49 protein-coding genes and 2 pseudogenes (1 of these 51 running past the window's edge) are annotated in these 57,143 nt (G+C 70.7%); 31 read left to right on the plus strand and 20 right to left on the minus strand.

Annotation, left to right across the window (positions count from 1 at the left end; translation table 11 throughout):
- On the minus strand, positions 1-86 hold an 86-nt coding region (locus ACFYV1_RS31940; protein ID WP_389399268.1), incomplete at its 3' end, for a phosphoribosylformylglycinamidine synthase subunit PurS.
- A gap of 280 nt (positions 87-366) precedes the next feature.
- On the opposite strand from ACFYV1_RS31940, the gene ACFYV1_RS31945 reads away from it, so the two are divergent.
- From ACFYV1_RS31945 to purM, 14 genes are all read left to right on the plus strand, one after another.
- Positions 367-1,746, plus strand: coding sequence for a flavin-containing monooxygenase (locus ACFYV1_RS31945; protein ID WP_389399132.1), 1,380 nt, complete (start codon positions 367-369; stop codon positions 1,744-1,746).
- Positions 1,743-2,621: a hypothetical protein gene (locus tag ACFYV1_RS31950; protein ID WP_389399133.1), complete on the plus strand. Its 879-nt coding sequence runs from the start codon at positions 1,743-1,745 to the stop codon at positions 2,619-2,621. Before ACFYV1_RS31945 ends, ACFYV1_RS31950 begins: the two co-directional genes overlap by 4 nt.
- On the plus strand, positions 2,618-3,151 hold the full coding sequence (locus ACFYV1_RS31955; protein WP_389399134.1) for a hypothetical protein: 534 nt from the start codon (positions 2,618-2,620) through the stop codon (positions 3,149-3,151). Before ACFYV1_RS31950 ends, ACFYV1_RS31955 begins: the two co-directional genes overlap by 4 nt.
- Positions 3,148-4,617, plus strand: a complete 1,470-nt coding sequence (purF, locus tag ACFYV1_RS31960) for an amidophosphoribosyltransferase (protein ID WP_389399135.1) — start codon at positions 3,148-3,150, stop codon at positions 4,615-4,617. Before ACFYV1_RS31955 ends, purF begins: the two co-directional genes overlap by 4 nt.
- 11 nt (positions 4,618-4,628) lie before the next feature.
- Positions 4,629-6,431 carry a fatty acyl-AMP ligase gene (locus ACFYV1_RS31965; RefSeq protein WP_389399136.1) on the plus strand — a complete coding sequence of 601 codons (1,803 nt, stop codon included), beginning with the start codon at positions 4,629-4,631 and terminating at the stop codon, positions 6,429-6,431.
- On the plus strand, positions 6,428-6,712 hold the full coding sequence (locus tag ACFYV1_RS31970) for an acyl carrier protein (protein ID WP_389399137.1): 285 nt from the start codon (positions 6,428-6,430) through the stop codon (positions 6,710-6,712). Before ACFYV1_RS31965 ends, ACFYV1_RS31970 begins: the two co-directional genes overlap by 4 nt.
- 12 nt (positions 6,713-6,724) lie before the next feature.
- Positions 6,725-7,036: a DUF6506 family protein gene (locus tag ACFYV1_RS31975; protein WP_389399138.1), complete on the plus strand. Its 312-nt coding sequence runs from the start codon at positions 6,725-6,727 to the stop codon at positions 7,034-7,036.
- A gap of 115 nt (positions 7,037-7,151) precedes the next feature.
- Positions 7,152-8,324 (plus strand): cytochrome P450, encoded by a 1,173-nt coding sequence (locus ACFYV1_RS31980; RefSeq protein WP_389399139.1) that lies wholly within the window; start codon positions 7,152-7,154, stop codon positions 8,322-8,324.
- A gap of 15 nt (positions 8,325-8,339) precedes the next feature.
- The gene (locus ACFYV1_RS31985) at positions 8,340-9,350 is read left to right on the plus strand and encodes a 3-oxoacyl-ACP synthase III family protein (RefSeq protein WP_389399140.1); all 1,011 of its coding nucleotides are present in this window, start codon (positions 8,340-8,342) and stop codon (positions 9,348-9,350) included.
- Positions 9,347-10,090, plus strand: coding sequence for a glycosyltransferase (locus ACFYV1_RS31990; RefSeq protein WP_389399141.1), 744 nt, complete (start codon positions 9,347-9,349; stop codon positions 10,088-10,090). The genes ACFYV1_RS31985 and ACFYV1_RS31990 overlap by 4 nt, the downstream gene beginning before the upstream one ends.
- Entirely contained in the window at positions 10,087-11,292 is a 1,206-nt protein-coding gene (locus tag ACFYV1_RS31995; protein ID WP_389399142.1) for a cytochrome P450, read from the plus strand. Before ACFYV1_RS31990 ends, ACFYV1_RS31995 begins: the two co-directional genes overlap by 4 nt.
- Positions 11,289-12,881, plus strand: coding sequence for a class I adenylate-forming enzyme family protein (locus ACFYV1_RS32000; protein ID WP_389399143.1), 1,593 nt, complete (start codon positions 11,289-11,291; stop codon positions 12,879-12,881). Before ACFYV1_RS31995 ends, ACFYV1_RS32000 begins: the two co-directional genes overlap by 4 nt.
- On the plus strand, positions 12,878-13,765 hold the full coding sequence (locus ACFYV1_RS32005; protein WP_389399144.1) for an NAD-dependent epimerase/dehydratase family protein: 888 nt from the start codon (positions 12,878-12,880) through the stop codon (positions 13,763-13,765). The genes ACFYV1_RS32000 and ACFYV1_RS32005 overlap by 4 nt, the downstream gene beginning before the upstream one ends.
- A gap of 64 nt (positions 13,766-13,829) precedes the next feature.
- Complete coding sequence (gene purM, locus ACFYV1_RS32010) at positions 13,830-14,897, plus strand: phosphoribosylformylglycinamidine cyclo-ligase (RefSeq protein ID WP_389399145.1); 1,068 nt, start codon at positions 13,830-13,832, stop codon at positions 14,895-14,897.
- Positions 14,898-15,131: 234 nt separating this feature from the next.
- Here the strand turns inward: purM and ACFYV1_RS32015 are convergent, their stop codons facing one another.
- From ACFYV1_RS32015 to ACFYV1_RS32045, 7 genes are all read right to left on the minus strand, one after another.
- Entirely contained in the window at positions 15,132-16,730 is a 1,599-nt protein-coding gene (locus ACFYV1_RS32015; protein WP_389399146.1) for a cation acetate symporter, read from the minus strand.
- The gene (locus ACFYV1_RS32020; protein WP_389399147.1) at positions 16,727-17,212 is read right to left on the minus strand and encodes a DUF485 domain-containing protein; all 486 of its coding nucleotides are present in this window, start codon (positions 17,210-17,212) and stop codon (positions 16,727-16,729) included. Before ACFYV1_RS32020 ends, ACFYV1_RS32015 begins: the two co-directional genes overlap by 4 nt.
- A 207-nt stretch (positions 17,213-17,419) precedes the next feature.
- A complete protein-coding gene (locus tag ACFYV1_RS32025; protein ID WP_389399148.1) occupies positions 17,420-17,668 on the minus strand; it encodes a hypothetical protein in 249 nt (82 codons plus the stop codon).
- Between the two features lie 274 nt (positions 17,669-17,942).
- On the minus strand, positions 17,943-18,533 hold the full coding sequence (locus ACFYV1_RS32030; RefSeq protein WP_389399149.1) for an SMI1/KNR4 family protein: 591 nt from the start codon (positions 18,531-18,533) through the stop codon (positions 17,943-17,945).
- Positions 18,534-18,747: 214 nt separating this feature from the next.
- On the minus strand, positions 18,748-19,095 hold the full coding sequence (locus ACFYV1_RS32035; RefSeq protein ID WP_389399150.1) for a hypothetical protein: 348 nt from the start codon (positions 19,093-19,095) through the stop codon (positions 18,748-18,750).
- Positions 19,096-19,131: 36 nt separating this feature from the next.
- A complete protein-coding gene (locus ACFYV1_RS32040) occupies positions 19,132-20,007 on the minus strand; it encodes a DUF3626 domain-containing protein (RefSeq protein ID WP_389399151.1) in 876 nt (291 codons plus the stop codon).
- The gene (locus ACFYV1_RS32045; RefSeq protein ID WP_389399152.1) at positions 20,004-20,519 is read right to left on the minus strand and encodes an ATP-binding protein; all 516 of its coding nucleotides are present in this window, start codon (positions 20,517-20,519) and stop codon (positions 20,004-20,006) included. The genes ACFYV1_RS32040 and ACFYV1_RS32045 overlap by 4 nt, the downstream gene beginning before the upstream one ends.
- A 216-nt stretch (positions 20,520-20,735) precedes the next feature.
- Here ACFYV1_RS32045 and ACFYV1_RS32050 point away from each other — a divergent pair, with 216 nt between their 5' ends.
- Together ACFYV1_RS32050 and ACFYV1_RS32055 are read left to right on the plus strand one after the other, a co-directional pair.
- Positions 20,736-21,587 (plus strand): helix-turn-helix domain-containing protein, encoded by an 852-nt coding sequence (locus tag ACFYV1_RS32050; protein WP_389399153.1) that lies wholly within the window; start codon positions 20,736-20,738, stop codon positions 21,585-21,587.
- Between the two features lie 12 nt (positions 21,588-21,599).
- Positions 21,600-21,788, plus strand: coding sequence for a DUF397 domain-containing protein (locus ACFYV1_RS32055; protein ID WP_389399154.1), 189 nt, complete (start codon positions 21,600-21,602; stop codon positions 21,786-21,788).
- A 13-nt stretch (positions 21,789-21,801) separates the two neighbouring features.
- Here ACFYV1_RS32055 and ACFYV1_RS32060 read toward each other — a convergent pair whose 3' ends face one another.
- Positions 21,802-23,325: an MFS transporter gene (locus ACFYV1_RS32060; protein ID WP_389399155.1), complete on the minus strand. Its 1,524-nt coding sequence runs from the start codon at positions 23,323-23,325 to the stop codon at positions 21,802-21,804.
- A gap of 398 nt (positions 23,326-23,723) precedes the next feature.
- On the opposite strand from ACFYV1_RS32060, the gene ACFYV1_RS32065 reads away from it, so the two are divergent.
- Together ACFYV1_RS32065 and ACFYV1_RS32070 are read left to right on the plus strand one after the other, a co-directional pair.
- A complete protein-coding gene (locus tag ACFYV1_RS32065; protein ID WP_389399156.1) occupies positions 23,724-24,512 on the plus strand; it encodes an ABC transporter ATP-binding protein in 789 nt (262 codons plus the stop codon).
- Entirely contained in the window at positions 24,509-27,079 is a 2,571-nt protein-coding gene (locus ACFYV1_RS32070) for an ABC transporter permease (protein ID WP_389399157.1), read from the plus strand. Before ACFYV1_RS32065 ends, ACFYV1_RS32070 begins: the two co-directional genes overlap by 4 nt.
- Positions 27,080-27,176: 97 nt before the next feature.
- Here the strand turns inward: ACFYV1_RS32070 and ACFYV1_RS32075 are convergent, their stop codons facing one another.
- A complete protein-coding gene (locus ACFYV1_RS32075; protein WP_389399158.1) occupies positions 27,177-27,551 on the minus strand; it encodes a type II toxin-antitoxin system VapC family toxin in 375 nt (124 codons plus the stop codon).
- On the minus strand, positions 27,548-27,811 hold the full coding sequence (locus tag ACFYV1_RS32080) for a type II toxin-antitoxin system Phd/YefM family antitoxin (RefSeq protein WP_389399159.1): 264 nt from the start codon (positions 27,809-27,811) through the stop codon (positions 27,548-27,550). The genes ACFYV1_RS32075 and ACFYV1_RS32080 overlap by 4 nt, the downstream gene beginning before the upstream one ends.
- A gap of 203 nt (positions 27,812-28,014) precedes the next feature.
- On the opposite strand from ACFYV1_RS32080, the gene mfd reads away from it, so the two are divergent.
- On the plus strand, positions 28,015-31,548 hold the full coding sequence (gene mfd, locus ACFYV1_RS32085; protein ID WP_389399160.1) for a transcription-repair coupling factor: 3,534 nt from the start codon (positions 28,015-28,017) through the stop codon (positions 31,546-31,548).
- Positions 31,549-31,773: 225 nt separating this feature from the next.
- Here the strand turns inward: mfd and ACFYV1_RS32090 are convergent, their stop codons facing one another.
- Entirely contained in the window at positions 31,774-32,373 is a 600-nt protein-coding gene (locus ACFYV1_RS32090) for a TetR/AcrR family transcriptional regulator (RefSeq protein ID WP_389399161.1), read from the minus strand.
- Positions 32,374-32,485: 112 nt separating this feature from the next.
- Here ACFYV1_RS32090 and ACFYV1_RS32095 point away from each other — a divergent pair, with 112 nt between their 5' ends.
- From ACFYV1_RS32095 to ACFYV1_RS32110, 4 genes and pseudogenes are all read left to right on the plus strand, one after another.
- Positions 32,486-33,352 (plus strand): hypothetical protein, encoded by an 867-nt coding sequence (locus ACFYV1_RS32095; protein ID WP_389399162.1) that lies wholly within the window; start codon positions 32,486-32,488, stop codon positions 33,350-33,352.
- 22 nt (positions 33,353-33,374) lie between these two features.
- Positions 33,375-33,959: pseudogene (locus tag ACFYV1_RS32100) on the plus strand (HNH endonuclease family protein); the annotation flags it as partial.
- A 111-nt stretch (positions 33,960-34,070) separates the two neighbouring features.
- Complete coding sequence (locus ACFYV1_RS32105) at positions 34,071-34,778, plus strand: HNH endonuclease family protein (RefSeq protein ID WP_389399269.1); 708 nt, start codon at positions 34,071-34,073, stop codon at positions 34,776-34,778.
- Between the two features lie 54 nt (positions 34,779-34,832).
- On the plus strand, positions 34,833-35,315 hold the full coding sequence (locus ACFYV1_RS32110) for a diadenosine tetraphosphate hydrolase (RefSeq protein WP_389399163.1): 483 nt from the start codon (positions 34,833-34,835) through the stop codon (positions 35,313-35,315).
- Positions 35,316-35,358: 43 nt separating this feature from the next.
- Here the strand turns inward: ACFYV1_RS32110 and ACFYV1_RS32115 are convergent, their stop codons facing one another.
- From ACFYV1_RS32115 to ACFYV1_RS32130, 4 genes are read right to left on the minus strand one after another with little or no spacing between them, the layout of a single operon-like run.
- A complete protein-coding gene (locus tag ACFYV1_RS32115; protein ID WP_389399164.1) occupies positions 35,359-35,889 on the minus strand; it encodes a hypothetical protein in 531 nt (176 codons plus the stop codon).
- The gene (locus ACFYV1_RS32120) at positions 35,886-38,006 is read right to left on the minus strand and encodes a hypothetical protein (protein ID WP_389399165.1); all 2,121 of its coding nucleotides are present in this window, start codon (positions 38,004-38,006) and stop codon (positions 35,886-35,888) included. Before ACFYV1_RS32120 ends, ACFYV1_RS32115 begins: the two co-directional genes overlap by 4 nt.
- Positions 38,003-39,808, minus strand: a complete 1,806-nt coding sequence (locus tag ACFYV1_RS32125; RefSeq protein WP_389399166.1) for a hypothetical protein — start codon at positions 39,806-39,808, stop codon at positions 38,003-38,005. The genes ACFYV1_RS32120 and ACFYV1_RS32125 overlap by 4 nt, the downstream gene beginning before the upstream one ends.
- A complete protein-coding gene (locus tag ACFYV1_RS32130) occupies positions 39,805-41,289 on the minus strand; it encodes a tyrosine-type recombinase/integrase (protein WP_389399270.1) in 1,485 nt (494 codons plus the stop codon). Before ACFYV1_RS32130 ends, ACFYV1_RS32125 begins: the two co-directional genes overlap by 4 nt.
- Positions 41,290-41,377: 88 nt before the next feature.
- On the opposite strand from ACFYV1_RS32130, the pseudogene ACFYV1_RS32135 reads away from it, so the two are divergent.
- Positions 41,378-41,575 (plus strand): annotated as a pseudogene (locus ACFYV1_RS32135) (HNH endonuclease); the annotation flags it as partial.
- Positions 41,576-41,750: 175 nt separating this feature from the next.
- Positions 41,751-42,497 (plus strand): N-acetyltransferase, encoded by a 747-nt coding sequence (locus ACFYV1_RS32140; RefSeq protein ID WP_389399167.1) that lies wholly within the window; start codon positions 41,751-41,753, stop codon positions 42,495-42,497.
- Between the two features lie 94 nt (positions 42,498-42,591).
- Here ACFYV1_RS32140 and ACFYV1_RS32145 read toward each other — a convergent pair whose 3' ends face one another.
- Entirely contained in the window at positions 42,592-43,401 is an 810-nt protein-coding gene (locus ACFYV1_RS32145; RefSeq protein WP_389399168.1) for a DUF4190 domain-containing protein, read from the minus strand.
- Positions 43,402-43,675: 274 nt separating this feature from the next.
- On the opposite strand from ACFYV1_RS32145, the gene ACFYV1_RS32150 reads away from it, so the two are divergent.
- The 3 genes from ACFYV1_RS32150 to ACFYV1_RS32160 all read left to right on the plus strand — a co-directional run bounded on the left by ACFYV1_RS32150 (position 43,676) and on the right by ACFYV1_RS32160 (position 48,033).
- Entirely contained in the window at positions 43,676-45,703 is a 2,028-nt protein-coding gene (locus tag ACFYV1_RS32150) for an N-6 DNA methylase (protein ID WP_389399271.1), read from the plus strand.
- 114 nt (positions 45,704-45,817) lie between these two features.
- Positions 45,818-46,528: a hypothetical protein gene (locus tag ACFYV1_RS32155; RefSeq protein WP_389399169.1), complete on the plus strand. Its 711-nt coding sequence runs from the start codon at positions 45,818-45,820 to the stop codon at positions 46,526-46,528.
- The gene (locus ACFYV1_RS32160) at positions 46,525-48,033 is read left to right on the plus strand and encodes a protein kinase (RefSeq protein ID WP_389399170.1); all 1,509 of its coding nucleotides are present in this window, start codon (positions 46,525-46,527) and stop codon (positions 48,031-48,033) included. Before ACFYV1_RS32155 ends, ACFYV1_RS32160 begins: the two co-directional genes overlap by 4 nt.
- Positions 48,034-48,045: 12 nt before the next feature.
- Here the strand turns inward: ACFYV1_RS32160 and ACFYV1_RS32165 are convergent, their stop codons facing one another.
- Positions 48,046-48,945, minus strand: a complete 900-nt coding sequence (locus ACFYV1_RS32165) for a class I SAM-dependent methyltransferase (RefSeq protein WP_389399171.1) — start codon at positions 48,943-48,945, stop codon at positions 48,046-48,048.
- An 89-nt stretch (positions 48,946-49,034) separates the two neighbouring features.
- On the minus strand, positions 49,035-51,431 hold the full coding sequence (locus ACFYV1_RS32170; RefSeq protein ID WP_389399172.1) for a YfhO family protein: 2,397 nt from the start codon (positions 51,429-51,431) through the stop codon (positions 49,035-49,037).
- Positions 51,432-51,555: 124 nt separating this feature from the next.
- Here ACFYV1_RS32170 and ACFYV1_RS32175 point away from each other — a divergent pair, with 124 nt between their 5' ends.
- Together ACFYV1_RS32175 and ACFYV1_RS32180 are read left to right on the plus strand one after the other, a co-directional pair.
- Positions 51,556-52,530, plus strand: a complete 975-nt coding sequence (locus ACFYV1_RS32175; protein WP_389399173.1) for a glycosyltransferase family 2 protein — start codon at positions 51,556-51,558, stop codon at positions 52,528-52,530.
- Positions 52,527-52,934, plus strand: a complete 408-nt coding sequence (locus tag ACFYV1_RS32180) for a GtrA family protein (protein ID WP_389399174.1) — start codon at positions 52,527-52,529, stop codon at positions 52,932-52,934. Before ACFYV1_RS32175 ends, ACFYV1_RS32180 begins: the two co-directional genes overlap by 4 nt.
- Positions 52,935-53,186: 252 nt before the next feature.
- On the opposite strand, the gene ACFYV1_RS32185 is transcribed toward ACFYV1_RS32180, so the two are convergent.
- On the minus strand, positions 53,187-55,151 hold the full coding sequence (locus tag ACFYV1_RS32185; RefSeq protein ID WP_389399175.1) for a tachylectin-related carbohydrate-binding protein: 1,965 nt from the start codon (positions 55,149-55,151) through the stop codon (positions 53,187-53,189).
- A gap of 202 nt (positions 55,152-55,353) precedes the next feature.
- Here ACFYV1_RS32185 and ACFYV1_RS32190 point away from each other — a divergent pair, with 202 nt between their 5' ends.
- Positions 55,354-57,143, plus strand: the start of a protein-coding gene (locus ACFYV1_RS32190; RefSeq protein ID WP_389399176.1) for a LamG-like jellyroll fold domain-containing protein. It continues 7,891 nt past the right edge of the window; only the first 1,790 of its 9,681 coding nucleotides appear in the window; it begins with the start codon at positions 55,354-55,356; its stop codon lies beyond the right edge, outside the window.

Raw genomic sequence — 57,143 nt, forward strand, 5'->3', positions numbered from 1 at the left:
AGTCGAGGCAGTGCACGCTGCACCGCCTGTCCCTGGGGGTCGAGGATCTCGGGCTTGAGCATGACGTCGACTACGACGCGAGCCACGGGCACTCCTCCTTGTGACGCTGCCTACGCAGAAACGACTCGATTGGTTCAATCCGAAGAGGAAAAGTGATGTGATTCACTTTCACTCGAAGGCTGGTCGCGCCCATTAGGCGGAAGTCGAGGCACGGAAGTCAAGGATCCTCCTTGTTTTCCCGTGTCGTTTGAAAGTCCTTAAAAGTGGCTGGAGTTACGGCAGGCCCACGGTGGAGTCTTGGTATGCACCCCGCGCGCAGCGAGGGTGTCAGATACCTGAGTCACAGTCTCCAACGGGGGAGTTCACGTGCCAGAACCACAAGCGGATCCGCGGCCGGTCGCGGTAATCGGAGCCGGGCCTTCCGGACTCGCCTCGCTCAAGAATCTCGCTGATCTGAACATCAACTGCGTGGCGTACGAATCCCATTCCGGTGTGGGTGGTATCTGGGACATCGGAAATCCGCGAAGCTCTGTTTACGAGAACACGCACACCATCACCTCGCGAGAGGTCACCGGATATTCCGATCTGCCCATGGACCGCGGGCTCCCCGCCTATCCTCGCCATGACCAGGTGAGCGCCTATCTGAGGCAGTACGCGGAGCGGTTCGACCTGCTGCGTCTGATCCGGTTCGACTCCGACGTCACCGAGGTGGAGCGGCTCCCCGACGGCTGGCGGGTCACCACGGCGGACGGCCACTCGCAGGAGCACAGCGCTCTGATCATCGCGAACGGCCACAACTGGCATCCGCACACACCCTCGTTCGCGGGCAAGTTCGACGGCGAGATCCTGCACAGCAGGGACTACACCAGCCCGGCCGACCTCGCAGGCAAGCGGGTGCTCGTCGTGGGCGCCGGCAACTCCGGCTGCGACATCGCGGTGGAGGCCGCGGGTGTCACCAACGACGTAGCCATCAGCATGCGCCGCGGATACTACTTCTTCCCGAAGTTCATTTTCGGGAAGCCCGCCGACCAGGTTTCGGAATCGAGTCAGAACCTGCGGCTGCCGGCCCCGGTGGCACGGGCCGCGTACCGGACCATGCTGAAACTGAGCATCGGCAGCCCCGAGCAGTTCGGCCTGCCCAAGCCCGACCACGAGCCGCTCGAATCCCCGCCGATCGTCAATTCGCTGCTGCCGTACTACTGTGCGCACGGACGGGTCAAGGTGCGAACGGCTCCCGTTCGGTTCGACGGTAAATTCGTGGAATTCGCCGACGGTACGTCAGAAGAATTCGATACGATCATTCTGGCGACCGGATTCAGGATTCACATCCCGTTCGTCGCCGAGGAGCACCTCGACTGGAACAAGGGCCGGCCCGACTTCTATCTGCTGGCCTTCTCGCCTCGCTACGACGATCTCTTCATCGCCGGAATGACCGACGGAACCGGCGGCCATTTCCCCACCGTGGAGCTCCAGTCGCGGGTGATCGCCGCCTATCTCGCGGCGCGCCGGCAGGACCCGGAGACCGCCCGCAGATTCGACGAGATGAAGCGCCGCCGGGACGTGGACATCAGCGGTGGCATCAAGTTCCTGGACTCGCCCCGCAACCTCACCCAGTTCGAACTCCTCACGTACCTCCGGGTACTCCGCGACCACCTGTCGCTGCTGGGCGGCCGGGACACCATGTACGCGAACCGGCCCTCCCTGCTGGATCAGGCCGCGGCGCTCTTCAAGGGAGGCCGGAAGTGAACACCCTCGGTGCGGCACTGCTGACCGATGTGCAGAAGGAAGTCCTCGACGAGGTGCTCGTCGGAATTCCGTACAACAGCGCGTCCCAGTTCCACGAGTACTTCGGCACCCGGGCGGCGCCGCCGCGTTTCGGCCTGTCCTGTGCGTGGCAGTCCTTCGCCGCCGGACGGATGGTGACCGAGCGGACGGGCGTCGCCGCCGAGTACCTGATCGACGGGCGGCACGTCGCTGCGGTCTACCGCGGCAAGGACGACGTCGTCGTTCTCGACCCCTACCTGCTGCACGGCGAGCCGCTGCGGCTCGACCGGTCCGCCGCGGTCGACGGCGCGGTACAGGTGGTCGTGGACGCCTACCCGTTCCGGGCGCGCGAGGACGGCACACCGGCTCCCGGGCGGGTGCGTGCCACCTGGACGCTCGACGACGACGTCATCCGCCTGGACTACCTGCGCTTCAGCCCGCGACGCGGGCACAACGTGGCCTCCCGGTCGTTCGTCATGCGCCCGGACTCGCGGCTGGAGACCGTGCCGCCGCCGGCGGACTGGGTCCGTCCGCTGCTGGTCCACCCCGAGCAGCACAGCGTGTCCGTACGGGTCCTCCACCCGGTCACCCGTGAGATGGCGGAGCTGATCCTCCCCCTGGCCGGGCGGCCCGCGGGCGTCGCGGAGGACCGCGCCGTGATGCTGACCAAGAACAACCAGGGCGCGGTCGCGTCCTACGGCGACCCCCGTTTCCAGCGCGACCTCGAAGTCGTGGCGGACGCGGTGTCCGCGCCGCCGGACGACGTGATCGCGTTCCTCCTCGAGGCAGCGTCCATTCACCGCGCCGCCGCGCCCGCCGGGCTGGCTCTCGCGCCCTACTCCCTGGAGGACGAATGACGGCCGAGGCCTTGCCCGGCACAGCACGGCAGGTCCGTTCGTACTTCCTGGCCGGGACCATGCAGGGGGCACGCACGGGCGCGCACCTCACCGACCAGTCCTACCGGGAGCTGCTGACGAGGGCCCTCCGGGCTCGGCGGCCCGACGCCGTGATCCACGACCCCGGTGTGGTGATGGCCGAATGGCTGACCTCGCACCCCGCCGACGTACGGGCCGCACATGCCGCGCTGGCGGACCGGCCGGTGCTGCGCCACTGCGAACTGGCCCCGGAGCTGCGGGAACTGACCGATCTGTTCCACCGGCTGACCCGTCTGGCGGCCGACAGCGACGTCTGCGTCGCCTGGCTGCCCGGCCACGAGCCGAGCATGGGCACAGCCGCCGAGATGCTCTCCGCCCACCGGGCCGGGCGCACCGTCGTGTCGATCACGGACATGCGGCAGAACCTGGCGGTCCTCTCCTGCTCGACCGTGATCCTGCCCGACCTCGACTCCTTCACCGAATGGCTCGACGCGGGCGGTGACACCGCATGAGCGCGGACCCGTACGCCGCGGACAAGCCCCGCGAGGCCTGCGGCGTCGCGGGTGTCTGGGGGCCCGTGGGCCACCATGCCGCTCTGGTACGGGAGATGCTGGTCGCGTTGCAGCACCGTGGGCAGGAGAGCGCCGGCATCGCCGTCGGCACGGGCGGCGCCGTCGTCGCACGGCATGGCGCGGGCACCGTCGCCCAGGCGCTCCCCGACCTCGACGGGCTCCCCGACGGCCCGGTGGCCGTCGGCCACGTCCGGTACGCCACCCACGGCGCACGGGACGGCCTGGCCGGCGCCCAGCCCGTGGTGCTGGACCGGCCGCCGTTGGTCCTCGCGCACAACGGCACCCTGGTGGACCCGCACACCGCACCTGGCGCCGACTCCGTCGACCCCGGACTGTGGGCGACCGACAGCGAGTTGCTCGCCCGCATGCTGCTCGACGCCCGCACACGCTCCGGCCTCGACACATCGGCCGCACTGCACGAGGTGCTGCGGGGCGTGCGGGGCGCGTACGCCCTGGTCCTGACCGACGGGGAGGACCTGTACGGCGTCCGTGACCCGCACGGGTTCCGGCCGCTGTCCCTGGGCCGGCGTGGCGACAGCTGGCTGCTCGCTTCGGAGACCGCCGCCATCACCGCCGTCGGCGGTGAAGTGGTGCGGGAACTGGAGCCCGGCGAGGTGCTGTCCATCGGCGCCACCGGTACGGCCAGCAGCCGTCTCGCCGTACCCGACGCGAAGACGGCGTCCTGCCTCTTCGAGTACGTCTACTTCGCACGCGCCGACTCCACGCTGTCCGGCCGCAGCGTCTACCAGTCCCGCTACCGGGCGGGTCAGGCCCTGGCCGACTACGCGCCGGTCGGCGGATCGCCGCGCCCCGTCGTCGTGGCCACACCGGAGACCGCGCGGGTCGCGGCCGACGGCTACGCCGAGCGGGCCGGCCTGTCCGTCGTGCAGGGACTGCTGCGGCCCGGAGCCGTCGGCCGCAGCTTCATCGCCGGCGACCCGGCGGCCCGCGAGAACACGGTGCGCCGCAAGCTGGCCCCGGTCGCGGACGCGGTCGCGGGGCGGCGGGTGGTGCTGGTGGACGACTCGCTCGTGCGGGGCACCACCATGCGCACCGTGACCCGCCTGCTGCGCGACGCCGGAGCCGTGGAGGTGCACCTGAGGGTCGCCTCCCCGCCGTACCGGTGGCCCTGCTTCTACGGGATCGACACCGGACGCCCCGACGAACTGCTCGCCGCCCGAATGCCGATCACCGAAATGGCGAGCCAACTCGGCTGTGACAGCGTGGCGTTCCTGTCGCTGGACCGGCTCACCGAAGCCGTGGGAGGCGACTCCTCCGGCTACTGCACGGCCTGCCTGACCGGCCGCTACCCGACCGCTGTCCCCGCCGCCCACGCCCCGGTACCCCGGTGCGGGGCGGGGGCCCGATCCGACACCGCCCTCGCCACCCGAGCGACAGCCGAATGAGGAGCTCAGCAGTGAACACCCCAACCGAGGCGACCGCGACCCAGCCTCCGGCACCGGCGCAGACCGGTCGGGAGGCCCACACCATCGTTGAAGCCCTTCTCGCCCGTACCACCGGCTCCGACGCCGACCGCCCCGTGGTCACCGCGCTCGACGCGTCCGGCACCACGATCGAGAGCCTGACCCCGGTCGAACTCGACCTCCGGGCCAGGGCCCTGGCCGTGGCACTGCGCGGGGCCGGCAGCGCCGGCGACCGCGTCATCGTGCCGGCACTGCCCGGACTCGACTTCCACATCGGCTTCCTGGGCTGCCTGTACGCCGGCATGATCGCCGTGCCGGTGCCCGCGTTCCGCACCGCCGCCCGGGCGGGCACCACCACCCGCGCCGAGCGACTCTCGGGCATCTGCGCGGACTGCGCCCCGTGCGCCGTCCTCGTCTCGACCCGGCAGGACGCCGAGGAGGCGGACACCGACCTGCTTCCCGGGGTGCGCTGGGTCGCCGTACGGCAGGACGACCCGGAGCCCGGCGCCGCCCTGCCCGACCCGGCCGCGCTCGACCCGGCGGCCACCGCGCTGCTCCAGTACACGTCGGGGTCCACCGGCGACCCGCGCGGCGTCGTCGTCGCCCACGGCAACCTGGTCGCCAACCAGGCCGCGATGCGTGACCGCTGCGACGTCGAACCCGGCACCACCATCGTCAGCTGGCTGCCGTTCTTCCACGACATGGGGCTGTGCACCGCCGTGGTGCTTCCGCTGGTCTCCGGCGCCACCACGGTCACCATGGAGCCGTCCACGTTCGTCCGTGACCCGAAGGTGTGGCTGCGCGCCATCGCCGCCGAGGACGACGTCTTCACCGCCGCGCCCGACTTCGCGTACGACATGTGCGTCAACCGGGTGCCGGAGGAGCAGCGTGCCGCGCTCGACCTGTCGACCTGGCGGGTCGCGGTCAACGGCTCGGAGCCCGTACGGGCCGCCACCCAGCGCCGGTTCGCCGACGCGTTCCGGACGAGCTTCTTCCGGGAGGAGGTCTTCTCCCCGGGCTTCGGGCTCGCCGAGTGCACTCTCGCGGTGAGCCTCAGCCCGTCGCTGGTGCCTACTGTCGTGGGCCTGTACGAGCGTGAGGCGCTGGCCGAGGGCAAGGCGGTGAAGACCACCGCCGCCGACGAGGGCGTCGAACTCGTCGGCTGCGGATCCGTGGTGGACAAGGTCACGGTCGCCGTCGTCGACCCCGAGACCCGTCACGCCCTCGCCGACCGCGTCGTCGGTGAGATCTGGGTCGACTCACCCGGCAACTGCGGCGGCTACTGGGGACGCGAGCAGGAGTCCGCGGACACTTTCGCGGCACGTGTGGAGGGTGACGAGACGCACGCCGGCCGGACGTACGTACGGACCGGGGACCTCGGCTTCGTCGACGAGGGCGAGCTGTTCATCACCGGCCGCATCAAGGACGTCCTGGTCATCGGCGGCGAGAACTACTTCCCGCAGGACGCCGAAGCCGTCGCGCTGGACTCCCACCCGGCCTTCGCCCAGCAGCGGGCCGCGGCCTGGCCGCTCGGTGAGGACGACCGGGGCGTGGCGGTCGTCGTCGAGACGACCGTGCGCGAACCCGCCGAACTCGCCGCGGCCGTCCGCGCCGCCGGGATCGCCGTGGCGAGGGTGCTGCCGGCCGGCGTCAGCGTCTACGCGGTGCCCCGCAACAAGATCCCCCGCACGACGAGTGGAAAGATCCGCCGCCGCACATGCGCGGAACAGGTGAGGACAGGACAGCTGGTGCCGCTGGCGCAGTGGTCCAGCCGACGGACGGAGGGCGCGGCATGAGCACCGCACAGGACATCACCCCACTGCTGGTGACGGAACGTCTGCGCCGGGTCGTGGCCGAGCTGCTGGAGATGGAGCCGTCCGAGCTGGACACCGATGTGCCGCTCAGCGCCTTCGGCATCGACTCCATGACGAGTGCCGTCCTCGTCCGCGACGTCGAGAAGTCCTACGGCGTCAGCCTGCCCAGCGGGGCTTTCCTGGGCAGGCTCACCCTGTCGGAAGCGGCCGACGAGGTCGTGGCCGAGGTGACCGGGAACCCCCGGCCGCCCCAACAGAACTAAGGAGCGATGAGCATGGCACTCGACGCATTCGGATTCCTCTTCACCGGGCGTGGGCTCGACCCCGAGCGGGACCGCTCCGTGATCGAGCGTGACGGGTTCCGAGCCGTCATGGTCGGCATGGAGGACCCGTCCAGGGCTCCCGAGGTGGCCGCGGCCATGGTCGACGAGGGCATCCAGCTCATCGAACTGTGCGGCGGCTTCGGCCCCGTGTGGACGGCCAAGGTCATCGAGGCCACCAAGTCCCGTGTGCCGGTCGGCTCCGTCGGATACGGACCCGAGTCGATCGACGGCATGGCAGCGCTCTTCCCGCCCCAGGCGGGCTGACCCCAGCCCGCCTCCCGCCGGGGTCTCCTCCCTGTCATCCCCCGTCCGGGGAGGAGACCCCTGCGGGCCCGCGGCCCGCGGGGACCCGTGTACGACGACGAGATGGATCATCCTCATGAACCGCGCCGGCCTCCACGAACTGCGCGTGCTGGCAGCCAGCCGCCCCGCCCTCCCGATCCTCCTGCACGCCGGACGGTTCGCCCGGCCGTTGAAGTACGTCCCCCGCATCGGCTGGCTGACCGCCGACGCGGCCATGGCGCGATCCGTCCTCACCGACCAGAAGCACTTCACCGTCCTCGACCGCGGTGGGGTCGGCCGGCTGTGGGCCCAGCTCCTCGGCGACTGGGTCGAGGACCTGTTCGACGGAGAGGGGCACCGGGCCCTGCGCGCGGGGACCCGCGAACTCTTCGGCGAGACCACTGCCCGCGCCCTGGTGGATCGCACCGTCGGGGCCCGGCTGGCAGAGGCCCGCGCCCAACTGGCCGTCGGCCGGCCGGTCGACGTCGCGGCCCTGGGCCGGGCGGTCGTCGGCCGGATCGTCACGGAACTGCTCCGCGTCCCCGTCACCGGCACCGACGACACGGCCTACGAGCGTGTCTTCGCCACCGCCCGTGAACTGGCCGCGCTCTCCGTGGAGGCCGCCGGAGGCGGCGATCTGACCGAGGCGACCGTCGCGCGCGGCCGGGACATCGTCGCCCGGCTCACCGGTCACGTGGAACAGGCGTGGCGCACCGAGTCCCCCGACCACCTCATCGGCCGCTGCCGCGAAGTGGGCCTCGACGCCCGGCAGACCGCGGGCATGGCGGCGCTGGTGGGCGTCGCGGCGACCGAGACCGCCGCCAGCGCGATCACACGCACCGTCGCCCTGCTGCACGACACGGGCGAGCAGCACAAGCTGGTGGCATCGCCCGAACGCGTCCCGGAGGCCGTCCGCGAGGGGCTGCGCGTGACCGCCCCGGCACCGGTCATCGGCAGGACCGTACGCAGTGACGTTCGGCTCGGCGGACGCGACCTCCGGGCCGGTGACCGGATCACGCTGCTGAACTACACCGCCAACAGTTTCACCGGAGGCTTCTGCCTCGACCGGCCCGCCGACCCGGCCAACCGGCAACTGTGGTTCGGCGCCGGCCGTCACCACTGCCTGGGCTCCGCGATCGCCCAGGCGGAGATCGGTCGCACCCTCGAGACGCTGACCGCCGTCGGGCGGCCCTGGCGGGTCGTGGAGCGCCGCTACAGCCGCCGCGTGGTCATTCCCTCGTACGACCGGCTGACCGTGACCCTCGTCTGACGGGAGACCAGTTTCATGCCCCGCATCCATGCCCGGCTCGCCGGTGTGGCCGTACACATGCCGGAGACCGTGCGCTCCGACACGGAGACCGAGCAGCGTGTCGCCTCGGCCGGCACCGGATTCCGGCCGCCGCCCGGCCTGGTCCGCCGCCTCACCGGCGTCGAACGGCTCCATGTCATGCCCGACGACTGGCAGGCCTCCGACCTGGCCGCCGCCGCCGCGCGCAAGCTGCTCGCCGACACCGGGACCGACCCGGGCGGCGTCGACCTGCTGATATTCGCCGCGGCCAGCCAGGACATGGTCGAGCCCGCGACCTCCCACATGGTCGCCGACCGTCTCGGCCTGAGCTGCCCCGTCTTCGACGTGAAGAACGCGTGCAACAGCGTGCTCAACGCACTGGAGACCGCGCACGCCCTCATCGCCCAGGGTTCCTACCGCCGCGTCCTCATCGCCTGCGGCGAGACCCCCTCGCGCGCCGTCCGCTGGTCGGTGCCCGACCTGCGCACCTATCTCGCGTCGATCCCCGGCTACACGCTCTCCGACGCGGGCGCGGCGCTCCTCGTCGAGGCATCGGGTGAACCGGGCGTCCTCGGCTGCGGGTTCACCGCCGACTCCAGATCCTGGAGCGTCGGGACGCTGGCCTCCGGCGGCTCCGCCAACCCCCGGGGCGACGAGCACACCTACTTCCGGCTCGACGGCGTGGGCCTGCGCCGCGCCTTCGAACAACTCGGCCCGCGCATACTCGACGACACGCTGGAACGGCTCGGCGTCGGCTGGCAGGACATGGCGGCCGTCTGCGTGCACCAGGTCTCGAAGCCCTACCTGGACGAACTCACCGAACGGTTCGGCCTGCCCAAGGACAAGATCACCGTCACTGTCACCGAGCACGGCAACGCGGCCTCGGCCAGCCTGCCCCTCCAGCTCGTACGCGCCAGGGAGAGCGGCCAGGCGGGCGTGGGCGACCTGGTCGCCCTCGTCGGTCTCGCCGGCGGCATCAGCATGGGACTGAGCGTGATCCGGCTGTGAGCCTCTGGGTGGTCGTCCCCGCCTACAACGAGGCGCCGGGAATCACAGCGACGCTGCGCGCTCTCGCCGCGCAGACCGACCGCGACTTCTCCCTCGTGGTCGTCGACAACGACTCGACGGACGGCACCGCCGACGTCGTACGGTCCTTCGGGTTCCCCGGTGACCTCCACATCGTGCGCGAGACACGCAAGGGCACCGGTGCCGCGGCGGACACCGGCATGCGCTACGCCATCGCGCACGGCGCCACACATCTGGCCCGCACCGACGCCGACTGCCTGCCCGCCACCGACTGGACCGCCCGCGTACGGGCGGCGTTCGGCACCGGCCTCCAGCTGGTCGCCGGCCGGCTGCGCCCGCGCACCGACGAGGCGCCGCTGCCGCCCCTGCGCCGTGCGGCACTCGTCGGCGCCACCGAGGTCGCGGCGCTCTTCGGACGGTTCAGGCCAGGCAACCGCGGACCGCACTACCTGGGCCCGTATGTGATGGCACCCGGCTGCAACATGGCCATCACGGCCGAACTGTACGAGCGTGCCGGAGGGTTCCCCCGCACCGCGATCGAAGAGGTCCACGAGGACCGGGCCCTGGTCAACGCGGTACGCAAGCTGACCACGGCATACGGGGTACGGCGCGACGTACGCGTCGCCGGGTCCGCCCGCCGGGTCCGCGAGTGGGGGCTGCGCCGCACCCTGGGCTGGTACGCCGACCACCGGTACCGGCCCGAGAAAGTGGACATCCGATGACGGCGACCGTCGCACCACCCGCCGCCCCCGACCGGTGGGAGCGCCGGCTGCAGACCTCCGCCCACCCCGTCGCGTACCGGCTGCTCAAGGCCGTCGCCGCACGCGGACCGGTCGTGCGTGTCCCGCGCGTCGGCGTCGTCGTGAGCGACGCGGCCCTTGCCCGCGAAGTTCTGTGCGACACCACGCGCTTCACCAAGACCGGTCCGGGCTCGCCCGCCGACCTGTGGACCCCGGTGCTCGGCCCGTCAGTGCTGCTCAACATGGAGGGCCCCGACCACACGGCACTGCGCCGGCGCCTCTCCGGGCTGTTCACCCCCGGCTACGTCGCCGCGCTCTGCGCCCGCGTGCTGGCGGAGCCGCTCGCCGATCTCACCCGCCGGCTCGGCGCCGGTGAGGAGGTCGACCTCGTGCACGTCGCCCAGACCTGTGCGGGCGCCGCCATTTGCGAGATCGTCGGAATGCCGGTGGAACCGGGCCGGTTCGCCGCCGCCCACGCCGAAGCGGCCGAGGTCACGAGGATGGTGCGGCTGTGGCGGCACTCCATGACGGGTCGGCAGGTGACCCGGGCCCGCGAGGTGCTGGGGAACCTCACGGCATCCGCGGTGACCGCCTACCGCCAGGGCTCGGAGGAGACCCTGCCGGGCCGGCTGCGCGCACTGGGTCTCAGCGAGGAGGAGGCCCGCGGCGCGGTCGGAGCCTTTCTGCTCACCGGTACGGAGACCCTGGTCTCCTTCATCCCGCGTCTCGTCGCCATCTGCCACGACACGGGCCGGCTCGACGGACCGGGAGGCATGGACCGTGACGACGGCCGCGGCGGGGCCGGTCGCGACGCCGTCGTGGAGGAGGCGCTGCGCGTCACGGTGCCGTCGCCGGTGATGCTGCGCAGCGTCACCGGACGCACGACCGTCGGCGGGGTCCCCGTGGACGCCGGGGACCGCGTCGTGATCGCGACGCTGCTGTGCTCACAGGCGTACGGCCCCTTCGACCCGGAGTCGCCCCACCCGCCGGAACTGCGGCGGCTCTGGTTCGGGGCGGGCCCCCACTTCTGCCTGGGCATGCCGCTCGCCATGGCGCAGATCCACGCCGTCCTGGACGCCGTCCTCGCCGCCGGGCCCGTCGCCGTCACCGGCCGCCGTGCCGCCCGCCGTGTGCTGATCCCCGGGTACGCCCGGCTCGGCCTGAAGCTCCGGAGCACCAGTTGACCGAATCACCCGACACCCGACGCCGGCCGGGTAGCGGCACCGCGACCGACCTGCTGACGGCCCTGTTCGACACCGCCGACCGGCGCGGTGACGCCGCCGCGCTCACCGGACCGGGAGCCCGCACCCTCAGCTACGCACGGCTCACCCGCGCGGTGCTGGCCACCGCGCAGGGACTGCGGGCGGCGGGCATGGAGCGCGGCGACCGGGTCCTGTTCTCCGTACGCCCCGGACCGGACGGCGTCGTCCTGGCCCTGGGAGTGATTGCGGCCGGTGGCACCGTGGTGTTCGCCGACCCCGGGGCCGGTCCCGAACTGTTCACCGCCCGCCGTGAACTCGCCGCTCCCCGCTGGGCCGCCGCCGAGTCCCTGCTGTACGCGGTGGCCCGGTACGGCCGCCCGCTCGCCAGGCGGCGAGGGCTGCTCCTGCCCCCGTACCACCGGCTGGGTCTGCGCCACATTCACGCGGGCCGCCGACTGCCGGGGGTGCCCGCCGGCGCCCTGTCGGCACGCCGGCTCGCCTCCGGACCCGTCCCGGTGCTGCGCCCGGACCCCGACCCCGACCAGGAGGCGCTGGTCGTCTTCACCTCGGGCACCACCCGGGCGCCCAGGGCCGTGGTGCACACCCGCGGTTCCCTCGGGGCGGGCCTGGCCGGCTGCGGGCACGCCCTGGGCATGGGCGACGGGGATGTCCTGCACACCGACCAGCTGATGATGGGCGTCCCGGCCCTGGTCGCCGGAGCACACTGGACGATGCCGCCGTACGGCTTCGCACCGGCGGCCGACCCCGTCCGCTTCGCCCGCGGACTGGCGGGCGCCACACACGCGTTCTGTGTGCCCGCCGACCTGCCCGCCGTCGTCGAGGCCGTCGAGCGAGGCGACGCGGCCATGCCCGCCTCGCTGCGCCACCTCGTGCTCGGCGGAGCGCCCGTGCTTCCCGGGCTGCTGCGCCGGGCCGCGCGCGCCCTGCCGCGGGTGGACTTCCTCGCGGTGTACGGGATGACCGAAATGGTTCCGGTCGCCGTGGTCACCGGCAGCCGGAAGACCGCCCACACCGGCCCCGGGGACCTCCTCGGCGCCCCGCTGCCGGGCATCCGCGTGCGCACCGCGCGAGACGGCGAACTGCTGGTCTCCGGGCCGAATCTGTGCCGCGGCTACCTCGGCGAGCCGCCGATGGACGAACACGCCACCGGAGACCTCGCCCGGCTGGAGAACGGGCAGCTGGTCCTCCTCGGCCGCAAGAAGGACATGCTGATCCGCGGCAGTACAAACATCTACCCCGGGCTGTACGAGCCGGCCGTCGCCGCCCTGCCCGGTGTCGCGGAGGCCGTCATCGTGGGTGTCCCGGACGCCTACGGCGACGAACGGGTCGTCCTCGCCCTGGTCCCCGACACCCCCGCTGTCGCCGACTCCCTTGCCGCGTCGGTACGTTCACGGCTCTCCACCCTCATCGACGCGGCCGCGCTGCCGGACGAGGTGGTCGTCCTGGACCGGATCCCGGTCGCGGGACGCTCCCGCAAACCGGACCGGGAGGCCCTGCGCACCTCCCTGCGCCGGGCGGACGCGGCCCACCGGGCGGGGGCGACGCCGTGAGGATCGCCGTCACCGGCGCACGCGGATTCGTCGGCGGCGCCGTCTGCCGCGCCGCGGCGGAACGGGGCTGGACCGTCCACGCACTCACCCGCGCCGACTGGGACCTCGCCGCCGGTCCCTGGGCGAAAGCCCCGAGGGTGGACGCGGTCGTGCACGCGGCCGCCGCCGTGAGCGACTGGGGACGGCCCGAGCCCGTCTGGCACGCCAACCTCACCGGTACGAAGAACGTGGCGGTGTCCTTCCCCCGCACACGACTGGTCCACATCTCCACGGCCAGCGTGTACGACCCGTTCCGGCCGACGGTGCTCGCCGACGAGGCACAGGCCCCGGTCCGCCGGTACCTCACGCCGTACGCCGCCTCGAAGGCCGCAGCGGAGCGGGCCCTGACGGGCCGGCCGGACACCGTGGTGCTGCGCCCGCACGCCGTCTACGGCCCGGGCGACCGCACCCTGCTGCCCCGGGTGCTGAGCGCGGTCCGGGGCGGCTCGCTGTGGCTGCCGGGCGACGGCACGGCCCTCCAGTCGCTCACGCACATCCGCAACCTGACCGATGCGGCGCTGCTGGCCTGCGACTCCGCCACGGCGCCGGGGACGTACAACATCGCCGACGCGGACACCGTCGCCATCGGCGAGGCCCTGCGTGAACTGCTCGCGGCGCGCGGCCTGCGGGTGCGGGTGCGTGCCCTGCCGACGGCGGTGGCGGCTGCGGCCGCCGTCACGGCGGAGACGGCATGGCGCCTGGCGCGGCGGCCCGGCCCGCCGCGCATCACCCGCTACGCGATCAGCCACCTCGCAGAGGAACGGACCCTCTCCCTGGGCGCGGCCCTGCACGGCCTCGGTTTCCACCCCTCACCGACGTCGTTCCGCGACGCCGCGTCGTGGTGAACACGCCCGCGGCCGCCCGCCGCCGGGACTTCCCGACTTCCCGACTCCCCGAAGGGGCCCGTACATGACCACCAGCTCTTCCGGATCCGACTACGCGTCCGCGGGTGTGGACATCGAAGCGGGCGACCGTGCCGTCGAGCTGATGAAGGAATGGGTGAGGAAGACGCGGCGCCCTGAGGTCCTGGGCGGCCTCGGCGGCTTCGCCGGTCTTTTCGACGTCTCCGCGCTCAAGCGGTACGAGCGTCCGCTGCTGGCGTCCGCCACCGACGGCGTGGGCACGAAGGTCGATCTGGCCCGGAGGATGGACGTGTACGACACGATCGGCCACGACCTGGTCGGCATGGTCGTCGACGACCTGGTCGTCTGCGGCGCCGAACCGCTGTTCATGACCGACTACATCTGCGTCGGCAAGGTGCGTCCCGAGCGGGTCGCCGCCATCGTGCGGGGCATCGCCGAGGGTTGTGTCCTCGCCGGCTGCGCCCTGGTCGGCGGCGAGACGGCGGAACACCCGGGGCTCCTGGGCGAGGACGACTTCGACGTGGCGGGTGCGGGCACGGGCGTCGTGGAGCACGACAGGATGCTGGGCGCGCACCGGGTCGAAGAAGGGGACGCGGTGATCGCGATGGCGTCCTCGGGTCTCCACTCGAACGGCTACTCGCTCGTGCGGCACGTGCTCCTCGACCGGGCCGGCTGGTCACTGGACCGTGAGATCCCGGAGTTCGGCCGGAGTCTCGGCGAGGAGCTGCTGGAGCCCACGAAGATCTACTCGCTGGACTGCCTGGAACTCACGCGGACCACCGAGGTGCACGCCTTCAGCCATGTCACGGGCGGTGGTCTGGCGAACAACCTGGCCCGCGTGATCCCCGACACGCTGCACGCGGTCGTCGACCGGTCCACCTGGACGCCGGGCGCGGTCTTCGAACTCGTCGGGCGGGTCGGCCGGGTGGACCGGCCGGAACTCGAGAGGACCCTCAACATGGGCGTCGGCATGACCGCGGTCGTCCCGGAGACCTCCGTGGACAAGGCGCTCACGACGCTGGCCGCGCGCGGTGTGGACGCCTGGGTCGCCGGCCGGATCACCGCGCGCGGCGACCGGCCCACGGGCGCCGGACTGGTCGGCGCAGCGCGCTGAGCCGACCGCCGGGCTTCAGTCGCCGTCCGTGCGGACCGGGAAGCGGCTCGGTGCGACGAACACCAGCACCAGCAGCGCCCGTCCCGCAGCCGCCGCGGTTCCGGCACAGACGTGGGCGACGGCCGCGTCGACCACGCGGCGCAGCCGCTGCGCGGCGTCGGCCGGCAGCGTCGGCCGACAGCGCGGCCGGGTTCTTCAGGGCGTGGGACACCGGAGTCCGGGCCGCCGCCGCCTTCAGGTGTTCGTCGGCACTCCGGCGAGGATCGTCGGCTCCAGCTCCTCGTAGCGGCGGCGCTCGGCCCCGTCGCTGTCGTAGAGGACGGACGCCAGCCAGCCCGCGAAGAAGCCCAGCGGGACGGAGACGAGGCCCGTCGTGGTGAACGGGAACCAGTTGAAGTCCAGGTCGGGGAAGACGGACTGCGGCGATCCGGACACCAGGTTGCTGCCGGTCATCAGGACGAGCGCGGAGCCGGTGCCCACGACGAGTGTGGCGAGCAGTCCGGTTCGGGTGTAGCGGCGCCAGAAGAGGCTGTAGACCAGGGCGGGTGCGACGGCTGACGCGCCGACGCAGAAGGACAGGGTCAGCAGCGCCTGGAGGTTCAGGTGCCTGGCGCCGGCGGCGATCGCGATGGCGACGAGGCCGACGCCCGCGGCGGCGCCCCTGGCGATGGCCATCTCCGTACGGTCCTCCAGTCGCGCTCTGCGCAGCCCGTGCGCGATCAGGTCGTGGGCCAGGGTGTTGGCGCAGGCCAGGGTGATCCCGGCGACGGAGGCGAGCAGCGTGAGGAAGATCGCCGTCGCCACGGCCGTGAAGAGCAGGGTCTCGAAGGTGCTGGGGTCGGGCCCCATGACCGCCTGGCTGACCATCAGGAACGCGGTCTTGCCCTGCGGGTCCCCGGCGGCCAGCGTCTCGTGGCCCACGACGGCGGCGGCGCCGAAGCCGATGACGACGATCAGCAGACACGTCACGACGACGATCGACACGGCCCAGGACATGGAGCGCCGCACGGCGCTCGCGCTGCGGGCGGTGAACATGCGCATCGTGATGTGGGGGAGGACGGCCGCGCCCAGTACGACGGTCAACTGAGTGCTGATCATGTCGATCTCGCTGCCCGCGAACTGCAGTCCGGAGGCGAGATAGGCGTCCCCCGCCCCGCTGCCCGCCTTGGCCGCATCGAGCAGCGCGGGGGCGCTGAAGTCGAAGCGTTCGAGGACGAGTACGGCGATGGCGGTGGCCGCGCCGAGCAGGACGACGGTCTTGACGATCTGGATGAAGGCGGTTCCCTTCATACCGCCGATCGCCGCGTACGTGATCATGAGCAGGCCGAGGAACACGATCGAGCCGGTCTTGAACCCGTCTGCGTGGAATCCGAGGACGACGGCGAGCAGGTCGCCCGCGCCGGCGAGCTGGAAGATCACCAGCGGCAGCAGCGCGGTCAGCGTGACGGCGGCGGCGGTGATCCGCACGAGGGGCCCGGGGGCGCGGCGGGTGAAGACGTCCCCCATGGTGAACCGGCCGGCGTTGCGCAGGGGTTCGGCGAGCAGGAACATCATCAGGACCAGCGAAAGCACGGTGCTCAGGGCGAGGGTCATCCCGTCGTACCCGAGGAGTGCGACGATGCCGATGGTGCCGAGGACGGTGCCCGCGGAGATGTAGTCGCCCGCTATCGCGAAGCCGCTCTGCATCGGGGTCAGCGAGCGGTAGCCGGTGTAGAACTCGCCCAGGTCGTCACGGTCGGGGCCGGTCATCACGCACAGCAGCAGCGTCACGGTGATGACGGTGATGAACGCGATCAGGGACATGGTCTGGGCGTCAGAGCTGAACCCGTTCATGCGCGGGCACCTCCGGCGCGCTGCTGCCGTCCACCCCGCCGGGCCGCCACCTGCTCGGCGCGCTCCGCGACCGAGTGGGCGAGCGGGTCGACGCGCCTGCGTGCGATCCGTTCGTAGAGAGCGATCGCGGCGAGCGCCACGGGCAGTTGGAGCAGCCCCAGCAGCAACCCGGTGGTGAGCCCGCCGCTGACTTCGCCGGTCATCATGCCGGGGACGTAGGCGGAGAGGAGGAGGAAGAGGACGAAGTAGCCGAGCGCGGTGAGGGTGGAGATCCGCCGCAGCCTGCGGTAGGCCGAGCCGAGGCTCCGCACTTCGCGTCCGCGGCCGTGGTCGTCGCTGCCGGACGGCTGTACGGTCGGCGCCCGGTCCCACGGCTGCTGCGCCTCGAAGTCCCAGGCCGGGACCGCCGGCTCCTGACGGTGGCGGCCGGTGCCACTGGGCGGCCGTGGCGGATCGGGGAAGAGCTGGTGGTGGTACGACATCGTTCTTCTGCTCCTTGCCGCCGTGAGGGACAGGCGGGTGGCGCCGGCGGTCCGGGTACGTTACTCACGGGTAGAGCAAGGAACAAAGGAGTTACTGACCGTTCGGTATGTCAGTTCGGTGACGATCCTGTGTCGGCACGGCCGGGGGCGGACTCGGAGTCGACCGGCGCAAGATGTCCTTCGGCCCCGGCTTGTCGCCCCTCTCCATCAGGGACTGATGTAGTCGCCCCACCAGAAGGTGGCGACGTAGGCGCGTCCAAGTGCGTCTCCGCCGCGTCCGCCCCTGACGTGGATGACGATCAACGCCACGACGAACCAGGCGGTGAAGCATCCCGCGACGGTCAAGGCCCACTGAGGGCCCGAGGCGATAGCGATGACGACCAAGGCGATGATCGTCACGGCCAGTCCGATGTGGCCGTCGCCGATATGCGTGCCGGACCTGCTGCCGCCTGTCATGAGGGCCTCCGCCGAGGATCACGCCGTCCTGCGCCAGAGCAGCCTACGTGGCTCTGGCTGTGTTGTCGGTGCTGCTTGAACGACGAGACCTGGTGCCCTTCTGTCCGTTCGTCGTCCGTCAGCAGGGATGGCCGCGAGTGCGTTTCGCGGGCTCTACCAGTCCTCCGGGGCGCCCTTGCCGGATGCCTTCGGCGCGCAGGTACCCGCTGAGGCCCAGGCTCAGCGGGCGGAAGCCGGATCGTCCCGTCACCGGATCAGATACACGTGAACTGATCTACTCGTCGCCCTTCGGGCCGTCGCCATCGGGCCGTTGCAGCGCTTCGTCCCAGACATTGCCCCCGTCGGCCCAGGTCCAGAGCCAGTGGCGCAGCGAGGATGCCGCGTACCGCAGGCCGTCATGAGGATCTTGCCCCCAGTCCGGCTCCCAGCCTTCGGCGTCCCAGAGCAGCACTGGGTGGTCGACCGCTGTCAGCGAGACGTACCACTCCATGCTGCAACCACCGCCCGTCAGAAAGAACCAGGACCGCGGCGGCCCCCACCAAGATCGCTGGGGGTGCACGGTCAGAGCGCAGGGCCAGTCCGCCAGATACCCGGGCGGCCGGCGGCCCTCCGTCAGTGAAGCGAGGCCGCCGTCCGGCCCGAATCCTCCATCTCCGATCTCGGTGTAGATGCGCCGGAGCAGTTCGGGCAGGCGATAACCAATCTTCTGCTCCGCGTGCTCGACCTCGGACTCGGTGAGCGCAGGAAAGGGCCCCTCGGGCAGGACGGTGGGGTAAGGGACAACATCTCCGGTTCCCCACGCGAGGGCATGAAGTCTCTCCAGAAGCGCGTCGTCATCTGCGGCAGTGCGGGCAGGATCGGTCATGCGTCGGGACTCCAATGCGCGGGCCTGAGGGCTGTCCCCGTCAGGCACACCGCTTGCGTGTGCGTACAGGCCGTGGCGATCGCCCGCTTACTCAGCCGGGCCGGGTTGAGAACCACACTTGCTGATCGTTTCAGAATGAGTGAGAGCTTGGCTTCGATGCGAGGAGGCGGTGGACTCCTGTCGGGCGTGTGGTTTCGCCGACCCTGCACGACAGTCAGCCCGAAGAGGAAGGGTCGGACTTCCAAGCGAAGGCGCCTTCTGTGCGCGTTGCCAAGGATCCGGTCTCCCAGGACTCGGTGATATCTGTCCAGTTGTCCAGGTAGGCGCTTCGCGCGGCGTGCTCTGCTGCCTGGTCGTAGAAAAGGCGGAATCTGTAGACCCGGTTGTCATCGGCGATGACTTGACCGTCCTCATGGTCGGGACCCCCCTGCAGGAGGTCGACGACTGTCGTCCGGGCAGGATCGAGTCCCTGGTCCGTCAGGAGCTCCCGCAACCGGACCCAGAGGTCGAACGAGCTCGATCGCAGGAGCTCTGTGTACTGGACGACGATGCTTGACACCATGAGTTCATGATCCGGCTGAAGTCCATCACAACTCGGTTACGCACCGAGCCGCACCCCGCTCGCCGGCTGGTGGTTCGACGGGGACCCGAAGCGCGCGAGGCAGTGCCACACCTTCTTGAGCGCCTGGGGATCGAATCGGCCGGTGCGAGCGGCGTCACCGACGATACGAGGATCGAGCGCCCCGTCGACGGCGATTTGCGTGCCCAGATCGACGTACTCCTGGCCCCGGTAGTCGGGACGGCGGCGCAGTTCGTCGACGGTGAGCCGGAAGCCGTCGTGCCACTCCACCGGGCAGCCGAGACGGAGAGCCGAGGTCTCCACGGCCGTGCCTCGATGGGACGGGTCAAGGACCAGCGCCTCCACATGATGCCGAACCTCGACCGGTCCGTGCACCTGTGCCTCTATGTAGTCGTCGATGGCGTCCCGGGAATCGGCCAGGGCGAGTTCGACGAGCCCCATACGGGCCGCCACGCCGAAATCCGTGGGCTCGGCACAACTGTCCGGGTAGCAGAACGTGGTCCGGTCCAGGGTCCCGGAGGTCAGTCTGAAGTGGGCGGAGCCGAATCGGGGCGCCCCGCCGGCCGGTTTGCGGCGAAAGTTCAAGGCTCCGTAGACCGGGCGCTCGTGGGCGGACGCCGAGTCGTACGCACCGTCGAAGATCCGGCTCTCCCAGTGCCAACGATCGCCGCCGCGGTGAGCGGTCAACCCGCCGTTACTCGTTCCTGTGACGAACTGCGAGCGGTAGAAACCGTCTTCGCCCATGGCGTCCAGGATCGGCTTGCCGCGCAGCAGGCGATCCGGGTGGAAGTTGAGGGTCACGCGCAACGTCGCGTCCATCGGGCCACCGGAAGCCAGTGCCTCGACATGGCGGAGGGCGTGGGACCACGGTGCCTGTGGCGTTGCTGAGCTCATTCGCGCAGTGTGCCTCTGGTCGTTCCGTTCGTGCACCCGTATTCATCTGGCGTGGACGTCCACGACGACCGCACAGGCGCGGCGTCGAGTTCGCACCACAGCAGTTTGCCGTTACGGCCGAAGAGGTCGTCTCCGAATGGACAGCCGCCCCAGTTGACGGCCAGCCGGACGACGATCCGTAGACCGCGACCGCCTTCGGTGAGGGGGGCTGCGTCGGGTGGGAGCGGCTTGCCGTCGAAGGGGGCGGGGATGTCCGGGTTGGAGTCCCAGACGCTGATACGGAGCCCGCCGCCGTCCATGGGTCGCATGCGGAGTGTTGCGTGTCCGTCGGAGTGGCGGTAGGCGTTGGTGACCAGTTCGGAGGTCAGCAGTTCGGCGGTGTGGAGTAACGAGGTCATGCCGTGGCCGCCGAGCACGGTGCGGAGGGTGTGGCGGGCGACGCGTGCTGCGAAGGGGTGGTGGGGGAGCTGGAGGACGTACGACCAAGGAGTGGGCGGGGATACGGTGTCCACGGAAGTCTCCTGTGGGGCGGTGGAGTTGTATCACTCGACGATCGGCGTACGTCGTGCGGTGGCAGTGCCGCGGGTGCGGTGCGCTTCCGTCTTGTCGGCTGCTCGGCGGTCGAGTGCGTGAGCAACACCGTAGCGCGGGACTTGTAAGGTCTTACATGAGATTCGAGAAGTACTTACAACTCCATCCGTGTGGGTGATACCTGGAAAGAGGGTGCGATGCCGGCCCGTACGTCCCTGACCCTGCGACAGCAGCGGCTCGGCGCAGAGCTGCGGAAGTTGCGCGAACGCGCAGGTCTCACGTCGACCGAGGCAGCAGGGCTGCTGGGCGGACCGCAATCCCGCATCAGCAACATCGAGGCCGGGCGCTACGCGGTGAGTGCGGAACGGGTGCGCGCCCTGGCGCACAATTACGCCTGCGATGAAGAAGGTTACGTCGACGCACTGGCAGCGATGACCGGCAGCCGTGCCCGAGGATGGTGGGACGAGTACGCGGAACTTCTGGCACCCGGCCTGCTCGATCTGGCAGAAATGGAGCACCATGCCACCTGCTTGCGCGTAGCCGTGGTGATCCATGTGCCGGGACTGCTCCAGACCACCGCGCATGCCCGTGCCGTGATGGCCGAGAGTGTGCCGCGTCTTCGGCCGTACGAGATCGAGCACCGGGTCTCGTACCGCATCAAGCGGCAGGCCGTGCTTTTCGAGGGCACGCCGACTCCATACACCGCTCTTGTTCACGAAGCGGCCCTGCGCATGGGCTACGGAGGGCGGGAGGTCGCCCGGGAGCAGCTCATGGCTCTGCTGGACGCGTCGGACCACGAGAACGTGACGGTTCTGGTCCTGCCCTTCGGAGAGGCGTCCTTCCCTGCCTCCGGACAGCCGATCACTTACGCGTCGGGACCTGTGCCGCAGCTTGACACCGTGGTGTTGGACACCGACCACGGGTGCGACTTCCTTGACGCGGAAGCTCAATTGGCGCGCTATCGATCCGTACTGGACCGGATGGAGTCCCAGGCGTTGTCCGAAGAGAAGTCACGCACATTCATCCACCGCATCGCCAAAGAACTCTGAAAGGCCCGACCTGTGCACGAGCTTGCCTGGCAGAAGTCCTCCTACAGCGCTGAAGCGGCCAACTGCGTCTGCGTCGCGCTCGCCCCCGACGGCACCGTCCGTCTCCGGGACAGCAAGGTGCCCGACGTGCTTGTCGCCACGCGCCCCGAAGTGCTGGAACGGTTCATACGCGCGGCCGCCGACGGGCGGTTCGACGCCTGACCGAGCAGGGCCGTCACTCTCCGTCCGTACGGACCGGGAAGCGCTTCGGGGCCACGAACACCAGCACCAGCAGAGCCAGTCCCGCCGCCACCGCCGCGCCCACGTAGACGTGGTCGACGGCCGCGTCCACCGCGCGGCGCAGTCGTTCCGCGGCGTCGGCCGTCAGCGCGGCCGGGTTCTCCAGGGCGTGCGACACCGAGTCCAGGCTGCCGCCGCCCAGCCGGGAGACGAGGACGGCGTTGGCGATCGCGCCGAACAGCGCCGCGCCCACGGACTGGCCGACCTGGCGGCAGAAGAGGACGGACGCGGTCGTGGTGCCGCGTTCCGACCAGCCGACGGTGGACTGGACACCGACGATCAGGGGGAGTTGGAAGAGGCCGAGCGCCGCGCCGAGCAGCAGCATGAGCAGGGCCGGCTGCCACGGTTCGCCCGGGAACGGCAGCAGCGGGAAGGCCAGCAGGACGAGCACGGCCGCCGTGATGCCCCAGATCGCGGTCCGCCGGAAGCCGATACGGGTGTAGACGCGGTCGGAGAGAGCCGCGCTGACCGGCCAGCTCAGGGTCATCACCGACAGGACGAAGCCCGCCGCGATCGGGCCGAGGCCGAGCACGGACTGGGCGTAGGTGGGCAGGAAGACGGTGGGAGCGACCATCAGCAGTCCCAGCGCGCCGAGCGCCAGGTTGACCGCGGAGATGGTGCGGCGGCGCCAGACCCAGCCGGGGATGATCGGCTCCGCGGCGCGCCGCTCGACGGCGACCGTGACGGCGACCAGGACCGCGCTGCCGCCGAGCAGGCCGAGGGACGGGGCCGAGATCCAGGGCCAGGCGATGCCGCCCTGCACGAGGGCGGTGAGGAGCAGGGTGCCCGCCGCGAACACGCACAGCGCACCCGCCCAGTCGATGCGCGGCCGGGCCTCGGGGGCGGGCCGGGCGGGTTCCGTGAAGTGGCGCAGGACGAGGTAGAGCGCGACCGCGCCGACCGGCAGGTTGATGAGGAAGATCCAGCGCCAGTCGGCGTACCCGGCGAGCAGTCCGCCGATCGCGGGACCGGCGACCGCCGAAGTGGCCCACACCGTCGACAGCTTGGCCTGGATCCTGGGGCGTTCGGCCAGCGGGTAGAGGTCGGCGGCGATGGTCTGCACCGTGCCCTGGAGCGCCCCGCCGCCCAGGCCCTGCACCACCCGGAAGGCGATGAGCGCGGCCATGTTCCAGGCGAGGGCGCAGAGCAGGGAGCCGAGGAGGAAGAGGACGATACCGGCGACGAGGACCGGCTTGCGGCCGAAGGTGTCGGACAGCTTGCCGTAGACGGGGAGGGTGACGGTCACGGCGAGGAGGTAGCCCGAGAACAGCCAGGAGAAGACGGCGAAGCCGCCGAGGTCGCCGACGATCTGCGGCACGGCGGTCGACACGACCGTTCCGTCGAGCGCGGCGAGCGCCATCCCCATCATGAGCGCGGCGACGACCGGGCCTCGTCCGCGGGGAGTGGCCGGATCCGCCGCGGCGCCGGACAAGGGTTGCGTGCGGCCGGTGCTTCCCATGGCGTCCCTCGGGTCCTTTCCTCATGCATCTATTTCCGGGACACCATCTCACTTGAAGCTCACGCAGCGGGAGGGTGCAGTCTCGTCGTACGACGGGTCCACCCCGAGGTGGAGTCCCCCTAGGGGCTCCTCCTTACTTCTGCCCAGGGGACGTTCGTCCCGGCGGACGACGTGAAGGCCGGGTGGCGCTCCTTAACTTGTTCTTACGGCCGCAGCTGAGGCCGCTGCACGAGGCAGCACCGGACGGGGGTGGGGAAAACCCCCGGCCCAAGACTGCGCTGCGCACCAGCGCGCCGGACCGCTTCCGTCGCGAGACTCGACTCGTACCCGCGGCGATGCCATTCGCTGGATCCGGATCACCGGTCCAGTCGCTGATTCCCAGAGCTAGGAGATCTACCGTGACCACGGCTGTAACCACCCCCGCATACGGGGAAACCGGAGGGCGCACGGCCGTCGCCGCACGGGGGCGGCAGGTCGTCAAGGCGTACGGCGCCGGCGAGACCCGCGTCGTCGCGCTCGATCACGTCGACGTGGACATCGCCCGAGGGCAGTTCACCGCCATCATGGGGCCGTCCGGCTCCGGCAAGTCGACGCTCATGCACTGTCTGGCCGGGCTCGACACCGTCACCTCCGGCCAGATCTACCTCGACGACACCGAGATCACCGGGCTCAAGGACAAGAAGCTCACGCGACTGCGCCGGGACCGCATCGGGTTCATCTTCCAGGCGTTCAACCTGCTTCCCACACTGAACGCCCTGGAGAACATCACGCTCCCCATGGACATCGCCGGCCGCAAGCCGGACGCCGGGTGGCTGAACAGGGTCGTCGAGACGGTCGGCCTTGCCGAGCGCCTCAAGCACCGGCCGACCCAGCTCTCCGGCGGTCAGCAGCAGCGTGTCGCGGTGGCCCGCGCGCTCGCGGCCCGCCCCGAGATCATCTTTGGTGACGAGCCGACCGGAAACCTCGACTCGCGGGCGGGCGCCGAGGTGCTCGGCTTCCTCCGCAGGTCGGTCGACGAGCTGGGGCAGACCATCGTGATGGTCACCCACGACCCGGTCGCCGCCTCCTACGCGGACCGGGTCCTCTACCTCGCCGACGGCCGCATCGTCGACGAGATGCAGCGGCCGACCGCGGAGGCCGTCCTCGACCGTATGAAGGACTTCGACGCGCGCGGGCGGACGTCATGACCGTGCTCAGGACCTCGATGCGCAACTTCTTCGCGCACAAGGGACGCATGGCCCTGTCGGCCATAGCCGTACTGCTGTCCGTGGCCTTCGTGTCGGGGACGCTGGTGTTCACCGACACCATGAACACGACCTTCGACAAGCTCTTCGCCACGTCCTCCGCCGACGTGACCGTCAGCCCCAAGGACGCCAAGGGCACGGAGGACCCGGCGACCGGCCGGCCCGAGACGCTGCCCGCGTCACTCGTCGAACAGCTCGGCTCCGTCGAGGGCGTGGAGTCCGCGGAGGGCGCCGTTTCCAGCCTGAGCGTCACCGTCGTCGACTCCGAGAACAAGAACATGGGCTCCACCACCGGCGCCCCGACGATCGCGGCCAACTGGACGAAGAACGACCTCAAGACGATGGAGATCGCCTCCGGCCACGCCCCGCGCGGCCCCACCGAGGTGATGGTCGACGCGGACACGGCCGACAAGCACAAGCTGAAGCTGGGCGACGAACTGCGGACGATCGCCGTCACCGGTGACTTCACCGCGAAGATCTCCGGCATCGCCGCCTTCAAGGTCACCAACCCCGGTGCCGCCGTCGTCTTCTACGACACCGCCACCGCCCAGCGCGAACTACTCGGCAAGGAGGGCCTGTTCACCCAGGTCCTGGTCGTCGCGGACTCCGGCGTCAGCGACGACCGGCTCAAGAAGTCGGTGGCTGCCGCGCTGGACGGCCCGTACAAGCTGCAGACCGCGAAGGAAGCGGCGGACTCCGGCCGCGAGGAGATCGGTTCGTTCCTCGACGTGATGAAGTACGCGATGCTCGGCTTCGCCGGGATCGCCTTCCTCGTCGGCATCTTCCTGATCGTGAACACCTTTTCCATGCTGGTCGCCCAGCGCACGCGGGAGATCGGCCTGATGCGTGCCATCGGGTCGAGCCGCAAGCAGGTCAACCGTTCGGTGCTCGTCGAGGCGCTGCTGCTCGGCCTGGTCGGCTCGGTCGCCGGTGTGGCCGCGGGCGTCGGGCTCGCCGTCGGCCTGATGAAGATGATGTCCGCGGTGGGCATGACCCTGTCCACGGACGACCTGACCGTGAAGTGGACGACGCCCGTCGTCGGCATGGTGCTCGGCATCGTCGTCACGATTCTCTCCGCGTACATCCCGGCACGCCGCGCCGGCAAGGTCTCGCCGATGGCGGCCCTGCGCGACTCGGGCATGCCGGCCGACGCCAAGGCCGGCTGGATTCGCGGCGGCATCGGTCTCGTCCTCACCGGCGGCGGCGCGGCGGCCCTCCTGGTCGCCACGCAGGCGGACAAGGCGAGCGAGGGCTCCATGTTCCTCGGCCTCGGTGTGGTGCTGTCACTGATCGGGTTCATCGTGATCGGCCCGCTGCTCGCCGGTGTCGTGGTGCGGGTGATCAGCGCCCTGGTGCTGCGGATGTTCGGCCCGGTGGGCCGCATGGCCGAGCGCAACGCGCTGCGCAACCCGCGCCGTACGGGAGCGACCGGTGCCGCCCTGATGATCGGCCTCGCCCTGGTGGCGTGCCTGTCGGTGGTCGGCTCCTCGATGGTCGCGTCGGCGACGGAGGAGCTCGACAAGTCGGTCGGCGCGGACTTCATCGTGCAGTCCGCGACCATGGGGCCCATCGTGCCGCAGGCGCAGGAGGCCCTGAAGAAGACGCCGGGCCTCGCGCACGTCACCGAGTACAAGGGCGTCGACGCGAAGATCACCGCCCCCGACGGCACGGCGGAGGACCTGCAACTGGTCGCCGCGAACCCGACGTACGCAGAGGATCTGCGCCGCGAGACGGTGGCGGGTGAGCTGTCCGCCGCCTACGGCAAGGACGCCATGTCCGTCGGCAGCGACTACGCGGAGAAGCGCGGCGTGAAGGTCGGCGACACGATCAAGGTCGCCTTCAAGAACGGCAGCTCCGCCGGTCTGAAGGTCGCCGCGATCACCTCCGACGACACGAACGTCGACAAGGGCGCGATGTACATGAACATCACGACCGCCGAGCGGTACATCCCGGCCGAGAAGATGCCCGCGAACATGATCATGTTCGCGAAGGCGGTCGACGGCCAGGAGAAGGAGGCGTACGCGGCGCTGAAGAAGTCGCTCGCCGAGTACCCGCAGTACAAGGTGCAGAACCAGACCGACTTCAAGCAGGACCTGAAGGACCAGATCGGGCAGCTGCTCAACATCGTCTACGGTCTGCTGGCGCTCGCGATCATCGTCGCGATCCTGGGTGTGGTGAACACCCTCGCCCTCTCGGTGGTCGAGCGGACCCGTGAGATCGGCCTGATGCGGGCGATCGGTCTCTCGCGCCGCCAGCTGCGCCGCATGATCCGGCTGGAGTCGGTGGTCATCGCTCTCTTCGGTGCGCTGCTCGGCCTCGGCCTGGGCATGGGCTGGGGCACCTCGGCCCAGAAGCTGCTGGCGCTGGAGGGCCTGGGGGTCCTGGACATCCCGTGGCCGACGATCATCACGGTCTTCGTGGGGTCGGCGTTCGTGGGCCTGTTCGCCGCGCTGGTGCCGGCGTTCCGCGCCGGCCGGATGAACGTGCTCAACGCGATCGCGACGGAGTGACCGATTGAGGCGGCCGGTCCCGTACGGGGGTCCGGGCCGGCCACGCACGCGACGGCTCCGGGTGTCCATGGCGGACACCCGGGGCCGTCGCGTGGTCTCAGACCTGGAGCACCGGGACGTCGTACAGGGGGATGTGCTTGTCGCGGGTCACGAGGGTCAGGCCCTCGGTCTGGGCCTGGGCTACGAGCATCCGGTCGAACGGGTCGCGGTGGTGGAACGGGAGTTGCCCGGCGCGGATGCCGTGCAACCCGGTCACGGGAAGGGGCCTGAGCTGGCAGTCCCTGGCCCGTTCCGGCAGGTCTTCAGGTCCGTCCAGCTTTCCCAGGGCCTGCTTGACGGCGAGCTCCCACGGAGTGACGGCGCTGACGTAGGCCAGTGCCTCCGTGTCGAGGAGGTCCTTCGTCTCGTCGGACAACTGGGGAGAGTCCAGCAACCACCACACCACGACGTGGGTGTCCGCGAGCAGTTTCACCGGTCGTCCTCCGAAGAGAGGCCGAAGGCGTCGGCGAAGCCTTCGTCGTCGGACATGTCGTCGAAGTCGTCGCGGAAGACGACCGGCTCGGTGAGCGATCCCCGGGCCGTCCTGCGTACCTTCGACGCGAGGGGGATGACCTTCGCGACGGGGGAGCCGGACTTGCTGATGATCACCTCCTCGCCGGTGGCGACCGCTTCGAGGATCTTCGAGAAGTGGGTCTTCGCCTCGTGCACGTTGTACTGCCGGGCTGCTTCCATCGCGGCCTCACAGATCATGAGTGGACTAAGTGGTGGACTTAGTTTACCGCTCGGTCGCCGCTCGAACCAGCGCCTTCACTCTCCGGAGTGGCCCGGTTCCCTCGCGCGAGTGACACACCCACGCCGTAGTCTGGGAGCCCCCGGCCCGTTCGACGTGTCGGGCCCTTCGCGTTGCCCCTCGCTCCTCCTGGACGGAAGCCTTCATGAGCCTGCACGGTCTGCTCGATGCCGTCGTACGTGACCCGGCGCTCGCCGAGGCGGTCAGGGCGGCCGGCGACGGCCACCGTATGCACGTCGACCTGGTGGGTCCGCCCGCCGCGCGGCCCTTCGCCGTGGCCGCGCTGGCCCGCGACACGGGCCGTCCCGTGCTGGCCGTCACCGCCACCGGCAGGGAGGCCGAGGACCTGGCCGCCGCGCTGCGCTCGCTGCTCCCCGGCGAGGGCGTCGTCGAGTACCCGTCGTGGGAGACGCTGCCCCACGAGCGGCTCTCGCCCCGCTCCGACACCGTCGGCCGCCGCCTCGCCGTGCTGCGCCGCCTCGCGCATCCCTCGCCCGACGACCCGGCCGCAGGTCCCGTACAGGTCGTCGTCGCGCCCGTGCGGTCGGTGCTCCAGCCGCAGGTCAAGGGGCTGGGCGACCTCGAACCCGTGGCGCTGCGCAGCGGGCAGCAGGCCGACCTCGAGGAGATCGTGGAAGGGCTGGCCGCCGCCGCGTACTCGCGGGTGGAACTGGTCGAGAAGCGAGGCGAGTTCGCCGTGCGAGGCGGCATCCTGGACGTCTTCCCGCCGACCGAGGAGCACCCCCTTCGGGTGGAGTTCTGGGGCGACGACGTAGAGGAGATCCGCTACTTCAAGGTCGCCGACCAGCGCTCCCTGGAGGTCGCGGAGCACGGGCTGTGGGCGCCGCCGTGCCGCGAACTGCTGCTGACGGCCGACGTCCGGCAGCGGGCCGCCGCTCTCGCGGAGGCCCACCCCGAGCTGGGCGAACTGCTCGGCAAGATCGCCGAGGGCATCGCGGTCGAGGGCATGGAGTCCCTCGCCCCCGTCCTCGTCGACGACATGGAACTGCTGCTGGACGTGCTGCCCGAGGGCTCGATGGCCGTGGTGTGCGACCCGGAGCGGGTACGGACGAGGGCGACCGACCTCGTGGCCACCAGCCAGGAGTTCCTGCAGGCGTCGTGGGCGGCGACGGCGGGCGGCGGAGAGGCCCCGATCGACGTCGGCGCGGCCTCGCTGTGGGGTATCGCGGACGTACGGGACCGGGCCCGGGAACTCGGCATGATGTGGTGGTCCGTGTCCCCGTTCGCCGCGGACGACTCCGACCTGGAGGACGACACGGTCAAGCTGGGCATGCGCGCGCCGGAGACGTACCGGGGCGACACCGCCCGCGCGCTCGCGGACACCAAGGGCTGGCTGGCCGACGGCTGGCGCACCGTCTTCGTGACCGAGGCGCACGGCCCCGCGTCCCGCACGGTCGAGGTGCTCGGTGGCGAAGGCATCGCGGCCCGTCTCGACGCCGACCTGTCCGAAATCTCGCCCTCGGTCGTCCACGTCGCCTGCGGTTCGATCGACTACGGCTTCGTCGACCCGGCGCTCAAGCTGGCGGTCCTCACGGAGACCGACCTGACCGGCCAGAAGGCGGCCGGCAAGGACGGCCAGCGGATGCCGACCCGGCGCCGCAAGACCATCGACCCGCTGACCCTCGAGGTCGGCGACTACATCGTCCACGAACAGCACGGCGTGGGCCGCTACATCGAGATGGTGCAGCGCACCGTCCAGGGCGCGACCCGCGAGTACCTGCTCGTCGAGTACGCCCCCGCCAAGCGCGGCCAGCCCGGCGACCGGCTCTACATCCCCACCGACCAGCTGGAGCAGGTCACCAAGTACGTGGGTGGTGAGGCCCCGACGCTGCACCGGCTCGGCGGCGCGGACTGGACGAAGACCAAGGCGCGCGCGAAGAAGGCGGTCAAGGAGATCGCCGCCGACCTGATCAAGCTGTACTCGGCCCGGATGGCCGCGCCGGGCCACGCCTTCGGCCCCGACACGCCCTGGCAGCGGGAGCTGGAGGACGCCTTCGCGTACGTCGAGACGCCCGACCAGCTGTCCACGATCGCCGAGGTCAAGGAGGACATGGAGAAGACGGTCCCGATGGACCGGCTGATCTGCGGCGACGTCGGGTACGGCAAGACGGAGATCGCGGTGCGGGCGGCTTTCAAGGCGGTCCAGGACGGCAAGCAGGTCGCCGTCCTGGTCCCGACGACCCTCCTGGTGCAGCAGCACTTCGGCACGTTCACCGAGCGGTACGCGCAGTTCCCGGTCGTGACGCGGGCGCTGTCCCGTTTCCAGTCGGAGACCGAGGCGAAGGCGACGCTGGAAGGGCTGCGGGACGGCTCGGTCGACATCGTCATCGGTACGCACCGGCTGTTCTCCTCGGAGACCAAGTTCAAGGACCTGGGTCTCGTCATCGTCGACGAGGAGCAGCGCTTCGGCGTCGAGCACAAGGAGCAGCTGAAGAAGCTGCGGGCCAACGTCGACGTACTCACCATGTCCGCGACCCCCATTCCCCGCACACTGGAGATGGCGGTGACCGGCATCCGCGAGATGTCGACCATCACCACCCCGCCGGAGGAGCGGCACCCGGTGCTGACCTTCGTCGGCCCGTACGAGGAGAAGCAGATCGGCGCGGCCGTGCGGCGTGAACTGCTGCGGGAGGGCCAGGTCTTCTACATCCACAACCGTGTCGAGTCCATCGACCGGGCCGCCGCCCGCCTCCGGGAGATCGTCCCCGAGGCGCGTATCGCCACCGCCCACGGCCAGATGTCCGAGTCGGCGCTGGAACAGGTCGTCGTCGACTTCTGGGAGAAGAAGTTCGACGTGCTGGTGTCCACGACGATCGTCGAGTCCGGCATCGACATCTCCAACGCCAACACGCTCATCGTGGAACGCGGCGACAACTTCGGCCTCTCACAGCTGCACCAGCTGCGCGGCCGTGTCGGCCGCAGCCGCGAGCGGGGTTACGCCTACTTCCTCTACCCGCCGGAGAAGCCGCTCACCGAGACCGCGCACGAGCGCCTCGCGACCATCGCCCAGCACACCGAGATGGGCGCGGGCATGTACGTCGCCATGAAGGACCTGGAGATCCGCGGCGCGGGAAACCTGCTCGGCGGCGAGCAGTCCGGCCACATCGCGGGCGTCGGCTTCGACCTGTACGTCCGCATGGTCGGCGAGGCGGTGGCCGACTACCGCGCCTCGCTGGAGGGCGGTGTGGAGGAGGAACCGCCGCTCGAGGTCAAGATCGAGCTCCCCGTCGACGCGCACGTGCCGCACGACTACGCGCCCGGCGAGCGGCTGCGGCTCCAGGCGTACCGGGCCATCGCCTCCGCGAACACGGAGGAGGACATCAAGGCGGTCCGCGAGGAGCTCACCGACCGGTACGGCAAGCTGCCGGAGCCGGTGGAGAACCTGCTGATGGTGGCCGGTCTGCGGATGCTGGCGCGGGCGTGCGGCGTCGGCGAGATCGTGCTCCAGGGCCCGAACATCCGCTTCGCGCCGGTGGAACTGCGCGAGTCGCAGGAGCTGCGCCTGAAGCGGCTGTACCCGCGCACGGTCATCAAGCCCGCGGTCCACCAGATCCTGGTCCCGCGCCCGACGACGGGCAAGATCGGGGGCAAGCCGGTGGTGGGACGTGAACTGCTGGCGTGGACGGGTGAGTTCCTGGCGACGATCCTGGGCTCCTGAGCGGTATGTGATCAGGACACCGGCCGCGCCCCGCCCGGGGCACGGCCGGTGTCCGGTCAACCGCGAGGTTCAGAACGCGTCGAGTCCAGCGCCTGGTCTTCCGACTCTGTCCTCTGTCCCCTCTGTCCTTTGCGCTGTGCCGGTGCCGGTGCCCGTGCCGGTGCCCGTGCCGGTGCCCGTGCCGGTGCCCGTGCCCGGTCCGACGAAGCCGTGTTCACGCACGCGTCAGGCGGTGGTCGACTCGTGCTGTTCCCCGGGCCCGTGCTCGGAGCCAGGGGCGGAGAACAGGACTGCGAGCGCCCGGAAGACGTCGGCGGGGTCCCGGTCCCCCACGGGTTCGTCCAGATTGTGCGTCAGGAGCAGGGTCGCGAAGCCGTGGGCCAGGGACCAGGCCCCGATGCCGGCGATGCGTGCGTCGGGCACCGCGTCCATGGTGGTGACCCCGGCCCGGAGTTCGGCCGACGCGCGTTCCTTGGCGGCCAGCAGGCCGGGGTCGTCGCCCCGGTGCAGATCCGGCTGGAACATGACCTGGAAGTGCGCCGGGTGGTCGATCGCGAAGCGGACGTACGCGACTCCCCGCTCCCGCAGGTCCGGGGCCTCGGACAACGCGTCGGCCAGCAGCTCGTAGCCCTCGGCCGCGATGGCGGTCAGCAGGCCGGTCCGGTCCTTGAAGTGGTGGGCCGGGGCCGCGTGGGAGACGCCCGCCCGGCGGGCGAGGTCGCGCAGTCGCACCGCGGACGGGCCCTCCACGCGGATGACGTCGAGCGCCGCCGACAGGACGGCCTGCCGCAGATCGCCGTGGTGGTAGGTGCGCTCGCTGCTCATGCGATCAGGTTACGCGCAATCTAGCCATTGACAAGTTCCTCGACGGCTGTGCAATCTAGGCGGCGACTAGATGGTGGCGGATCGCACGACTGAGCGACATGGAGGCGGAACCATGACCGACGAACTCGGACGCGTACGGCAGATGTGGCACCTGCTCGAGCCCCTGCACGCCGTGCTCTACTACGCGCCGCAGGCCTTCGAGGAGGCCGCCGCCCTCGGCCATCCGACCGACGAGAGGTGGCCCAGCTACTTCGCCTGGCGTGCCGCGCCCCTCGGGGAAGCCGGAGCGGCGCAGGTCGGCTCCGCGTTCTACAGCTTCAGCCCGGCGATGGTGCGGCGTCACGTCCCGGGGATCTGGGACGTGGCCTCACCCGAGGACGTGCTCGCCGCCAGGCTGCGCGCCGTCGACCGGACGTACCGGCACGTGCTCGGCGACGCCGTCGCGTCCAAGGACCTCGCGGAAGCCGCCGAGCTCGCCCGGCGTGCCGCTCAGAGCGCGGACTGCGCGGGACGTCCGCTCGCCGCCGCCAACGCCGCCCTGCCCTGGGCCGACGCACCCCATGTCGTGCTGTGGCAGGCCGCCACCCGGCTGCGCGAGCACCGCGGCGACGGACACCTAGCCGCACTGCTGACGGCAGGTCTCGACCCCGTCGAGTCGCTGGTCTCCTTCGCCGCCGTCGGCGCGGCCCCGCGGGAGACCTTCACGAGCCGCGGCTGGAGCGAGGCGGAGTGGACCGCCGCGCACGAACGGCTCGTGGCCCGCGGCCTGCTGGAGCCCGACGGAACCGCCACCGCCGACGGGCGGGCGCTGCGCGCCCGCGTCGAGCGGCAGACGGACGAGATGGCCGCCGCACCCTGGGCGGCGCTCGGCCCCGACGACACCGCGCGTCTGTCCGCACTGCTCGGGTCGTACTGGGTCGCGGTGCTCGGCACCGGGCTGCTGCCCCAGCAGAACACCCTCGGTATCGGCAAGGTCTGAGTCCGGCAGTACCGTACGGACCGTGAACGGACGTGGGTTGGCGGAGACAGGGGCGGCTGCACTGCTCGCGGCGGTGCTGCTCACCGGTTGCGACGGCATCGGCATCGACGCGGGCGACGCCGAGGGAGCCAGGAACCCTTCGCAGGCCGCACCGGAAGCAGGCGGTACGAGCCCGCTCGCCAACCCGCGCGGCACCGAACCGGGGCTGGCCGCCCTCACCACCGAGCAGGACAGGGCCGCCGCCCGCGAGTTGATGGCGAAGCTGACCACCAAGGGGCGCGGTCCGAGGACCGGTTACGACCGGGACGAGTACGGCTACGCGTGGATGGACACGGCGGACGGGATACCGCTGACGAGGAACGGTTGTGACACGCGGAACGACTTGCTCAAGTTGCATGGGCAGAACGTTCGGTTCCGCGACGGCTCGGACTGTGTGGTCGTCTCGATGGACCTGTACGACCCGTACACCGGCAAGGGCATCGCCTGGAAAAAGGCGAAGGCCGCCGAGGTGCAGATAGACCATGTCGTGCCGCTCTCGTACAGCTGGCAGATGGGCGCTGCCCGCTGGGACGAGGACAAGCGGCGGCAGTTGGCGAACGATCTTATGTTGGCGTCATAGATGTCTCACGGTGACGTGTCTCAGGGGCGGGGTGGCTGCGTGTCCAAACGGTGTCTCACGAGCGACGTGCTGCGTGCCGGTGCTGCACTGGCTGTCGGGATGTTCCTGGCGGGCTGTACGGGAAGCGGACTGTCCGGCGAGAGTGGTTCATCAGGCGGTGACTCGTCCGCCAAGTACGGAGCCAGCCCTTTGGCCGCCCCTGACGGAACGAAGCCTGGGCTTGCTCCGATCGCGTCCGAGAAGGACGAGACGACAGCGCGTGAGCTGATCTCCAAGCTGTCGACCAAGGGGCGAGGGCCGAAGACCGGATACGACCGGGACGAGTTCGGCTACGCGTGGATGGACACGGCGGACGGTGTGCCACTGGCCCGGAACGGTTGTGACACGCGGAATGACTTGCTGAAGCTGCACGGGCAAAACGTTCGGTTCCGCGCCGGTTCCGACTGTGTGGTCGTGTCGATGGACCTGTACGACCCGTACACCGGCAAGGACATCGCCTGGAAAAAGGCGAAAGCCAGCGAGGTGCAGATAGACCACGTGGTGCCGTTGTCGTACGCCTGGCAGATGGGCGCCGCCCGCTGGAGCAAGGAGAAGCGGCAGCGGCTGGGCAACGACGTGCTGAACCTGCTACCCGTCTCGGGCTCCACGAACTCGGCCAAGCGGGACTCGGGGCCCGCGTCCTGGCTGCCGCCCAACGAGGCGATTCGGTGCTCGTACTCGGTGCGGTTCGCGCAGGTGGCGCTGAAGTACGAACTGCCGGTCACCACGCCGGACAAGAGAATGATGCTGCGCCAGTGCGGAGGTTGAACGGGCCGCGCGGCTGACTGAGGGACGCTGACTGCGACCAGGAAGGTTCGGACCGTGGGGGATGACTGGCGAATGGATCGGATCGGGAGCGCTCTGCGGGGTGAGAACCCCGCTGTGCTGAGGCGCTTGACCGCGGGATTCGCAGTGATCGGCGATGTGCAGTTCCTGCCGGGCTACTCGGTGCTTCTCGTGGATGATCCGGAGGTGGAGAGACTGTCGGACCTGCCCAGGGCCAAGAGGCTGTCGTTCTTGTCCGACATGGATCAGCTTGGAGAGGCGGTTGAGCGAGCCTGCAGGCGTCTGGACACGGAGTTCTGCCGGGTCAACCTGGAGATCCTGGGCAATACCGATGGCTTCCTGCATGCGCACGTATGGCCACGATTCAACTGGGAGCCAGCCGACTTGGTGGGACGGCCGGTCTGGCTCTACGCCCGTGACAGGTGGACGGACGAGCAGTTCGCACTCGGTCCCGAGCATGAGCCGCTGCGCGCGGTGATCGGGGACGAGCTCGATCGGCTGCGCGCGGCGAACTCATGACTGGCCGGCACAAAGACGGTGGCCGCAGCGGTGGTCTGCGAGGTCACGTCTGTTCCGAAGCAGCCTCGGCCGTCGTTCGGGCTCCTTTCAATTGCCTGACAACCCGCTGCTGCCCCCCTGCTACCTGAGCCTGTAGTCGGCGGGCGTCCGCCTCCAGTTCGACGTTCCGCAGAGCGAGGACCTGGATCTGGTTCGCGTACGCTGCGGCAGTGGCTCGTAGCTCCCGGATCTCGGCTGCCTTCTCCCGACGGAGCCGCACTTCGGATTGCCTCAGGCGCGCGATCTCCTGCCTGAGCTCGTCCGTCTCGGGGCGCCGGGCAGCAGGGGAGCCGAGGATCTCCTTGACGGCCTTCGCCACGGGAGAGCGGTAGTACGAGGCTCGGGAGACGCCGGCCTCGGCGCAGATGTTCACCGCCGACGTGCGGCCGTCCGTGATCTCGGGGCGGCCGAGCATGAGCTGCTCGAAGGCGCGCATGATCTTGTAGTCGATGTCGGTCAGCCCGGGGTTCTCCCGGGCCAGGCGGGCGAAGGCCGTGCGGACGGTTTGAAGGGTCTCGTCCGGGGAGTCGGTCATTGACGGGTGTCCTCGTGGTCGATCTCGGCGATCAGGCGGGTGAGTGTGGCCAGGTGTTCGGTGATGGCAAGCTGCTGGAGTCGGGGCAGGCCGGTGCTGTCGGCGAATTCGGCTCGGGCCATGTCGTGCGCACGTTCCAGGCGGGGCAGGTGGACGGCGGAGCGGCGTGAGTTGGGGCAGTTCATGCACATGTCGAGCATGGGGACGGGGCGTCCCAGTGGCTTGGCCCGCTTGCGGCACACGGCCGTCTCCGCCTGGTAGAAGCAGTCGTTCAGCACACCGGGGTGCAGCGTCTTCGTCAGGTGGTGCAGCAGCGTCCTCAGCCGGGAGGGGCTGGCCGCCGCGCCCGGCAGGTCCCCGAGTTCACGGTGGATGCGGTCGAATTCGGCCTCGATGCGCTGAGCGGCACCACCTGCGGAACGACCGCCCTCGTTCCAGTCGTGGTAGAGGTCCTCGACGTAGTCGAGCTTGGCGACGGCTTCCTCGGCGGCCACCTCGTCGGCGAAGCCGGAGGCGGAGGTCCCCGCGTATCCCTCGAACATGGTGATCGCGGCGTGCTTGTATTGGCGGGCGCCCGCGACCACGCCGAAGGGCTGGTGGGCGATGTGCCAGGCGAGGCTGCGCCGGAACTGCCTGGTGTCGAAGGCCCAGGGAAGCGCCGTGGGCTCTGGCGCGTCTTCCTCGTCCGGTGAGTGCACGTCCGGGGGCGTTGTCGTCAGCGGGATATAGAGCTCATCCGCCGTGCTGAACAGATCGTTGAGGTGGTCGCGGAAGGCTCTGATGCGCTGGGGCATGTTGCTGAGGAGCACGTATCCGTTGCGGCCACCGCCGTCGTAGCCGAAGAGGTGACCGGGGTCGTCGTTGATCTCCTTGAGCACGGCAACGGCGCGGTGTACGACGTCCAGGACGACCCACTCGGCTTCGTCTCCGCTGAGCTTGCGGTCCTTCCCCTTGTAGACCCGTCCGCGGAGTCTGTACCGGGGCCGCCCGTCGGCACCGGTCTCGGTAGTGGCGCAGTCGCGGTCCAGCTCACGCACTTCCACGTCCCGCATTCCCGACAGGTAGGCAATGACGATCCAGCACGCCGTGCGCAGGAAGGACAGCTCGTTGGCCAACGTGACGGGGCTCAGCGGCGGGCGCCACGGCCTGCCGGTGGCCGGCCACTCGGACATCGGAGTGTCCAACCCGCCTTCCTCGTAGCCGATGTCCTCGCCGGCCTCGGCCATCAGCGGTCGCAGGTGTGCGGCGTTCCCGCAGCCGGCCAGGAGGGAGACGAGGCGGTGATTCGGGCTCTGCGGTACGCCGTCGACGGTGACGGTGTTGGGCACGGTGTGCACGGTCTCGCGGGGGAGTGCGGGGATGCCCCGGCCGGCCGCGCGGCGTTCGGCGATGAAGGCCAGAACCCGTTCGCGTGCCTGGTCGTGGCCGAGGTTCCGGCCCTTGCGTGCTGCTTCGAGCGTGGCAATCTCCCGCTGGGCGGCGAGAATGTCGGCGCTCGCCGTCTCCACGTAGAAGACGGCCGCCCGGAGCAGGGGAGCGAGGATCTCCTCGGGGATGCGGGGCGTGGTGTTCTCGCCCTTGAGGCGTTGGAGGCCGACGACGCCGTAGGCGCTGCGGCCGTTCCACGGCAGGGCGCCCAGCCTGTCCGCGGACAGGAACGGCCCGTGGGCCGACAGGTGCTTCAGGAATGCCACGTTGCGTGCCGCGGTGTGCGGGCTGCTCTTCCACTTCTTCAGCACGGCGTCCAGATGGGTGCGGTCCACGTCGGACAGTCGTGGGGCGCCCACCTCTCGCAGGTCCTTCATGACGACGATGAACGTGCGCAGCTCGTCGGCTGCCGTCGTGGCCTTGAGCGGACCCAGGCCCAGTGAACCCCGGCTCAGGCGGGAGGCGACGTACTCCTTCGCCGTGCGTCGAGTCACCAGGTCGCCGATCTGCGTGAAGTCGAGCCGCCACGTTCGCCACGTGCGGGGGAGTACACACCGCAGGTCCCAGACGTCCTCGGACAGGAGCGGGCCACGGCTCGGCAGACCCACCGTGAGCCGCTTGGGGAGCACGAACTCCTCGGACGACGACAGGTCCTGCTGCTCCGACCTGGGGTTCGGGACGGCAGTCATGCGATGACCTCCAGGAACGACGCGGGCAGCAGCAGGTGATCGCCGCCGCCCTCGGCGATGACCTGCGCCGTGGCGATCTGGCGCGTGCTGAATCGGGCGCGGACACCGTGGACGATGCGATCCCACGCGAGGCCGAACCGCGCGGTCCACTCAGCGGCCGGATACTCCTCGCGCTGCCGCTCCAGGAAGTCCAGAAAGGACAGCAGGCTCGGCAGGTGGCGGCTTGTGAACACCGCGTTCGGGCATTCCAGGCAGCCCCAGGCCGGGACGGGGCAGGCAGCACCAGGCTTGCGCGCGAACGGTGAGGCGGAAAAGTCGCGGCAGGAGGCGAGCCATACGTCCTGCTCGCCGGAGAGCGCCGACTCGATCTCCCGCGCAGTCAGTGCGGCCTGGCCGTCGTCGAGTCGTGCGCCGTCGTCCGACAGCACGACAGGTGGGGGAAGCGCCGCGCCGAGTGCCTGCTCGAGGCCCGCCTCCACGGCCTGCTCGTGGGTTTCCTCGTGCGCGCCGATGTCCGCGTAGTGCTTCGCGGCGACCGGCCGGGTGTGGCCGGAGGCGAAGTCCTCAAGGACCCCGCCGGCCCGGAGGTACTGACGGGACTTGACGGTCTTGCGTACCCGCCGCAGGTCCAGGGCGACCGGCCCGCCGTCACTGTCGGTGAGGCGGTCGAGCCCACGCTCGTACATCCACTGCCGGCTCACGGCCGACCCCTGGGGACCGTCGAAGGATGCCCGGGCCTGCCCGTGACGACCGACGTCGCACCACAGTGCGTCGCTGTCGATCAGTTCGCGGGTGCGTTTCGTCAGGCGCAGGGCCAGCCGGATCACGCCACCGGGGAAGCGCAGCGACCCGCCATCGGTGACCCTGACCGTCTTGTGCGTGGAACCCGGGGCGCGCTTCTTGACGTAGGCGATGCTGACGTAGCCGCGTGCCGGACTCGCCAGGCAGTCGGAGCGCAACTGCCGGACGCACTCGGGTTCCATGCCCGTCTGACAGGCGAGAAGGAGCAGGAAGGGCACCAGATCCTTGGCGGTGAGGTGCAGACGACCGTTGAGTTCCTCTCTTCCGCCCAAGGGGCGCAGGACCTTGTACGAGGCGTCTTCGACGGTCAGCGGGCCGTGGTGTGCGATGTACCAGAGGATGTTCTCCAGCCGATCCCAGCCGTGTTGGCGCGGGTCGCGGCCCGTGGCCGCCAGATTCTCGCCCTCCAGGATTCGGTCACGGATGCGGGCGACATCGTCCCGGGCGGCGTTCTCCAACGCGTCGAGCACCGGGAACGGGTACGCGTCGAGGGGCTTCGACGCCCGATGGGCCGCCGCCGACGTGAAGCCCAGGCGGGCGTGAAAGGCGGCCCCGAAGGCGTTGGGGTGCGCCTCGTGCACCAGCTTCAGAAGCCGCACGAGGTACGTCATGGTGAGGTACGGCTCCTTGCTCGTCCCTCCGTACCGAGCGATCAGACGCGTCTCGAACTCGTCCAGTAGATCGGGCTTCAGGTCGCTGAGACGCAGGTCGGAGGCGGAGTCCGGTAGGACAGCGGCCGTGAACTCGACGAACTCCCGGATGCGTTTGACGACATAGCGGACGCCATTGCGGTCACGCAGGGTGCCGGGAGCGCTGACGACTTCGGCGAGTGCGGTGGCGAGGGCGCGGGTGAGACGGGGACACGGGAGCCCTGACAGGTCGATGCTTTCGGGACTCCCGTTGAGATCCACGGTGAAGATCACGGGGCCGATCGTCGGCACGGGCTCGGCCGCGGCGGGGGTCTCGACAGCGGCAGGGAAGCGGACGCGGCGCGGGCTCACCGGTCCTCCTCCACGTCCAAGGGGATCCGCTCGAAGGCGGCGGCCTGTTCGTCCCAGTCGCCGAGAGCGGCGAGGACGATCTCCTGGGCCTCGTCCAGGACGTCGAGGTATGTGTAGACGGTCGCCTCGTGGCGATGGCCGAGCAGGAGTTGGAGCTTGCGCAGGGGGTTGCCGATGAGCAGGCGCTTCACTTCCGCGTGAGTGAACCGGCGGTCCTCACGCATGCCGAGTGCCCGGACGGTCTGTCGCAGCAGCAGGCCGAGCATGTGCACCGCGAACGTGTGCCGCAGGGTGTGCGGGTGGACGTCGAAGTCGAGCCCGAAGGCGGCACACCGCTCGTTCGCCCGTTGGAAGACCGACTGCCAGGTACTGCGCCGCAGTGGCAACCCGTTCTCACCGAGCCACAGACACAGGGGACCGACCGCGCTTCCTCGGCTGTCGACCTGGACGAGTCGTGCCCGGTCCGCCGCACCGATGCGCGAGTACGACCAGCTCGTTCCGTTCTCGACCACCAGCGCGTGCCGGCTCACCCGGCGTACCGGCAGTCGGTCCGCATCCGCTTCGTACACGCCTCGGACGCGCCGCCGCTGCACCAGCTCGTCACGCTCCATACCGACGTAGTGGTGCAGGTCGCGGGCCACCCGGGGGCGGACGTACACCGTGCGTGTCCTGCCGCGCTTGGCCACGGCGGCCGAGACGGTGATGTCGCCGATCAGGCGTCTGCCGGTCACCGGTGGCAGCTCCGTCGTCAGCAGGCTCGCGGCCTCGCCCAGCCGCATGCCGGTGCAGACCAGGAGATCGGCGAAGAGAGCATTGCGTTCGCCGTTGCGCCCACGCCACCTGACGTCCAGGGAGCCGTCCGGCAACAGCCCGCGCAGCCCGATGTCCCGCCAGAGCATGAAGTCCTCGTGTGAGAGGAACCGGATCGGCTGCCGGGGCACCTCGGGCTCGGCGTCGGCGTTGACTCGTAGGCGCTTCGGCCCCTGAGGGGACACCACGGTCTTGTCGACGTACCGGAACGGCTCGGCGGGCAGCAGTTCCTCGTACAGCGACCACTGCACCCACTTGTCGAGCGCGGCGATCGAGCGGTTCCAGGTCGCCACCGAGATGCTGCCCGGTCCGTTGCCGTGCAGGCGTACGGCCTTGTACGCCCGGAGGTCGGCACCGTCCGTGTCCCAGATGGACTTGCCGCCTCGGGACTTGTGCAGGAAGCGGCAGTAGAGCATGACGTCGGTGCTGTAGGCGATGCGGCTGTTCTCCGATCGCACGCCCCAGTTCTCCAGGTCGCGCAGGAAGCGGTTCAGGTGGTGGTCGTAGCCGCCGTCCGGTCCGAGGATGAAAGGTCTGCCCTCGTTGGCGCCGGCTCGCTGAAGGACCGTGTCCCCGTCGAAGGGAAGTGGGTCGATGAGTGGCGCCCCGAGCGCCGTCCGGTGCAGTAGCACCAGCGTCCCGGAACTGGCATCCGTCTCTTCTGACTCCATCACGCGCGAGCCACCCTCCCCCGGTGTGAGACAAGCTGTACGCGCACATAACGGAGAAGTCGGTGAGACAGTTACGGGTGCCGACATAAACGATCCGCTGAACCTTCTGCCGGTCGAGGGCCGGGCGAACAGCGCCAAGAGTGATTCCGGGCCAGCCTCGTGGCTGCCTCCGAACAAGTCGATCCGCTGCGCCTACGCGGTGCGTTTCGCTCAGGTCGCCGTGAAGTACGAGCTGCCGGTGACGGCCCCGGACAAGCAGACGATGCTGAGGCAGTGCGGGGGCTGACGGCCTGGCGGACTCGGGTCCGGCGATGCCGCCCCAGGCCGGCGGCGGCTCGTTCGTCACCTCGAGCACGGCCGGTGTCGCCGTTCGGGCGGCCCACGCCGCCCGCGCACCCCGCCCACTCCCGGGCGGGGGATAACCAGTACGGATCGCGGCGGACGCTGATTAGCCTGCCGTAATGGACCTTGAGATCACGACGCTCGCCGAACGCCCCGAACTGCAGGGCGCCATGTGGCAGATGCTCGACACCTGGGACGAGTTCGTCACCAACGACCCGATCGGCTGGGCCTACATCGGACGAATCGTGGGCGAGCTGCCCGAGTACGTGCTGGTGGCGACGGATCCCGAAGGGAAGGTCGTCGCGAGGGCGTTCAGTGTTCCGCTGGCCATGGACGTGGACGGGCGCAGGGAACTGCCCGCCGGCGGCTGGGACCAGGTGATGCTCTGGGCGTTCTCCGATCTGCGCCACGGCCGTAGGCCCGACACGGTCAGCGCGATCGAGATCACCGTGGCCACCGGCAGGCAGGGCCGGGGGATATCGAGCCGGATGCTCGCCGCGATGCGGGACAACGCCCGCCGTCTCGGCTTCGACGAGGTGATCGCGCCGGTGCGGCCGAGCGCGAAGAAGGACGAGCCGCAGACCCTGATCGACGAGTACGCCTACCGCACCCGCGCGTCGGACGGACTGCCGTACGACCCGTGGCTGCGGGTGCATGTACGCGCGGGCGGTGTCCTGGAGAAGGTGGCGCACACGTCGATGACCGTCACCGGGTCCCTGGACCAGTGGCGCCGGTGGACCGGGTTGCCGTTCGACACGACGGGCCGGGTCGAGGTGCCGGGCGCGCTGGTGCCGGTGCACTGCGAGGCGGAGCGGGGTTACGCCGTGTACGTGGAGCCCAACGTGTGGGTGCGGCACCGGCTGTGAACGCGCGCGGCGGCGTGCCGCGGCGGTGGACGCGGAAGAGGCCGGGGAGGCCGCCCTTTCTGGCGGCCTCCCCGGCCTTCTGCGAGCCGGTCCGTCAGACCGTGAGCTCCCACTGCGAGGCGTCGTAGTCGATGCCGGGGGAGACCTCGACCGTCAGGTTCTTCGCGTCGGCCGGGGCGTCGAAGGCGAAGGTGACCGTGGCCTTCTTGCCGGGCAGGATGGTGCCCTCGAAGCCGGAGCCCACCTTCTCGTCGAAGATCTGCTCTGCGGTCACGCCGTCCTTGCCGGCGCGGGCGTCGAGGGTGACGAGGGTGGTGTCGAACTTCTCCTTGCCGGCGTTCTCGATGGTGACCGTGACCTGGTAGGACTTGTTGCCCTTGGTGTGGCCGACCGCGAACTCACTGGCCGTGTACGGCTTCGGCGCGGAGACGGTGATCTCCACGTCGTCCTCGTAGGCGGAGGTGTCGCCGGCGGCAAGGGTCTCGCCGGTCGTCCCCGCGGCACCGTCCGTACCGCCCGCGCCGTCCGCGGACGTGTCCTTGGGGGCGGTGTTCTCGACGGCCTTGTTGATCTCGTCGACCGCTTCGTCGACCGCCATCACGGTGACGATTCCGATGATGACGCTGACGATCAGGGCGAGCAGACCCAGCACCGCGCCGGCCGTGGCCGACCCCTTGTTGGTGGCCTCTGCGCGCTTGGCGCGGCCCCGGCCGACCAGGCCGAGGATCAGCGCGAGCAGTCCGAGGATGCTGCCGATCCAGAAGAGGAACGGGATGACGCCGAAGAGGAGGCCGATGATTCCGAGCACCAGGGCGGCCGTGCCGAGGCCGTTGCGCGCCGGGCCGGGCGCCGCGGGCTGACCGGGCTGCTGAGGATCGTACTGAGGCTGGGTGTGCTGTGACATGGGTCCCCCCCAATGGTTTGTGGCGGGCCCGATTGCCGTAGCCCGTGGTGTCGTGGGTCAATAAGAGCAGAGCTTGTGAACCGAGTCAACAAGAGATTGCTTGCATCTTCAATCTGCGCCTGTGAAGCGCTCGTTGCGTGTGAACCCGAGTACAGTGCCGTCCACCAGCGGAACTGTGACGGGGAGACAGCCGGTGCCGAAGAACGCAGCAGAGGTGACGGCAGCAGAGGTGACGGCAGCAGAGGTGACGGCAGGAGAGGTGACCGCGTCAGAGGTGACCGCGGCCGAGATCGCCAGACTCGCCGGCGTGGGACGTGCTGCCGTGAGCAACTGGCGGCGCCGGCACGCCGACTTCCCCAGGCCCGTCGGCGGCACGGAGACCAGTCCGTCCTTCGCCCTCGCCGACGTCGAGCGCTGGCTGCGCGACCAGGGGAAACTCGCCGAAGTGCCGCTCCGTGAACGGGTCTGGCAGCAGCTGTCCAGCCACCCAGCAGGAGCCGTCACCGCCCTGGTCCACGCGGGCTGTGCGCTGCTCCTCGTCCATCAGAGGCCGGCCGGCTGGCCCGCCCTGAGCGCCGTGTCCGACGCACGCCTGGCCACCACCCTGCCCGCGGCGCTCGAGGAGGTGCTGACCCTGCGTTTCGGCCGTCCGCGGGCCGTGCAGACACCGGTCCCCGCCGACCTCGTGGCTTCCGTGCCGCTGATGCGCGGGGCGGCAGCGCTGGCCGCGGAGACCGGCGCCCGTCAGGCGTTCGAGTTCCTGCTGGGCAGGCATCTCGACGCGAACCCGCGCCAGTACACACTCACGCCCACCGGCCCCGCCGAGCTGATGGCGGCCCTGGTCGAGCCCGCCGGAACCGTGCTCGACCCCGCCTCCGGCACGGGCACACTCCTGCGTGCCGCCGACCGCCCCACCGCGCTCCACGCCCAGGAGGCCGACCCCGACCTGGCCGCGCTGACCGCGCTGCGCCTCGCCCTGCACTCGGACGCGGAGGTACGGACGGCCGCGGGCGACGCCCTGCGCGCGGACGCCTACCCGACGCTCGCCGCGGACGCGGTCCTGTGCCACCCGCCGTTCAACGAGCGCAACTGGGGCCATGACGAACTGGCCTACGACCCGCGCTGGGAGTACGGCTTCCCGGCCCGTACCGAGTCCGAGCTGGCCTGGGTGCAGCACGCCCTCGCCCGGCTGCGCCCCGGTGGCACGGCCGTCCTGCTGATGCCGCCCGCCGCCGCCTCCCGCCGCTCCGGACGCCGGGTCCGCGCCGGGCTGCTGCGGCGCGGCGCGCTGCGGGCGGTCGTCGCCCTCCCCGCCGGTGCCGCGCCCCCGTACGGCATCCCGCTCCACATGTGGGTGCTGCGCAGGCCCGGACCCACGGAACGCCCGTCGCCGGAACTGCTCGTCGTGGACACCGCCACCGCGGAGCCCGCCGCCGCTGGGCGCGACCGGCTGGACTGGCCGGCCATCCGCTCCGCCGTGCTCGACGCCTGGCGGCCGTTCGACCGGGACGGCACCGTGACGGAGACACCCGGTGTGAGCCGGTGCGTCCCGGTCATCGAACTGCTCGACGACGACGTGGACCTGGCCCCCGCCCGGCATCTGCCGCCCTCCGCCGCGGGTGGCGGCACGGCCGAACTGGGCCGCGTCCGGGAACGGTTGACGCGCACCCTCGGCCGTACCGTCGAACTCACCCCCCGGCCCGCGTGTCCCGCCGATCCCACCACCCCCTCGCACTGGCCCTCCACCACCGTGGGCGAGCTCGCCAGGGCGGGCGACCTCGCCCTGCGTTCCGGCGGAGCCGGGTCCGCACCCGCGGACGGGGCGGTGTCCGTCCTCACGGAGCAGGACGTCCTGGCCGGCCGTGGCCCCTCGGGCACGCTTCCCGTCGGCCCGGAGGAGGCTCCGGTGCTGGTCGAGGCGGGCGACGTCGTCGTCCCGGTGCTCGGGAGCGGCACGGTCGTGCGGGTGGCGGACGAGGCGGCGGCCGGGGCGGCGCTCGGCCGCAACCTCCAGCTGCTGCGCCCCGACCCGGCGGCTCTCGACCCCTGGTTCCTCGCCGGTTTCCTGCGCGGCAGTGCCAACCAGCGCCAGGCGAGCAGCTACGCGTCGACCGCGACCCGGCTCGACGTACGCCGTCTCCAGCTGCCCAGGCTGCCGCTCGCCGACCAGCGGCGCTACGGCGACCGATTCCGCGCACTCAGCGAGTTCGAGGACGCGCTGCGGCTCGCCGGGCGGCTCGGCGAACAGCTCGTGCAAGGACTTCACGACGGCCTCACGGACGGCAGCGTTCTGCCGGAGTGACGTATCGGACAACGGTTCCGTACAACCCGCACCCGCTTGTCGGTGTCGGTGTATACGCTTCAGTCCGCTTCAGTCCCTTCCGCCTCGTCCAGGTCCCGGCCTCCAGGAGCAGGAATGCACGGCCACGGCTTCGCGCCGCCGCAGCCCAGGCGCACCCCGACGGCGCTGCTCGTCGTCGTGCGCGTCCTCTTCGTGGCGCTCGCGCTGCTCAGCTTCGGGTTTCTGGCCTGGGGCACGATGCTGCGCATCGCGGTCATGAGGCGACGGCGTTCGGACTGGCTGCTGTTCTGGGTCTCGCTGGTCGCAGCCGTGACCTGTCTCGTCGTGATCGGCGAGTTCTCCGCCCAGGGGGAGACGGCGGCGGCCGAGGAGCCGCGGCCGGTGGACTTCGTGTGCATGTTCGTGCTGCTGGGCCTCGCGCTGGGCGTCCCGACGCACTACCTGGTCGCGGACATCCGCCACTACCAGGATCCCTACCGGTCCGCCGGATGGCCGCCACCGCTGCCGACGGGCTCGCCGTACGGCCCGACGGTGCCGGCCGGCGGGCCGTACGGGCCCCCTGGGCAGCGGCCCCCCGGCTACGGCTATCCGCCCGTCCCGCCCGCGGCCCGCGTCCCGTCGCCGACGGACCCGTTGACCGCCCCGGCCGCCCCGGCAGCCCCGGCGCCCACGACGCCCCCGGCAGCCCCGGCGCCCCCCGCGCACGCCCCCACCCCGGCCCCCGCCTGCGCCCCCGCCCCCGCGCCGGCCACTTTGCGCATCGACCAGGTCCGCGCCGAGCTCGACGAACTGAGCGACCTGCTCCGCAAGGAAGAAGGCAAGTGAACGGCCGCGTCATCGCAGACCGTTACGAGCTGTCCGCCCTCATCGGCCAGGGCGGCATGGGCCAGGTCTGGACGGCGTACGACGGACGGCTCGACCGCCGCGTCGCCGTCAAACTGCTGCGCCCCGACCACATGGCGGCCGCCACCGCCGCCGACGAGATGCGCCGCCGTTTCGTGCGCGAGTGCCGGGTGACGGCCCAGGTCTGCCACCCCGGCCTGGTCACGGTCCACGACGCGGGCAGCGACGGCGACGACCTCTACCTCGTGATGCAGTACGTCGAGGGCGCCGACCTCGCCGACCACCTGGCCGAGCACGACCCGTACCCGTGGCAGTGGGCCGTGAGCGTCGCCGCGCAGCTGTGCGCGGTGCTCGGCGCCGTCCACGCCGTGCCGATCGTCCACCGCGACCTCAAGCCGCGCAACGTGATGGTGAAGCCCGACGGCACCGTCACCGTCCTCGACCTCGGCGTCGCATCCGTCATCGACATGGACACCACGCGGCTCACCCACACCGGTTCGCCCATCGGCAGCCCCGCCTACATGGCGCCCGAGCAGGCGATGGGCGGCGCCGTCGGCCCGTACACCGACCTGTACGCCCTGGGCGTCCTGCTGCACGAACTCCTCAGCGGGAACGTCCCCTTCGCGGGCTCCACAGCGCTCGGCGTCCTCCACCGCCACCTCTACGAACCGCCGCTCCCGGTACGCCAGCTGCGCCCCGAGATCCCCGAGCCGCTGGAGGCACTCGTCCTCCGCCTGCTCGCCAAGGAGCCGGAGAACCGGCCGTCGGGAGCGCACGAGGTGTACGAGGCACTCGCGCCCCTGCTGCCCTCGCGGGGCGCACCGGCCGGCCCCCTCGACCCCACCCGTCCCTTCCTTCGCCCGCACGCCCCCTGGCCCGACCGGGCGTCGGCGCCGCCCCCGCCGGTCGCACCGCCGGTCACGTCCGCGCCGAAGCCGGACGTCGCGGCCGCCGTCGACGAGGTCAAGCGTCTGCTCGGCGAGGGCGGCATCACACAGGCCGTGGACATCCTCGGCGGAATCCTCCCGGCCGCCGCGGCCGAGCACGGCGAGAACTCACCCGTCGTGCGCATCCTGCGCAAGCAGTACGCGGCGACCCTGATGGACGACGGGCAGTACCGCCGCGCCCTGCCGGAGCTGCGCCGCCTCGCGGAGGACCGCACCGCGGAGGCGGGCCCGGCCGACCCGCAGTCCCTGCAGTTCCGCCATGACGCGGCCGCGTGTCTGGAACAGCTCGGCCGGCCGGCCGCGGCACTCACCGAGTACCGCGCGGTCCTGCCGTACTACGAAGGCTCCGATCCCGATCGAGCGCTGCAGGTGCGCCACCGCATCGGCCATCTGCTGCTCGCGGTGGGCGACCACATGGCGGCGTACGAGCAGTTCCGGTCCCTGCTGTACGACGCGGAGCGCGCGTACGGCCCCTATCACCAGCTTCCCGCGGAACTGCGCCGCGCCCTGGAGCGCCAGCAGCAGTTCCGCATGGGCTGAACGTACCCGGCCTCAGACCGCCCGGAGGAACGCGGAGGTGGAGACCCGTCCCAGCATCCGCAGCCGGGACGTGCCGTCGGCCAGGTGCTTGTCCAGGGCGTCCTGCACGCCGGGCCACTTGTTGTCGCCGTAGTCGTCGAGCACCACGATCCCGCCCGGCGCCACGAGCTCCTCGACCCACTCGAGGTCGGCGCGGACCCCGTCCTCCGAATGGTCGCCGTCGACGACGACCACGCCGTACTCCCGGTCGGTGACGCGGGAGCGCACCTCCGGGTCGGAGGAGAAGCCCTGCTCGATCCGGGCCGGGTAGGCCCCGGCGCCGCCCGACGGCGCCAGGTTGGCGAGCACGACGTCCTCCCGCACCGGCGTCCCGGTGGGGTCGGCGTGGGGAGTGGCGCCGGGCTGGAGCTGCGATCCCGCCAGCGGGTCGACGATCGTCAGCGCCGGCTGGATCCCGGCCCGGTGCATCATCCGCAGCAGCGCGGCGGCGAACTGCCCGTAGAGGGTGCCGATCTCGAGGATGTCGCCGTTCGGCGGGCTCAGCAGCGGGATCGTGGCGAGCTTGCCGCACACGTTGGAGGTCGACCCGGCGAGCCTGCCGACGCCGAGCGCCTCCTGCGCCACGACCGTCCGGTAGGCGACGACCACGCTGCGGCGGGCGTGCGGGCTGCCGTCGCTCACCGTCTCGATCTGGCGCACCAGGGTGTCGATCGCTCCGGCCGTCGGCATCCGGTGGGTTCCTCTGCCGGTGCCGTCGAGGAGCAGACCGAAGGCGTACTGCTGCCGCCGCATGTCGGCGACTTCTCTTCTCAGGGACTCGACGTCGGACCGCAGCGGTCTGGTCATCCGCTCCACCAGAGGTAGGGCGGGGCGCAGGAGCTGCTTCGTCAGACGGTTGGGCAGAGAGGACATGCCAGGGAACGTACGCGTGAACAACTCCGGTGCCCACCAAGACCGAATGCTCGGCGGATGAAGGGTGGGTTTCGCAATTGTGAAGGCGGTCACGCCGCCTCGGCCCACCCGCTCCTGTGCCGGCGGACGCGTCCCAGTGCCGGCGGCCCGAAGACCGTCACCAGCAGGGCGAGCAGCGCCGCGCCTCCCACCGCCGTGCCCAGACGCAGGCCCGGCGGGCGGAAGGAGCAGCTGATCGCCGTGCGGCTGCCGTCCAGGGGGACGGCGACGAGGCCGAGGTAGGAGTCCGCCGGGCGGCCGTCGCAGCTCCAGCCGGCGATCCGCGGGGCGGCGATCACCGCCGTTCCCCTGGTACCGGTGGGGAGTTCGGCCGTGATGCCGCTGTCGGAGACGTCGACGTCCACGGCTCCGGTGGCTTTCAGGCCCGCGACGGCGGCGTCCAGAGCGGTGTGGTCGAGGCAGCCGACGGCCGCTCCCCGTGGGGCGGCGGAACCGTAGGCGACGGGGAGGCCGGGGGCGGTCGCCGTGCCGAGCGAGGTGATCGGCGCCCGGCGCTTGGGAGTGCCGCCGAGGAGCTTGACGGGCGGGTTGTCCCCGACCCGGGCGGTGCCCGTGTAGTCGGGCGCCCACAGGAAGACCTCGGTGCCCGGCCGGCAGGCGCCGTCGACGGGGGATTCGTAGACCCGTGCGCCGAGCAGGAGCTCCTGGTTGCGGAAGGGGGACGAACCGTAGCGGGGCTCGGGGCCCTGCGGCCGTGCCGTGACGAGCGGCGGTGGGTCCGAGCGCAGGATCCGGGGCCGCCCGCCGGGGCCGGTCCGTACCCGGGCGCCCACCGAGAAGATCGCGTCCGTGACCGGATTGTCCAGCGACTGCAGGCTCCGGCCGCGTGAGGTCCAGCCCACTCCGAGTGCCGCGAGCGTCCGGGTGAGGACGTCGGGTGTGTGGCTGCTGTAGTACGAGGCGCCCTGGCCGCCGACGAGCATCGGGTCGTTGCCGGTGAGCCGTTCGCGGCCGGGGTCCGTGCGGTACGCCGGCCAGCCGTCGGCGTCGCGGACGGCTGCCTCCCGCGCGCTGTGCGCCGCGCCCCACGACGGGTAGTGGTCCAGGCGCGCGGGTCTCTCGCGGTCCGCGTAGGCGGTGGTCGCGGCGGCCTGCCCGATCAGCGCACCGGTGAGGAGTACCGCGGCCACCGCCGCGTGGCGGCCGCGTGCGGCGATCAGCAGTCCGCCCACCACCGCGACCAGACCCAGGGCGAACAGCAGATACGCCCAGAGGGTGGTCAGTTCGCTGGTGACGGCGGCGAGCGCGAACGCGGTGACGACCGCGCCGCCGCCGAGCACCGAGCGCCGCTGCGGCCAGCCCCGCGACACAGACGTCCAGGCACAGATCACCACGAGCCCGGCGACGACGAAGGTCTGCCGGTAGGGGCTGCCGTTGGGTGTGGCGAAGACGTGCCACACCAGGTGCGTGGGTCCCCACTGCACGGACACCGCGGCGGCGACCGCCAGGCCCGTCCATGTCCACCGCTCCTTGACCGGCACCGCGCGGTTGAAGGCGAGGGCGGCGGCCAGCAGCAGGGTCCCGGTGCCGATGAAGAGGGCGGGTGTGAAGAAGCTGTACGTCGCCGGGAGCATCCTGGCGAACACGTCCGCCCAGCTGGCCGGTGCGAACTCCTTCGACCATCCCGGATACGCGTGCTTCGAGCCGAGGAAGACGGGGACCAGGACGGGCGCGGCGAGGCCGACACCGAGCAGCACGGTCCGGACGGACCGCAGCAGGCCCCGCGCCCGTTCCCCGGGCCGCGTCTCCTCCAGCAGCAGGCGCACGGCGAGCACCAGGGCGGCGCCGATGGTCGCCATGTACGCCGTGTAGAAGTTCGCCGTCCACGCGAGGGCGACGACCACCGGCCCCAGGAGCGGCCGCCGGCCGGTGCGCGCCCATTCGGCCGCCAGGCACAGCAGAGGGAAGAAGACGAGACCGTCCAGCCACATCGGGTTGTACGTCGCCTCGACGACCGACCAGCCGCACAGTGCGTACGAGGCGCCGAGGACCGCGGCCGCCCACCTGCGGCCGCTGCCCTTGTGCAGGGCCGTGAGCAGCCAGGTCATGGCCGCCGCCGCCGCGGCCGTCTTCACCACGGTGACGACGTAGACGGCCAGGTCGATCTCGTCACGTGGAAAGAGCCCGACGAGCACCGAGAACGGGCTCGTGAGGTAGGTGCCGAGGTCGGGCAGGAAACTGGTGCCGTAACCCGACTGCCAGTTGAGCAGCAGCCCGCCGTCCGCCCGGCCGTGGAGCAGGTCCCACAGGTGTGCGTGGTACGGGACGAACTGGTTCCCGAGGTCGTTCACACTGCGGGTGCGTGGCCCGAAGGGGAAGGTGCGGGCGACGGCGTCGCCGGCGCACACCGCCCCTACGGTGATGAGCGCGGCGAGCGCGGCGGCGCGGCCGCGCGACGCGGGCGCGGCGGAGGGCAGAGTCCACATGATGATTCGAATATGCCAGCGCCGATCGTGAAAGCGCTCTACCGGAGGGCCAGTTCACCGAATGGTCTCCTGGGCGCCATGTGTTGAACCGGCGCGAGTCATTCGGTTCGAATGTTGTTCTCCTGTGCTGATCTCGATAGTTGTTCCCTGCTTCAACGAAGAGGAGATCATCGGCCGCTTCCACGAACATGTGACCGCGGAACTCGCCCTTCTCGATGGCGAATTCGAACTGGTCTACGTGGACGACGGAAGTCATGACCGGACGCTCCCGCTCCTTATGGAGATCGCCGAGGCCGACTCCCGTACGCGCTATGTCTCCTTCAGCCGGAACTTCGGCAAGGAGGCGGCGATGCTCGCCGGTCTCCGGCATGCCCGGGGCGACGCGGTCGTCATCATGGACGCCGACCTCCAGCATCCGCCGGAGCTGGTGCGCCGCATGCTGCAGCTCTACGAGGAGGGCCACGACCAGGTCATCGCCAAGCGCACCCGCAAGGGCGACCGGGTCACCCGTACGGTCACCGCGCGCGCCTACTACTGGCTGATCAACCGGCTGGTCGACGTGGAGCTCGTGGACGGCGTCGGCGACTTCCGGCTGCTGTCGCGGCGCACGGTCGACGCGATCCTGGAACTCACCGAGTACAACCGGTTCTCCAAGGGCATCTTCGCCTGGGTCGGATTCCGTACCACGACATTCGAGTACGAGAACGCGGTGCGTGAGCAGGGCCGTTCCAAATGGAGCTTCGGAAAGCTCCTCAACTACGGCCTCGACGGGCTGCTCTCCTTCAACAACAAACCGCTGCGGGCCGCGATCTATCTGGGAATGCTGCTCCTGGCCGTCGCCACGGTGTACGCGTCCTGGATTGTCGGTGTCGCCCTCGTGAACGGCGTGGACACCCCCGGGTATGTCACCCTACTCGTGGCGGTCATCGCGCTCGCCGGTGTGCAGATGCTGATGCTCGGTGTGGTCGGCGAGTACGTCGGCCGCATCTACTACGAGGTGAAGCGGCGGCCGCACTTCCTGGTGAAGGCGACCAACGCCGGCCTTCCCCGACAGGACGACGGGCGGAACAGGCGCGCGGGGGAACTGGTAGGAAAATGACGGTACGCGGCCAGATCATCAGGTTCGCCCTGGTCGGGGTCGTGAACACCGGCACGTACTACGGCCTCTACCTGGCGCTGCTGACCTGGCTTCCGTACGTGGCGGCGCATGTCGTCGCCTTCCTGCTGAGCATGGTCGGGTCCTTCTTCCTGACCTCGTACTTCACGTACCGCACCCGGCCGACCTGGCGGAAGTTCCTGCTGTTCCCGCTCACCAACGCGGCGAACTTCGTGGTGACCACCTGCGGCGTCTACCTGCTGGTGGACATGCTCCACTTCGACAGTACGTACGCGCCGCTCGTCGCGGCGGCGGCGGCGATCCCGATCACGTTCGTGGTCTCGCGCATCATCATGCTCGGCCCGGACCGCCGCCCCGCGGAACGGGAGCGGGAGCCGGTCGGGTAGCGCCGCCCGCCGCGGCCCTCTCTCCGCCCCCGTACCGGCCGAGGCTGGTACGGGGGCAAAGACGTACGCGCACGCGGACGTGGCGCCGCGCGAGGCGATGACCGCGGTCGGGTGGGTCGCGAAGACCGGCCGCGGGGGCCTGTCGTTCCGGTCGGAGGCTCGGAGGCTCGGAGGCTCGGAGGCTCGGAGGGTCGGAGGGTCGGAGGATCGGGGCCGGGTGCGGCCGCATGGCCGCCGCACCCGGCCTCGGTGCTACTTCGCCGGGGCGGTCAGCGCCGTGCCGGCGAAGGCGGGCTTCTCGTCCTGTGCGCGCATGGTGCTCAGCGCCGAGGTCTGCTGGACCTGGTAGACGCGGGTCTGGTTGTCCGCGGTACGGAAGGAGTAGGCCCAGGTGGGACCGGCCGCGTTGGTGTAGGTGAACGCGGTGGGCTCGGTGGCGGACACCTCGTAGGCCGGCTGCTGCCAGGCGCGCCAGGTGCCGCTGCCCTGTGTGGTCTCACCCGTGTTGTGGATGTAGCCGTCGGCGCCCCGGACGGTGATCTCGGTGAGACCGGTCAGGGGGGAGATCACCGCGCTCGGCGAGCCGTCGGCGGTCAGCCCGTCGACCGTGGTCCAGGCGCCGTAGGGGCCGCTCTCGGCCGCCTGCACCGTGGTGACGACCTTGCCCAGGCCGTCGGTGGCGAAGACGCGCAGCCGGTAGCCGGGGTAGACGACCACGGACGGCGTGCCCGTGACGGCCTGGGCGCCGAGCGAGGTCCAGGAGGACAGGCTGCCGTCCTCCCCGAGGAGCGCCGTGGACAGCGTGCCGTCCGCCGCCTTGCCGAACAACTGGATGCCGTCCCGGACGGTGACGGCCGTGAGCGGTCCCTGGAATCCGGTACCGGCCAGCTTCGTCCAGCCCATGAAGTCGACGTTGGCGCGCTGCTGGATGCGGTACCAGGGGCGGCCGTCCGCGTCGGCGGCGACCTGGACGAGCAGCCCGGCCGGCGTCCTGGCCGTCACGGGGTGCTGCGCCATGGCGCCGGCCAGGTCGATCCAGTTGCCCCAGTCCGCGCTGGACTTCGCCGTCTGGTTGCGCTGCCAGACGCTGCCGGAGGTGTTGTGGCCGGTGACGACGACACGGCCGTCGGTGTGTCCGGCGAGCGACGGTGTGCCGGCGAAGGCGTCGTTGCCGGAGATGGTGGTCCACTGCACGCCGTTGATGTCCGACGGGTCGGCGATCCGTCCGTGCACGAGACGGCCGATGTTGTCGGTGTAGGCGAGCTCCAGCGACCCGGCGGCGGACTGGACAACGGCCGCCCGGCTGTAGGACTCCAGCGGGACGGAGGGTGCCGCCGGGGTGTGGTCGTTCAGGATGCGGCAGGCGTCGGGGGCCCCGGTCACGTTGGGGAAGTTCTGCCAGCCCGAGGCGCCCACGGTCTTCTTGTAGACGGCGAAACCGCCGGTGTTCTCGTCGAGGCGGTAGTAGTGGGCCGTTCCTCCGGTGGTGACGCCGACCAGCGTGTCACCACCGATGGAGGTGACGCTCTTGTAGACGTTCCAGTCCGCCCAGCTCTTCACGACATGGCGCTCGACCCATCGCTGGCTGGTGAAGTCGTAGCGGGAGCGGACCAGTTCGCCCGTGGCCGCCAGGCGCCCGAAGACCACGCCGTCGTCACCCGCGACGATCAGGTTGTAGCGGTCCCAGCCCTTGTCGATGATCTTCCCGCTCGTCGCGTCCCAGGTGCCGGTCGCGGGGTCGTACTTGTTGGCGCGCAGATTGCCGGCGTTGTCGAGGACCCACAGATGGTCGCTGCGGTCGACCGAGATCTGGTTGCGGTCCGCCGATCCGGCCAGCCAGCCGTAGTCGTCGCTGATCTTCTTGTGGTGGATGTTCCAGGTGCCGGTCGAGGAGTCCCGCTGGCTCAGGTAGAGGCCGTCGGACTTGATCCCGTAGAACTTCGCCCGGTGGCCGGCGAGGACGCGGCCGTAGGCGGACCAGCCACTGTCGATCGTCTTCGGATTCGCGAGGTCGCCGCCGGCGAGCGGTGTCGGCATGTCGTACCGCAGCAGGCTGCCCGCGGTGTTCACGGCGTAGGTCGGTCCCGTGGGCGTGCACGAGGCCGCCTCGGCGGCGTGGGCGGTGCCGGGAACGGCGGTGAGCAGCGAGAAGGCGGCAGCGACGGTGGTGGCGGCAGCGGCCCAACGAGCGGCGCTGCGGGACGAGTTGGAAGTCATGACCTCGGACGCTAGGCGGCGTTCCGTGAACGTGGCGGTAGCGGCCGAGTGAACAGCTGCTCTATGCAATTGACGCGTGCATGAACAATGGGTGCAGGTCCTCGACAGGACGGTCACAGGATCTACAACATCAACAAGTCGATTTCAGCAGCGACTTGGGGGTTCTGTGCCCGCGTACCGGAGACTTGCGCGCAACTTCCTGATGACCCGTCTGCGGCGCAGCCGCCTGGCGAAGGTCATCGGGGCCGCCGTCGCCCTGGTCATCGCGGTGGGCTCCCTCGCCGTCGCCGGAGTGGGCTTCCCGTACATCCCCGCACCTCCCGCCGCAGCCGAGGGGCCGGAGCAGCGCTGGGGCAGCGCCGAAGGGCTCGGGCACACCGCGGGGAACGGTTCCAACACCACCTCGCCGCGGTCACTGCGCGCCAAGTACCCGCTGACGCCACCTCCTTCCGCCCGGCCCGCCCCCCGCGGCAACAGGGTCGAGGTCGGCGCAGCGCCCGCGGCCGAGGTCAAGGGCTTCGACCGCAGGACCAGCAAGGAGATCGTCGCGGAACGCGACGCCCGCAGCCGGGTCTGGGCGAACGAGGACGGCACCCGCACCACCGAACTGTCCACGACGCCCGTCAACTTCGCCGACGCCAAGGGCGACTGGCGACCCGTCGACACCACCCTCACCGAGGCCGGCGGCGCGTTCGTCAACCGGGCCGACTCCGTCGCCCTGCGCATCGCCGACCGGGCGGACGCGGCCGTGCTGGCGTCGCTCACCCTCCCGTCCGGTGAGTCCTTCGGCTGGTCGCTCGACGGCGCCTCCACCGCGAGGGGCAGCGCCGCCGGCACCCGGGTCTCGTACGAGAACGTCCTCCCCGAGACCGACCTGTGGCTCGACTCCCGGGCCGGTGGCGTCAAGGAGACACTCGTCCTGCGCTCGAAGGACGCGCCCGCCGAGTACGTCTTCCCCCTGACCCTCGAAGGCCTCACCGCGCGGACCCGGGACGGTGCGGTCGTCCTCACCGACACCGACGGCCGGACCAGGGCCGTTGTCCCCGCCGGATTCATGGAGGACGCGAACGGCGCCGTGTCGCACGCCGTCCACTACGACCTCGTCGAACAGGACGGCCGGCAGGCCCTGCGTGTCGACGTCGACCGGGACTGGCTCCTCGCGCCGGACCGCGCCTTCCCCGTCCGTGTCGACCCGTCCGTCGACACCACCGCCGCCTCCACGTCCATGTACGTCAGGCAGGGCGGCGCCTCCGTCGTCGGCTCCAGCGAGCTCCAGGTCGGCAAGAGCCCCACCGGCGCCACGTACTCGTTCCTCGGCTTCCCCTCGCTCGACGAGGAACTGCGCCACCACCGGATCTTCGGCGCCCAGTTGCAGATCGTGAACTTCGACGCGGCCTCCTGCAAGCCCCGCCCGGTCTCCGTCCACCCCGTCAACGAGGCATGGACCGCCGGAACCGGCACCGCCTACCCCGGTCCGTCGGTCGGCGCGTCCCTCGCCTCCAAGTCCTTCGCCTACGGGCATGTCGCCTTCGGCCAGTCCTCCTCCGCCTGCCCCGCCGCCGGTGAACTGTTCGACCTCGGCAAGGGCGGCCGGGACCTCGTTCAGCGCTGGGTCGACGGCACCCAGCCCAACCACGGACTGTCGCTGCGCGCCTCGCCCACCGACACCCTCTCCTTCAAGAAGCTGACCGGCCACTCCACGGCCAACCCGCCGAAGCTGTTCGTCACGCACTCCCCGTACAGCGCGACCTACTCCTTCCCCAAGCCCGTCCCCGACCCGCCGGTGCTGCAGAACCAGGACGGCAAGGTCAAGGTCTCGGTCACCAACAAGGGCGCCGAGACCTGGACCCCGAGCAGCTACTACCTGGCCTACCGGGCCTACGACGCCAAGGGCAGGCTCGTCACCCAGCAGCGCACCGCCAACCTGGCCGGCAATGTGGCGTACGGGCAGAAGGTGACGCTCGACGCCACGATCAAGGCACTGCCCCCGGG

The organism is Streptomyces sp. NPDC003023, from assembly GCF_042888225.1.
Taxonomy (GTDB): Bacteria; Actinomycetota; Actinomycetes; order Streptomycetales; family Streptomycetaceae; genus Streptomyces.

Bases quoted from the DNA above. Each gene is read 5' to 3' on its own strand.
- ACFYV1_RS31955 (WP_389399134.1), top strand. From the start codon at position 2,618: ATGACGGCCGAGGCCTTGCCCGGCACAGCACGGCAGGTCCGTTCGTAC.
- purF (WP_389399135.1), top strand. From the start codon at position 3,148: ATGAGCGCGGACCCGTACGCCGCGGACAAGCCCCGCGAGGCCTGCGGC.
- ACFYV1_RS31970 (WP_389399137.1), top strand. From the start codon at position 6,428: ATGAGCACCGCACAGGACATCACCCCACTGCTGGTGACGGAACGTCTG.
- ACFYV1_RS31975 (WP_389399138.1), top strand. From the start codon at position 6,725: ATGGCACTCGACGCATTCGGATTCCTCTTCACCGGGCGTGGGCTCGAC.
- ACFYV1_RS31980 (WP_389399139.1), top strand. From the start codon at position 7,152: ATGAACCGCGCCGGCCTCCACGAACTGCGCGTGCTGGCAGCCAGCCGC.
- ACFYV1_RS31985 (WP_389399140.1), top strand. From the start codon at position 8,340: ATGCCCCGCATCCATGCCCGGCTCGCCGGTGTGGCCGTACACATGCCG.
- ACFYV1_RS31995 (WP_389399142.1), top strand. From the start codon at position 10,087: ATGACGGCGACCGTCGCACCACCCGCCGCCCCCGACCGGTGGGAGCGC.
- purM (WP_389399145.1), top strand. From the start codon at position 13,830: ATGACCACCAGCTCTTCCGGATCCGACTACGCGTCCGCGGGTGTGGAC.
- ACFYV1_RS32015 (WP_389399146.1), bottom strand. From the start codon at position 16,730: ATGAACGGGTTCAGCTCTGACGCCCAGACCATGTCCCTGATCGCGTTC.
- ACFYV1_RS32020 (WP_389399147.1), bottom strand. From the start codon at position 17,212: ATGTCGTACCACCACCAGCTCTTCCCCGATCCGCCACGGCCGCCCAGT.
- ACFYV1_RS32025 (WP_389399148.1), bottom strand. From the start codon at position 17,668: ATGACAGGCGGCAGCAGGTCCGGCACGCATATCGGCGACGGCCACATC.
- ACFYV1_RS32030 (WP_389399149.1), bottom strand. From the start codon at position 18,533: ATGACCGATCCTGCCCGCACTGCCGCAGATGACGACGCGCTTCTGGAG.
- ACFYV1_RS32035 (WP_389399150.1), bottom strand. From the start codon at position 19,095: ATGGTGTCAAGCATCGTCGTCCAGTACACAGAGCTCCTGCGATCGAGC.
- ACFYV1_RS32040 (WP_389399151.1), bottom strand. From the start codon at position 20,007: ATGAGCTCAGCAACGCCACAGGCACCGTGGTCCCACGCCCTCCGCCAT.
- ACFYV1_RS32050 (WP_389399153.1), top strand. From the start codon at position 20,736: ATGCCGGCCCGTACGTCCCTGACCCTGCGACAGCAGCGGCTCGGCGCA.
- ACFYV1_RS32060 (WP_389399155.1), bottom strand. From the start codon at position 23,325: ATGGGAAGCACCGGCCGCACGCAACCCTTGTCCGGCGCCGCGGCGGAT.
- ACFYV1_RS32070 (WP_389399157.1), top strand. From the start codon at position 24,509: ATGACCGTGCTCAGGACCTCGATGCGCAACTTCTTCGCGCACAAGGGA.
- ACFYV1_RS32080 (WP_389399159.1), bottom strand. From the start codon at position 27,811: ATGGAAGCAGCCCGGCAGTACAACGTGCACGAGGCGAAGACCCACTTC.
- mfd (WP_389399160.1), top strand. From the start codon at position 28,015: ATGAGCCTGCACGGTCTGCTCGATGCCGTCGTACGTGACCCGGCGCTC.
- ACFYV1_RS32090 (WP_389399161.1), bottom strand. From the start codon at position 32,373: ATGAGCAGCGAGCGCACCTACCACCACGGCGATCTGCGGCAGGCCGTC.
- ACFYV1_RS32095 (WP_389399162.1), top strand. From the start codon at position 32,486: ATGACCGACGAACTCGGACGCGTACGGCAGATGTGGCACCTGCTCGAG.
- ACFYV1_RS32105 (WP_389399269.1), top strand. From the start codon at position 34,071: ATGTTCCTGGCGGGCTGTACGGGAAGCGGACTGTCCGGCGAGAGTGGT.
- ACFYV1_RS32115 (WP_389399164.1), bottom strand. From the start codon at position 35,889: ATGACCGACTCCCCGGACGAGACCCTTCAAACCGTCCGCACGGCCTTC.
- ACFYV1_RS32120 (WP_389399165.1), bottom strand. From the start codon at position 38,006: ATGACTGCCGTCCCGAACCCCAGGTCGGAGCAGCAGGACCTGTCGTCG.
- ACFYV1_RS32130 (WP_389399270.1), bottom strand. From the start codon at position 41,289: ATGGAGTCAGAAGAGACGGATGCCAGTTCCGGGACGCTGGTGCTACTG.
- ACFYV1_RS32140 (WP_389399167.1), top strand. From the start codon at position 41,751: ATGGACCTTGAGATCACGACGCTCGCCGAACGCCCCGAACTGCAGGGC.
- ACFYV1_RS32145 (WP_389399168.1), bottom strand. From the start codon at position 43,401: ATGTCACAGCACACCCAGCCTCAGTACGATCCTCAGCAGCCCGGTCAG.
- ACFYV1_RS32155 (WP_389399169.1), top strand. From the start codon at position 45,818: ATGCACGGCCACGGCTTCGCGCCGCCGCAGCCCAGGCGCACCCCGACG.
- ACFYV1_RS32165 (WP_389399171.1), bottom strand. From the start codon at position 48,945: ATGTCCTCTCTGCCCAACCGTCTGACGAAGCAGCTCCTGCGCCCCGCC.
- ACFYV1_RS32170 (WP_389399172.1), bottom strand. From the start codon at position 51,431: ATGTGGACTCTGCCCTCCGCCGCGCCCGCGTCGCGCGGCCGCGCCGCC.
- ACFYV1_RS32180 (WP_389399174.1), top strand. From the start codon at position 52,527: ATGACGGTACGCGGCCAGATCATCAGGTTCGCCCTGGTCGGGGTCGTG.
- ACFYV1_RS32185 (WP_389399175.1), bottom strand. From the start codon at position 55,151: ATGACTTCCAACTCGTCCCGCAGCGCCGCTCGTTGGGCCGCTGCCGCC.